Raw genomic sequence first — 46,428 nt, 5'->3', positions numbered from 1 at the left:
GAACCGGGAACACATCACGTGTTCCTGGTGAATAGGCTCGGTTCCTGAACCCGGCTTTTCGATTCCACTTAGCGGATGCCAGCGCAAGCCCTCCGCGCTCCCAGGGAGATACAAAAGAACCCGGATGCCCGGAGCGTCCCCGGATACCGCCTGCGGTTCCAAGCCGTAAGCGGCGGGCATACGAAGCCCCCGGGAAGAACGCCAAGTTAGTGTGACAGCCCACGGTTCAGAGGCTCTTGCCAGTCGGATGTGAAGTCCGCCGTGCATCCCACCCCCGGGTCTCCTCAAGCTTTCTAATATCCCTCGGTCTCGTCAGCCTTTCCTCCTTCGCAGATGACGCGGGTGGAATTGCAGCCTACGCCCAGCCGGTCGACGCCCATCTCCACAAATCTGAGGGCTGTCTCCAGGTTGCGGATTCCTCCGGAGGGTTTTACTTTGATTCTGCCGCGGGAGGTGTCAAGCATAGTCTGGACCGCCTCTGCGGTAGCGCCCTCACCGTGGAAACCGGTGGAGGTTTTTACGAAATCGGCATGGGCCCGGATGCTGCACTCGGTGGCTTTGGCAATCTGGTCCTGGTTGAGCTGGCTGGTTTCCAGGATTACTTTTACTATGGCGCCGTTTTGGTGGGCGGCTTTCGTGACCGCCTCAATCTCTTCTTCCACTCGGTCCCACTCTCCGGAACGGGCGAAGCCGTAATTCATTACCATGTCCACTTCTACAGCTCCCTGTTTGGTGTAGATGTCGGCCAGGGCGGCTTTGGCTTCTTTTCCTCCATGTCCGTGGGGGAAGTCCAGTACGCAGCAGACTTCTGTGTTGGTTCCGCGACACATTTCTACCGCCATTTTGATGTCACAGCCCCTGACGCATACGGTTTTTGTCTCATAGCGGATGGCTTCTTCGATGGATGCTTTCACTTCTTCTGTTGTCATTTCCGGATTCAGGATTGCATGATCCAGGTATCTGTTTATTTCCATAGTTTATAAACCTGCTTTCTATTTTTTAGTTTATGAATTACGTTAATGTTCCCTCTTATTGCTTCATGGCGTCGAGCATGGCTTGCGCGCATTCCTTTACGGATCTGCCTTTCAGGAACAGGCCGGAGGTTCCTCCGATCAACATGCTGGCGCCGTGCTGAACCAGGGTCGGGATGGTATCCGTATTTACATTGCCGTCGGCAACGATCTTGGTGTCGATGCCGTGTGTATCCAGCATCCGGCGCAGCGCCGACATCTTTTCAAAGGCCGCCGGCTGTATTTTCTGACCGGAAAATCCGGGATTCACGGTCAGCTTGATGATGTACTCGGCTTCTTCCATGGCTGGCAGCATGTCTTCTGTGGCTATGGTCTCGCTTCGCAGCGCCAGGGCCGGCTTGGCTCCCAGTTTACGAATGTAACGGAAGGCTTCCATCAGGTCTTTCGTCCCCTCCGGGTGAATGGTGATAATGTCCGCTCCCGCTTCTATGAATTGGGCAATGTAAAGTTCCGGCTCGTAAACCGCCAGATGCACCTCGATGGGCAGTTCGGTATGAGGACGCATCATCTGCAGGGTCGGAAGCCCCAGAATGAGACATTGGTTAAATCTGCCGTCTACTACGTCATAGTGCATGAAATCAATGGGCGCTTCGTGAATTTCTTTAAATTGGCGCTCCAGATTATATAAATCAAAACAGGAGACAGATCCCCCTAAGATGTAATTGTTCTTCATGAATGTGATTCCTCCATGTCTTCTATGTTCTCCCTATTCTCCATCAGAAAGCGGTTGCCAATATAGGCGCTTCCGATTGCTACGTTAAAGTTTCTCTGATCCGGACGAATGCTTCTAAGCAGCGGCGAGTACATAGTCTCCTCGTCCAGCCGCATGACATTGTAAGTGGGATTATGCGCATGCAGGCCTTCCGTCAGCAGCTCGTAGGCCCGGTTGTTCGCGATAATACCGCCGCTTAACAGACGTGTGGTGACAATCTCCGGAAAGATCATTTTGTCCTGGTCGATCAGCACGCCCAGCGCTTTTCCCATGGTGCGGAAGGCCGCCTCTACCGCCGGTGTTCTTTCATCCAGCTGAGCGATTAAACGCCTGGTGAGCTGTCCCCTGCGATCCTTAGGCGCCGTGACGGTGGTCAAGCTGTCCCGTTCAGGGGCATAATTGATCAATCCCTCTTCCAGCAGGCGGCCGTAAAGCGGGTCCTTCGCTTCATAGAGCGCAGTAACCGCCATCCGGAATAGGCCCAGCTGGGAAATATATTTCTGAATAGTTCCGGGGATTCCCGTATTCATACTGCAGACGCTGCGGATATCAGCCGCCGGATAGGACGCGTAAGCCTCATTACCCAGGTCAATCACATGCTGAAATCCTTCCAGGGGAATATGCTGGATCGTTCCGGCTCTGGAAATGAACCCGGTCCCCATCTCTGTCCCAATGGTGTTAGCGAACATACCATAAGCATCTATAAAATTATCCGCCGAAAACGCCTGTTCCACACTGGTAATATAGGACGCCGCATTCCCGTCGTTTAACACCACTACCGGCGCGCCTTTTTTCACATAACCGGCTACCATCCGGTCAATATCGGAAGTCTTAAAAAATTCTATCTCATAATCCGTATCCGGGTTATTTTTAAGGCCCAATTGCTTAAAAGATTCGCCGCCGGCTATTTTATTATGGACTACAATGTCCGGAAAACCGATCACGACAGAGTCAAACCGCTCTTTCGTGCGGATTCCCTCTTCTTCCAGCTTTTCCGTCCATTTTAGCAACTGGTGATAAGGCATTTGACTGTCCAGGGTTTCCCGAATCCTGTCAAGCGTCCCTTCTTTTTCCAGCAGCCCCGTGCAGGCGCTCAAGAAACGCACCATCAGGATCATAGGCGCATTCATCTCTTCCGCCACTTTATATCCCGTGGGATACCACTGATATTCCTTCAGCACCTTGACTTTTCCGTCCTGAACCACAGCGCCTTTGATCGAATTTCCTCCCACATCCAGGGAGCAGAACGTCCTGTCCTCCATTTCGACGGCCGACCGGCGCAATATATCCTGTTCTTTCCCGCCATCTTCGGGCAAATAAATAAAATACTGCTCCATCTCATCAAGATCCGGCCAAGCCTCCAGCGCACAGACCTCTATGCGGAATTTTCCCAGACCCAAAAACACATTCATCCGATTAATATAATTCAGATACACTCCATAGCCGGTTCTGTCATTTCTCACATGATCCGCCTGAAACCTGCTCAAAGCCCGCGCAGCCATCTCAGCCAAGTTCTTATCGCTTAAGTCAAAATACAATTTCAGCAGTGCTCCGCCAAAGGATACCAGCAGATTATTGATCATCGCCAGCAGATATTTTTCATAAAGCCCGGCATTTTCCTTAAGTTCTTTTCCCTTCGGAAACGGAAAACTCAATTCACGGTACCGTCCCCGTTCATCCACCAGCAGCAGTAATCGTATGATCTGCCTTTCTTCCTCCGGAAGGCCCGCTATTTTCATCTGCAAATCCGATATGTAAATGGGTGCGACCCCTTTCTGCACTTGATCTCCCATATGCCTTTCCCTTCTTCCCCTGTGTTGCTTTTACTAGGGATCTTTTTGTTGTGGTCCGGAGCGGGCTGGCGTCAGGACCGGCTCCGGGGCAGCGCACCCACAGGCAGAGGCTCCAAATCGCTTCGGCCGGACCTAAGAACGGGTAACTCCGAAGAGGGCGAAACCTCTGATTAGCAGGACCCGGGGCAAACTCGCCAAAATACGGCTCAGACAGTGCCCCGGGTCCTGCGAGGTTTCGTCCTCTTCTGCGTAACCCGTTCTAAGGTCCGGCCTCAAGCGATTTGGAGCCCCTGCCTGTGGGTGCGCTGCCCCGGAGCCGGTCCTGACGCCAGCCCGCTCCTGCTTTACTAACAAATTAGTTGCCATGGCACTTCGCTTTCACCAGGAAAGGGAGCGTGGAGTCCGGAGGACGGACGGTTTGGCTAAGCGGTCCAAAAGAAGCGGCGGCCAAATCGCTTGAGGCCGGACCTAAGAGCGGGTTACGCAGATGGCGTGAGAACCTTGCAGAGCCCGGGGCACTGTCTGAGCCGTATTCTGGCGAGTTTGCCCCGGGCTCTGCGAATCAAAGGTTCTCACACCATCGGAGTTACCCGCTCTTAGGTTCGGCCGAAGCGATTTGACCGCCGCTTCTTTTGGGCCGCTTAGCCAAACCGTCCGTTCTCCGGACTCCACGCTCACGCCCCTTTTGAAGTCTCCTAAACCAGAACCAGTCTGGTTTTCGCTTCAATCCGCTCCCGGTCTGCCTCCGGCATCCCTGTGTCCGAGATCACCAGATCCATGGCTTCCCATGGAAGTCCTTCCACCAGGGTTCCCCGCGCGCACTTCGTACTGTCAAAGATGGCGATACGCATGTCGCTGTTTTTGGCGTAGAGCAGCTTTGCGTCTCTGTCATCAAAGGAAACCGCCCCGATTCCATCCCGGTTGACAATTCCCACGGTTCCCAGGATACAGACGGACATGTGGATAGATTTTAGGTTTTGTAACGACCAATAGCCGTAAAATCCCCGGTCCACTTCTCGCAGCTGTCCTCCCGTGCAATATAGCCTCGGGTTTCCTGCCTCCGCGTAGATATTGGCGGCGTCCAGCGAACTGGTTACGACGATCTTTGTCGGATCGCTGACCAGAAGCTTCGCCACATGCCATACAGTGTTCCCGACATCCAGTCCCACAAAGACAGAACTTCCCTCCGGCAGATGCTTGATCGTCTCTGCCGCTATCCGCTCTTTTGCGGATTGATTGGTGGTGGTCCGCACGTACATTAGGTCATCCGCGTAGTTGATCAGCAGATTCACCCTTCCATGCTTGCGTTCTACCATACCTTGTTTTTCCATCTCGATCAGATCCTTTCGGATCGTCTCATTTGACACCTGCAGTTCCGCTACCAGATCACTTACCAGCAGCGTGTGCCGGGACGATAAAGCCTCCAATATTTTATTCCGCCGTTCACATAATCTCTTATCTTTGGACATCTTTATCCTCCCATACAATCATGAAATATAGTATAGAATATTATACTACTTTTTTCTTCTTTCTGGAAGCGATAGCGCCCTGGAATATCTCCAAATATGCGGCTATGATAATAACCAAACCGGTTGCCACATACTGATAGTAGGTATTTACGTTGAGTACGATCAGACCAACCTTTAAGCCGGAGAAGAGAATGGCTCCAAGGACTGTGCCGAGAGCGTTTCCGCGGCCGCCCGCCATACTGGTTCCGCCGATCGCGGCGGCGGCGATGGCATTCAGCTCCCAGCCGTTGCCGGTGGTGGGATCTCCGGTTCCAAGTTTCGCCACCTGGATCAGGCCCGCCAGTGCGGTTCCTAACATTCCGATCGCATATGCCATGGTCTGTGTCAGCTCCACACGCACGCCGGAAAGCCTGGCCGCTTCCATATTTCCGCCGATCGCATAGATGTATGTGCCAAGACGGGTCTTGCGCAGCAGGATATAGACAAGGATCGCAAACGCGATGAATACCAGAACGGAAATCCGGATACCTCCGACAATCTTGATGTTCAGGATGTTTCGGAAGGAATCAGGTACTCCCAACACCGGATAGCCCTCCGTTATAATATAGGCAGCGCCTCTGTAGACGGACATGGTGCCCATGGTGGCAATAAACGGCTGGAGTTTCATTCTGGATACCAGCAGGCCATTGAGCAGACCGAAGGCAAATCCTGCAAACAGACCGACGATCAGACACAGCACCGGGTTTAATCCTTTTACCGCCATATTGGCGACAATACATCCGGACAGCGCCAGGACGGAGCCTACGGACAGATCGATTCCTCCTGTAATAATAACCATTGTCATACCGATACCCATCAGGCCGTAGATCGTGGCCTGATCCAGGATATCCACAATATTACTGGAAGAGATATAGATTGGATTCAGAATACCGAAAATAATGAACATGACGGCGATTGCCACGATGACACTCAATTCCCGGTAATTATTCTTAATGATCTTTTTCATGGTTTCCTCCTTTTTGTGCGAATTTTTTTTGTTCAACCTTGGCTGCCTCCCACGGCATATGTAATAATACGCTCTTCCTCAAGCTCAGAGCGGTCTAGCTCGCCGACCAGCTTTCCTTCTCTCATGACCAGGACACGGTCGCTCATACCTATGACTTCCGTCATTTCGGACGATACCATGATAATGGATTTTCCGGCTGCTACGATCTCCTCCATCAGTTTGTATATCTCCGCTTTGGCCCCGATATCAATTCCTTTTGTAGGCTCATCCATAATCAGGACATCCACATCTGTGGACAGCCATTTGGCCAGAATGACCTTCTGGGCGTTGCCGCCGGACAGACTGACGGTTAAAAACTCCGGATCATTGGGTGTCAGTCCCACTGTTTCGCCTACTTTTATGGAGTTTTTCTGTTTTAATGATTCCTTTACAAAAATACCCCTGACATATTTGGTAAGGCTGGCTAGGGCGATGTTATCGGCATTGTTAAAGTTCTTCACAAAGCCTTCTTCTTTCCGGTTCTCGGACACCAATCCGATTCCCATCTTTACCACATCGTTGGGAGTCCGGTTATGCGGCAGCGCTTTTCCGTTATAGATCACGGTTCCCCCGCTTGCCTTATCGGCGCCGAAGATCGCCCGCATAACCTCCGTACGCATGGCGCCCACCAGTCCGAAAAATCCCAGGATCTCCCCTTTCTTAAGTTCAAAGCTGATATCATCAAACCCGGCAGGGCCGCTTAAATGCTCTACTTTTAATACCGTATTGTTCTTATCTACGCAGGACGGCTTCAGCCTCTGGGCAAACATGGATACGTCACGTCCTACCATGTTCTGAACCAGATCCTCCTCCGTCGTTTCTTTCATATCCAGTGTTGTCACATATTTTCCGTCCCTGAGAATACTGGCACGGTCACAGATCTGAAAGATTTCATCCATTTTATGACTGATATAAAGGATCGTAATTCCCTGTGCTTTCAGATCCCGTATAATTTTAAACAGCGTTTTGACCTCTGAATTACTTAAGGAGGACGTAGGTTCGTCAAATGATATGACTTTGGCATTCATATATAACGCTTTTGCAATCTGTATCATCTGTTTTTTACCGGTGGACAGAGTACCCACCCTGTCGTCTGCGTGAAATGCACAGCCCAACCGGTCTAAGAGCTCCTGCGTCTCTTTTTCCATCTTTTTTCTGTTTAATAAAGGACCTTTTGTCGGTTCCCCGCCCAGCATCATATTCTGGGCAACGGTTAATTCCGGTATAATATTGATTTCCTGATGCACTTTCGCGATTCCGTAATGGATCGCTTCCAGCGCGTTACGAAACTTTACTTCTTCCCCTTCTATAAAAACTTTACCTTGTGTGGCCGGGAACATTCCATGCAGAATGTTCAGCAACGTGGATTTTCCCGCTCCGTTTTCACCAAGCAGCGCATGCACCTCTCCCTGCTTAACAGAAAAAGAGACATCGTCTAAAGCTTTCTGGCCCGGGAAAATTTTGGTTATGTGCTGGAACTCTATATATTTATCCATGGTCGCCGCCTTTCCCTTCTCTCTATATAGGAATAAGAATTTCCGCAGGTGAAACTCCTATTTATTCAACAGGAGAACTCTCCTTTTGAATAAAATATGGGCTGCCACACTTTCCTTTTCCTGCCGTGCGACAGCCCATTATGCCTCAGAGGGCATATGTCATGGGATACTTATTGTACCGCCTGGCTATCAGCTGCCCGATTATTCAACGGTAAAGCCCTTCCATCCAAGGATTTCTTCATTTGAAAGGTTACAGTTATCCGCATCAACAACAGCGTGAGGAGAATAAATCTTCTCGGGAACATCCTGTCCGGATAATTTACGTACCAGCATCTCCGCTGCTACCTGAGACTGGTAGAACGGGAAATCATTGATGGTTGCACTTAATTCTCCGGCTTTTACGGAATCCAATGCCTCGCTGGTTCCATCGGTGCCGACTACCAGACATTTGCCCAGTAAATCCGCTTCTTTTACAGATTCTAATACACCCATAGCCATGGTGTCATTGTTTGCGTAGATAGCCTTCAGATCCGGATACTGTTTCAGAATGGTAGCGGATACATCTTTTGCTTTTGTACGATCCCAGTCCGCGTTCTGCGTAGCTACGATCTCAATATCAGGATAGTTTGCTTTTATGTAATCCACGAAGCAATCGGTACGAAGACGGGCCGCTTCCGCTGTAGGAAGTCCCTGAACAACTGCCACCTGGCCTTTGCCGCCGATCTTAGTAGCGATCCACTCTGCTGCCAGTTCTGCCGTATCCTTATGGTCTGCGCCTACGATCGGAAGATCTACGTTGGCATCTTTATCATTTACACAGATCAGCGGGATTCCGGCTTCTACGCCTTCCTCAATGGCTGCCGTCAGGTTCGTATCCGCGATGGGAGCAACCATGATACCATCGTATTTCTTGTTGATCATATCTTTCATAACAGCTTCCTGGCCCTGTACGTCGGACTCGCCGTTTGCCGCCGCTACCGTAATGGTAATATCAAGTCCTGCTTCTTTCAAAGCCTTACCGGCTGCCTCGGCTCCTTCTTTTTCCATTCTCCAGAATTCGTTTTCCAGAGCTTTTGCGGTAAATCCGATCTGGAAGGTTTTGTCGGATTTGGGGATCGGTCCCAGACCATCCTTAATATCATTATACTTCACAAATTCTCCGCTGGCCGCTGCAGGTGCTTCAGACTCTGCCGGCGCCTGGGTAGCCTCCGGTTTCTCTGTAGCCGCAGGCGCTTCGCTTGCCGCCGGCGCCGGTGTAGCCGCAGGCGCCTCAGCCGGCTCCTCCGCTTTGCTGCCGCAGCCGGCAACCATAGTCACTGCCATTGCACATACAAGTAAGACTGAAACTAGTTTTCTTTTCATTTCCGTTCCTCCCTGGGACTTTTTATAGTTGTTAATCCTGATCTTCATGCAGTCAATTTCCAATTTATAACGCCAAATATTGGATTTCCAATAATTTTCGTTTTAAAATTGGATTTTTAGATTGCATTTCCAATCGATATGGTTATATTACCACCTGTTTTCCCATTTGTCAAGCAATTCATTTGTCATTTTGTACATTTGAATTTGTTAAATAGTTATCTTAATTATGCACTTTCCAAAACATTTGCTTTTATCCTTCATTTATTATATAATATTTTTGACAGTACAAAAATTGGATTTCCAATTTTCAACACATTTATATGGGATTCAATGAAATTCACCAGAAAGGAAAGAGTAAGATGAAAAAGAATGTTGTTATTTTAGGAAGTATCAACTGTGATATCGTAGCTTCCGCGGCTAAACTTCCGGCAAAAGGCGAAACGGTAAGCGGCAGCTCGGTCGACATGTTCAACGGCGGAAAGGGCGCAAACCAATCCGTTCAGTGTTCCTTACTTGGCATGCCCACCAGCCTTATCGGACAAATCGGCAATGATATGCAGGGCAAAACCGTTTTCCAGGGTCTCCTTGACAAAGGCATCAACTGCCGGTACATCCATCATTCGGACCACCACCGCACCGGCTGCGCTTCTATATACCTGGACCCCGCCGGTGACAATATGCTGGTCTATGCGCCCGGTGCGAATCACCATATTACACAGAAAATGATCGACGACGCCAGTGAGGCCATCGGTTCCGCAGGGGTCTTTCTGACCCAGACCGAACTGAATCTGGACGCTGTCCAATACGGGCTGAAGACCGCACATGAGAGCGGAGCGATAACAATCTTAAATCCTGCTCCCGCCATCCCTCTGCCCGACGATATTTATCCCCTTATCGACTATATCACCCCCAACGAAACCGAAAGTGAAGTCTACACCGGTATCCTGCGCAAAGACATGCCCATCGAAGACTGGAAAGAGCAGACCGCCCGCTGGTTCATCGACCGGGGTGTCCGCAACCTGTGCATAACCATGGGCGAAAAAGGCGCCTTTTATTCCAACGGAACCGTCTCCGTCAGTGTCGACGCCTTCCCGATCAAAGCCGTAGACACCACCGCCGCCGGTGATTCCTTCCACGGAGGACTGGCCTACGGATTAATAAACAATTATCCCATAGAGACCTGCCTGAAAATCGGAAGCGCCTGCGGCGCCCTCGCTGCGATGGGACTGGGAGCCCAGAATTCCATACAGCCTCTGGAACGTGTACTGAGTTTCCTGAGCGAACACGGCGTCCGGCTGTAGTCTCCGCCCCCTATAACAAACTCATAAATAATTGCCCAAAAGCCCGCTCTTTCTATACATACGGGTTCCCCCATCAGAAAGGAACACACTCATGAACAAAAAACGCATCTTATTAACCGGCGGCAAAGGTTTCTTCTGTTCCCGGTTGGCCGACTATTACAAAGACGACTATGAGTTCCTGGTCACCGACAAAGACGACCTAGACTTTACCGACAGACAGGCCGTTCTGGACTGCGCCCGTGCCTTTCACCCAAACCTCATCATTCACGCGGGAGCCATAGCCGTCACCGATTTTTGCAACCAGCACCCTGAAGTCGCCCGCAAAGTCAATGTAGACGGGGCTCTCCACGTCGCCGAAGCAGCCCGGGAAGCTCACGCCCAGCTCATCTTCCTAAGCTCCGAGCAGGTATTCAACGGCAACACCAACGGCGGCCCCTTCCGCGAAGAAGACGAAGCCGTCCCCAACACCGTCTACGGCGCCAACAAACTGGAAGCCGAGGCCCTTCTAAAAGAAATCCTGGACGAACTCTGGATCGTCCGGTTCACTTGGATGTTCGGCCTTCCCGAGCGCAACAAAAACATGTCCAACGGAATCCTCTGGGACACCCTCACCAAGCTGCGCAACCAGGAAAAAATCATAGCCTCTCCCCACGAATTCCGCGGTATGGGCTACATCTACGAAACCATCGCCAACTTCCAAAAGCTCTTCGACGCCCCCTACGGCACCTATCACATGGGAGCCACCAACAACGAGAGCCGCTACGACACCGTAAAACACATCCTGCATCTTCTGGGCCTGGATTCCAAACTAGACCAGATCCTGGAAGAAGACACCGTCCACTATCTGGACCACAACCGGGATGTGCGCCTGGACACCTCCAAAGCCAACCATGCCGGCATGTTCTGGACCGACACCCACGACGCCCTGGAACTCTGCCTGAAAGAATTCGGAATCATACGTTAAAATCCGGTTCTATAAAAACCCCCCAGTATCCCTCCTAACTCTTCCAGATATCCCGCACAAAATCCATCCCGCCTCAACTCACACCAGTGCAGCAGAGCAACCGGGTGATCCGGGGGCATGAGGGCAACGGGGGATTCACGCACGTCCCCGACGGGACTACCGGCGCATACACAGGAGGAAATTGCTGGGAAAATTACATTAGCTGGACTTACGAAGGGTTTCAAAAAGCCCCGTTTTCCGTCACACTGTCCGAGCCGTTCTTTGGCGAGTTTGTGACGGAAAATGTAATAAGGGCTTTTTGAAACCCGTAGTTAGTCCAGCTTATGTAATTTTACCGCAATTTCCTCCTGTGTATGCGCCGGTAGTCCCGTCGGGGACGTGCGTGAATCCCCCGCTGCCCTCATGCCCCCGGATCACCCGGTTGCTCTGCGCCGCCCCCTATTTAAGCCTGAAAATAATACCCCACGCCCCACTTGGTATGGACATACTTAGGCTCACTTGGGTTAGACTCAATCTTCTCCCGCAATCTCCGGATATGCACATCCACCGTCCGGACATCTCCGGGGTACTCATAACCCCATACGATGTTCAGCAGATTTTCCCGGCTGTATACCTTATTCGGGTTAAAGACCAGCAGTTCCAGAACATCAAATTCCTTAGCGGTCAGATTGATCTCCTTGTCCGCTATATAGACCCGCCTGCTCTCGCAGTCCAGCTTCAGATCGTTGATCTCCACCACTTTTTTCTGAGCGGCGGCGCCGGTATTCTGGTTCATACGGCGCATGATCGCTTTGATACGGGCTTTGACTTCCAGAATGTTAAAGGGCTTGGTTATGTAATCATCCGCACCGTATTCCAGGCCCATGATCTTGTCCATATCCTCCCCTTTTGCCGTCAGCATGATAATGGGCATATTGGAAAATTCCCGGATCTGCTGGCAGACCTGCAGTCCGTCGATTTTCGGAATCATAATATCCAATAATACGATATCGTACTCTGTCTCACGGGCTAATTTGAGCGCTTCTTCCCCGTCATAGGCACAGTCCACCTGCATATCATCCTGCTCCAGGCTAAAACGGATCCCTTTCACGATTAATTTCTCATCATCCACAACCAATGCTTTCTTTGCCATATTTACCTCCAGTGTCGCCTGCTCTGCGTTTTGCTTCCAGGTATACATCAACAATTGTTTCACAATGCGTTCTTACTTTACACGGATCAGATCCTTGATTTTATGGAACACGCCTTCTTTGATTCCCTCAATCTTTTTTATCTCGTCTATCGTCTTGAAGTCTCCGTGAACTTCCCGATATGTAATAATACTCTGCGCCTTGGATGCACCGATCCCGGGCAGAGTCATTAGGAGGTCTTCTCCGGCCGTATTTATATTTACCAGGCCGTCTCGTGCTTCTTCCACGGAGTCCGGGGGATTTTCCAGTGCGCCTGACTGCTCCAGTTCCCTGGTTTCCTCCTGGGTGGGAACCAGAATCTTCTGGCCGTCCGTTACCGGCTGGGCCAGATTCAGATATTCCTCTGCCGCATCCTCCGTAACGCCACCGGCCGCTTCAATCGCCTCGAATATCCTGGTATCCGCATCTACCTCATAGACCCCCGGCCTTGCAACCGCGCCGCAGACGTAGACGAACATTGGTACCGGTTCCTGATCTGCTTTTGCCTGTAACGGATCTGCGGTTGCCGGAAACTCTTCCGGGGAGGGTTCCAGTGGCTGAACCGCCGCATCCTCCTTAAGCGCTCCCGCGGCAGATTCAAAGACTGCCTCCTCTTTTGGCCGGCAGCTGTACAGAATCCCGCACAGGAGACAAAAGGCCGCCAGCAACGCAGCTTTACCTATTTTCTTTCTATCTTTCATTCCTATCGCCTCTTCGACCATAGGATACCCTTACCACAGGACTCTTATATTTTATCGGATATTATCCCTAATTACAAGACCCATTTCTCGTTCACTTCCATTTGAAGATGACGATACCTACGATCGCTACAACCATTCCCGCAACTTTTCTCCATTCCAGCGGCTGCTTCTCCACGCCGAACATCCCGAACAGCTCGATCAGATAAGCTACGGCCAGCTGTGCGATTACGATCAGCATGACAGACCGCGCCGGTCCCAGAGACGCCATGCTGCGGATCACCGTGTAGGTGATGAAGGCTCCTAAAACGCCGCCCAGAAGCACGTATTTATTATCCATTTTCCAAAGCCCGGAAAAGCTTTCACGGCCGGTAAACAGCCATGCCGCCAGACATACCAGCAATGCGGAAAATTGTACCCAGCTGCTGGATACCCAGATACTCGTATTCTTAGTCACTTCCGTGTTAAATACTCCCTGGATGCTCATAAGGGCACCCGAAATCAGTGCAATAAAAATTCCAATCATAACGGCCTCCGATACTATTTTCCTAAACTTCCCACCGGAAAATCCGGTTTCTAAGTCTAGTCTGCCCTTATGACTGGAATTCATTCAAATTTTATTTTAATTGCTTCGTGATCAGGTCAGAAACCTTTTGTAATTCGCCCGGCACATCCGCACCCTGCCAGATGTTGGCAAAGGTTACTTCCATCTGGATCCAGTAATTGCTCAACTCCATAATTTTAGGCACGCCGGCCGCAGTCTGATAAATCTCCTTGAGGGTGTCCACATGCGGCTTGTCCAGATTCAGATCACTTCTGGCGGACATGCGGTTCACCATAGAATACAGGTTAACGGCATAATCATAGGTCAGGTACTTCGCAAAATCTGCCGCTTCCTTCGGGTACGGGGTATACCCATTGACCACCACCACGCTGGTCACCGCCAAAGGCTTCGTCTGCAGGCTTTCGGTCAGATCCGGCACCCTTGCGACGCCATAATCCACCGTGGTCAGTCCCACGGAAGCCGCGGCCTCCATCTTATTCAGATCGTCGGCCCGAACGATCGCGTAGATCGTCTTGCCGTCCATAAAATCTTGTATCACGTCCTCGTCGGAGATCGTCTCCGGATCCAGCGCGAAGAATTCTTTCAGAGACTGATAGTAGGCCATCGCCTGCTGTACCTGTTCGTTATTGATATCGATCTGCACCTTGTCATCTCCGCAGGGACCGCCCAGATTAATGTAATTTCCGGCGAAAAAGTAATCCGAAAAAATATCCGATACATTCCATACGAAGATATTTTCTATCCCTTCCCCGCCTTCAAAGGTATCCGAAAAAGTCAGAATATCATCGATGGTGGCAGGAGCCTCTGCCGCATAAGCCTTATTATAGAGCCGGCAGCTGGTTTCAAAAGACAGCGGATACGCCACCTGTACGCCTTTATACGTCACCGCGTCCAGAGCGATCTGCGGATAATGCTCACTGTTATATAATTGGGAGGCAAACTGGTTTTCCGAAGCCAGACCGGCCAAATGAGCCTTTTCCAGGATGTCGCTTCCGGACATATAAAGGTCCGGCCCGCCCGTCTCTGAAATACTGGCCTTATTAATCTGTTCGATATAATCCACGCCGGAAACCTGCCGGGCCGTCACTTTAATACCGGTGTCCTGCTCATACGCTTTCGCAGCCTCGGTAAAATAATACCCCATATTTTCATCCGAATACCAGAGGGTCAGCTGCGCAGCCTCTTTTCCCTCGTTCTCCGGCTGGCTTTCTTCTTCTGTTTCCTGTATATGGTAAGAAAAAAGCAGCAGTTCCGTCAATACCAGAATAACCACCAGAGCCGAAACTCCCTTTTTCCAAAACTTTCCCATATTTTTCTCCATTCGTCCGATTCCTGTTTACAAGTTAAAGGATAAGCAAAACGATAAGCCGGGTTATGTCGTGGATCATCATCTATCTAGGCCTGTCGTCGCCAACAGGCTCCAGCGACCTACCTAAAACAGGCCGGGCAAGCCTATCGTTTTAATTCGGTCTTGCTTCGGATGGGGTTTACATGTGCCCCTGCCGTTACCGGCAGGGCGGTGGTCTCTTACACCACCCTTCCAACCTTACCAGCTAACGCTGGCGGTACATTTCTGTTGCACTGGCCTTGGAGTCGCCTCCACCGGACGTTATCCGGCATCCTGCCCTGCGAAGCCCGGACTTTCCTCGTCTGGCGCCTTTCGGCCTGCCAGCCGCGATCATCTGTCTTACTTATCCCGCTGATGTCGGCGTGATTACGCCTACAGCCGCTATTTTAACACGAAATGGAGGGGTTGTAAATATGGAATCTTCCGTGGCTTCCCCTACAGAACCTACAGAATCTTCCGGAGCTTTCCCGGGTTTTGAAATACATACGCTTCCTTTTTTATCCAAGCTCCTTTCGCAGGGTCTCCACAATAGGTTCTCTGCTTACTATGCGTCCGCACAGGGTGTAGGTGACAAAAACGCTGCCCAGGATAAGGAAAATCAATGCAAGCATAAGAGGCCAGGGCATAGAGGCCAGGAGACCTGTAACAGTCGGATAATAAAAAAGTTTCGCGGACAGCAGGATCGTAAACAGGCCAAGTACCGCCGAGATCAACGCAGGCGTCAGGATCAGCAGCAGGCTTTCGATCCGGAACATGCGCATAAGTTCTTCCGGGGAGAGGCCCGCAGATCTCAGGATTACGAATTGCTTTCTTCGGGCTGCTATACTTCCGGAGACAGCGGAGAAGGCGCCGGAGACGCCGATCACTCCCATGAAGAGACTGAAAATAACAGCCAGCGTTTTGGTGGCGTTGATTGCTTCATCAAATTCTGTATGCTCATCCTGGACGGTGCGCACCAGATAGTCCTGTTCGCCGTACCATCGGCTTACGATTTTCTCCGCCTGCTCTTTTGTTTCCTGAAGGCCGGCGGTTTCATCGAAGGACTGGCCAATGTAGCAGGTATACTGATCAACTGTCCCCTGCATGGTGTAGCTGTTCATCATATGACGGTAGTGATCCATCGTAGTCAGGATCTCCAGATTGAACGGATAGGCGTCATCGTCAATCCCGGCATAGGTATCGGTAACCGCCGCGATTGTGACCGTATTTTTCCCGTCGGCGCCTTCTTGGTCCGCAGATGTTTTTTCAGTGATGTCGATCCGGTCTCCGGGAAGCAAGGACAGATAGGGGGTGTCCGCGATCTGGTATTTATCCCAGGTGGCACGCCGGCTGCCGTCCGGACGGTTGACCAGGATGACGGAAGGATTCTGCTCATCCCGGATATTTTGGATGACATCCGGGGGGATCTGGTTTGCCTCGCAGTAGGCCGCAAAATCTTCCGGGGAAAGGCCGACAAGCATAACCGGCAGAAAAGGGGTTTGCTCATCGTAATAGTCCCCAAGGCCCTGGCTTTCCTGCGCGAATCCTCCAGCACTGATAAAATCGGGGTGCAGCTGCTCCTTTGTTAAGGATATTCCGCTCAGAACACGCCGGTAAACGGTCTGGCTTTTCAGACCCGGAAGATTTTTCAGCTCTTCTAACATTTCCTGCGGCGGGTCCTGAACCGTGCTTAACATAATCTTTTGATTCTGCCAGAAGTAGGATAACTCTATCCTGTTGCTCAGGGACGCTGCGCTCAGCATGCCGACCGCCCCGATCATCAGCGTAATACACAGGCCTATGCAAAGGGATGTGGCGCGGTATGCCTTTTTCCCGGTATTTAACGTATTTTCCGCCAGCTCACCCGTGTAGCCGAAAAGCCGCGCGGCCAGCCTAGGTTTCCTGAACGCCGGTTTTTTTGCCCCGGACTTCCGGGAACGGATTTTACCGGATTTTATCTTTTTGATCCCTTCCTTTCTATGTGCAGGAGAGGTTTCCTTCACTGCCTCAATAGGCGTCAGTTTTGCCAGCCTTCTGGCTGGTCCCCAGGCGGATAAGAGCACAGTCAGAACCGCAGCCGCGGCGCACAGAAGCAGAAGCTGCCAGGGAACTGAAGCCGGGATCGCCGTCAGATCTGATCCGGAATACAAGTCTGTGCTGGTTCTGGAACCAGCCACACTCCAGATCAGCCCTTTGATGAGAAAAAATCCGCACAGGATTCCGGCCGGCACCGTCAGAAGCGCACATAGCAGGCCCTGCCATAATACACTGGCCCGGATCTGGCCCGGGGAGGCCCCGATACTTTTTAAGATTCCCAGCTGCCGGAGCTGACTCCGGGCTGTGACCGAAAAAGCGTTGTAGATAATGATGACGAAAAGAAGTATAACCCCCAGCGTGCCCAGGATACCGAAGACCAGATAAGGACTGGGTTCCGATGATTCCGGTTGGGCGGGATCTTTGATTCCATATAGCTCCAGCAGATTTTCGTGATAAGATACCGGCCAGGCTCCATCCGCATCCGGATGCAGGTTCAGATTTTCTGCGATCTGCGGCATAATTTCATATGCCATACGCGGATGGGACAGCCGGAGTCTCACCTTATAATTCGTGTCAGGAAACGGTTCGCTCCGGTCTATATAGCCGTAAGCGGTATAGCAGGGATAATCACTTACGCCCTCCATATCCATGATTCCGGTAATCGTTACCTTCATTTCCCCCGATGGGGCAAAGGTTTCTCCAGGCAGCCCCATGGTTCCGTACTCCAGCGTTTTTCCATCCAGCACGCGCATGCCGGCCGGGAGCGTCAGCGTATCTCCCACCTGATATTGGGTATTTTCTGTGAAAAACTGGGTGTTTATCATAATTTCACCGTTTTTTTGCGGAATACGGCCTTCTTTTAGAAGGCTTTTATTGGGCATGGAATCCCACCACTCCTGGTTCAGACGGCTAATCGTTATATAGGCCCGTTTGGTATCCTTTAACTTAAGATACTCCCAGTCTGTCTGCAAAAGCATAGCCTCCACTTCCGGATTTTCCCCGATCAGAGGCAGGCTGTCCCTGGGAATGGTTTCTCTTAAGGAAGCATGGTAGTCACCGGCCTTCTGCCGGAGATAGCTCCCCTCCCTCTGCCATCCCAGAAAGGCTTCCGTACAGACGGCGGCGATCAGCATACTGGACAGGAAAATGGACAGCAAAAGGAACAGCGCCGATTTTTTGCTGGCCTTTAACTGGGACCAGGCGTAGGTCAAAGAGGTGTTCATCGGTCCGTCACCTCATCTTTCATCAGCTTTCCATCTTCAATCGTGATGATGCGCCCTGCCTGGAGCGCTGCATTCTCATCATGGGTGATCAAAAGAATCGTCTGGTTGTACTTTTGGTTACACAGTCGGAACAAGGCCATGGTCTCTTCCGAATTTTTCCGGTCCAAATTGCCTGTGGGTTCATCCGCCAGCAAAATAGCCGGCCGGTAGATTAGACTGCGGGCGATAGCCACCCGCTGCTGCTGTCCTCCGGACAGCTCCCCGGGATATGCCCTCAGACGGTCTGTCAGTCCCAGAGTATCCGTCAGTTCTGCCAGCTCCTCTTTTTCCGGCAGGCGGCCGTCCAGACGCATAGGCAGCATGATATTTTCCAGCACATTCATCGTGGGGATCAGGTTATAGAACTGATAGATCAGTCCCACCTTGCGTCTGCGGAATACAGACAGTTTCCTCTCCGGCATACCCACGATATCGGTTCCGTCTATAATCACCTGGCCTGAGGTCGGGGAATCCACCCCTCCGATCAGATGGAGCAGGGTGCTTTTTCCGCTTCCGGAAGCGCCGACAATGGCTATGAACTCCCCGGAATCGGCCCGGAAGTTTACATGATCCAGCGCGTGAACCGCATTCTCGCCGGTCCCATATGTTTTCGTAAGTTCCTTACATTTTAAAATTTCCATTTTATTATCATCTCCCTTTCACCTCATCCTAACATTCCAAACTAACAATTTAGTGACAAGAGATGATCAATGATAAAAACGCAGAAGAAATCGCGCTCCCCCTGTTGGATTATTTTCGGCGGTCAGACTGGCATTCTGACTCTGAGCCAGCTTTCTGGCCAACGCAAGGCCGATCCCGGTCCCGTCTTTCGCCGAGGAATTTCCTTGGTAGAATCGGCGGAACAGATTCGTCAGGTCCTCTTTTGCAAATCCCGGTCCGTTATCTTCCACCGACACCTGCGTGTAGATCGGATTCTGCTCCCAGTACACCGAAATCCGGCCTCCGTCAGGTGTATGCTCGCTGCAGTTCTTTAGCAGATTGATAAATATTTCCACTGTCCAGTAAAAATCTCCGATGACAGAAGCATCCGACCCTTCCTGAATTGCCACCATCTGCTTTTGGTTTGAAAGAACCGGACTGAGGGTGTCCGCCGCCGCCTGCACAGCGGAGGTGATATCCACGCATTCTCTCTTAAGAGGAAGGGTGCCGGCGTCCAGGCGGGACAGGGTGAGCAGGGACGTCACCAGGCGGTTCATCCGTTCTATCTGTTCCTCCAGCTTCCTGATATAGATCTGCCCATCCCCGCGAACCTCATCCTTAAGCATTTCCGCCATCAGCGTCATGGAGGATACCGGGGTTTTCAGCTGGTGGGATATATCTGCCAGGTTTTCGGCCAGGCTTTTCTGCACTTCCACCGCTTCTTCCCTGGACCGTTTCAGTTCATTGACCGTCTTTCCCAGCTCATCTTCCAGCCTGGAGAAATCGTCTTCTATGGCAAAAGCAAGCGGCGCCTGTCCGCCTCTGTTCACGGTTCTTAGCACCTTCGTCAGTCCCTCGACCCGCCGTTTTAAGCTGCGGGTCTGCAGCATCCGGGTAATGAGCCAGATCACAGCCAGAACGCAAAACAGCAGCATTCCTGCAGGCACAGTTTTTCCTGTAAAATAGCGGACGAAAATCTCAGGTGTATAACCATAGCGTTCCAGTTCCGCCTGCCCTCTGGTGATCATTTTCTCATCGGGCCGCTTTAAAGCCTCCGCCGCCGCAAGGCCGGCGTCTTCCGGCCCGGCCATAACGCCTGCGGTAACCCCGTAGATCTGCCGTGAGGCTACATTGGCAGCCCACCTCCCCAGCAAAAGGCCGCAAAAAGCGCCGAGCCCCAGAATTAACAGCAGAATCGACGCATAGCAGTACATCCTTCTTTTACGGTTCATCGTTATCCTCCCACCCCTTCTTACCGTTCTCCATCCTCCGCATTTTTAAACCAAGGCTCTTCCTCCATGCGATACCCGATTCCCCTAAGCGTCCGTATGAACTCATATCCCTGCAGTTTTTCCCTCAGCCTTCTCATCGTTACGGTCAGCGCATTGTCCCCCACAAAGCTGCCGTCCACATCCCAGACTTTTTCCAGCAGCTGCTGCCGGGTTAAGGTCTGGTTTTTATTTTCCATCAGGCAGAGTAAAAGGCGGTATTCCCCGGCCGTAAGGATAAGCTCCTTCCCGTCCAGGTGTACGGTCCTGGCCTCTTTGTTTAAGATCAGCGTGTCGCAGGTGAGTAACTGGGTCTCCTCCGTCTGAGCGACCCGGCGCATTACAGCCCGGATTCTGGACAGCAGGACCGTGATGGAGAATGGTTTCACTATATAGTCATCCGCGCCCATGTCCAGCCCTTTTACCATGTCTGTCTCGTCATCTCTGACCGTCAGGAACAGGATGGGGGTATCGCTCCTTCTTTTTACCCAGCCGCAAAAATCATAGCCGGATCCATCGGGAAGATTCAAATCCAGCAAAATCAGATCCACCTGGGGAGAAAAGAGGCTGCGGGCCTGTTCCAGATTTGGGCAGACGATAGTCCCATATCCGTTTTTCTTCAATGCCATCTGAATTCCAAACTGCAGCGTATCGTCATCTTCTACAAGCATGATATTTGCCATCCTCTGTTTTACGCCTCCCTTCTCTGCTATCTGTAGTTCTCTATTATAATCTGAAGCGTCCTTTTTCCGTTATATTCATTGACCGTCGGATAATAGGTGACACTGATATTCACTTCACTGTCCGTGCCGTTTAGCATCCGCTGCATCTGCGTCTCTCCGAATTTTTCCGAGATATATTGCAGGAAAGCCGGCACCTCCTGGAACAGCATGGCGTCTATCGTCTGGCCCGCCGTGTTTTCCAGCTGCATTTTCAATACATTTTTATTTTTCCCTAAGATGCGGGCTCCTCTGACCTTCAAATCCTTTTCCGCGAACAAAGGTTTCTGATTCCCTTTTCCAAACGGCTCCAAAAGCTCCAGTTCCCGTATCTGCTGTTCGGTAATATAATGTAACGGCATGGCCACATCGATGGAGACCTTCTCCACAAAATCCTCATCCGTCAGGGTTGTCTGCAGATTCAGCTGTTTTCTCAGTCTCTCCAGATTTTCCGGCAGAAGGGAGCAGCCGGCCGCCATGGGATGTCCGCCGAATTTCGTAAACAGCTCCCGGCATCTGGTCATCTCCTCAAACATGGAATAGGCTTCAATAGAACGGCCGGAGCCTTTCACTCCCTCCTCCGAATCCGTAAGCACGAATACCGGTTTGTGATATTTTTCCCTGATTCTGCCTGCGATAATTCCGGCCAGACTCTCATGGCAATCCGGCAGGTATACTAACAATACCTTATCCTTCTTCAGATCCGTACTGTCGATTAATTCCATGGCCTTCTCGACCCCCTGAAGGGTCATGTATTTGCGGCTGTCGTTCAGCGCTTTTAAGTCGCCGGCCAGCGTCTGGGCTTCCTCGGTATCCTCCGCCTGCAAAAGCTTGAGGGCGCGCTTGGCTGTATCCAACCGGCCGCTGGCATTGATGCAGGGGCCCAGCACAAAACCGATATGATAAGCGGTCAGCTTTTTGCCGGTCAGGTCATTGACCTGGATCAGCGCCCGCATGCCCCGGTTTTGGGTGTTTTGCAGCATGCGCAGGCCGATTTTCACCAGAATCCGGTTCTCTCCCACCAGGTCCATTACGTCTCCCACTGTGGCAAATGCCGCAAATTCCAACAACGGGTAAGCGTCTTCCCGGCGAAAGCCCGCGCTCTCATAGAGAGCCTGGGACAGCTTATAGGCCACCGCCGCGCCGCACAGATTCTCAAAGGGATAGGCACAGTCCTGCTGCTTCGGGTTGATAATGACATCCGCCTGAGAAGTCAGAATCTCTCTGCTGCCGTCTTCCTGTTCTATGTACGGGATATCATGATGATCGGTGACCACCACCGTCATGCCAAGGGATTTCGCATAGGCGATCTGATCGATGGCGGCGATCCCGTTGTCACAGGTCACGATCGTATCGATACCGCTGTCGTAAGCCCGCTGTATCAGCTGTTCATTAATCCCGTAACCGTCCTTGAGCCGGTCCGGAATATCGGTATCCACGCAAGCGCCCAGTTTTTGAAACGCTGTCAGCAGAATGTAAGTGGAGCAGACCCCGTCGATATCATAATCCCCGATAATGCGGATCGCCTTATGTTCCGCGATCTTCTGCCGGATGATGGAGACCGCTTCACGCATTCCTTTCATCAGAAACGGGTCGTGCAGGTCTTTCAGATCTCCGTGCAGATATTCCCGTATCGCCGCATCACCGACCACATCCCGGTTCCGGATCAGCCTGGCTGTTACCGGCGTGATATGAAACTTCTCTGAAATATCCTGAAAGTCTGCTTTTTTCATAGTAATAAACCATTTTTCCATAGTTACCTCCGGTAGGCGCATTTACTGCGTCATAGATTCAGGTATGGGGAATAAGGAAGGGCTGTTGCCCAAAGAAGGTAGCCGGCCGCATGTTTCCAGGTACACCTGAAACACAAACCAGCCGGGAACAGTCTTTTTTGCAACAGCCCCTCACTTATTATTTCCTCTATTTTTCTTTTTTCACCAGTTTTGTCTTCATTACATACCACAGGGCTCCTGTGATACATACGGACGTGTAACCGCCGCAGATGATACCTACCATCAGCGGGAAGGCAAATTCTTTAATGGAAGACACACCCAGTATGAAAAGTACCGCAATGGTGATAAATGTTGTAACCGTGGTGTTGATACTTCTGGACAGCGTCTGGGTAACGCTCTTATTTACCACATCCTGCAACGATTCCTTGTTCTTCATCAGTTTCAGGTTTTCACGGATACGGTCAAAGATGACGATAGTGGCGTTGATCGAATAACCGACGATGGTCAGCATACAGGCGATAAAGGTTCCCCCTACCGGAATCCGCACGACCGCGTAGCAGCCGATTACAACCAGTACGTCATGGATCAGAGCGATTACCGCGCTGGCTCCGAATCTTAAGTCGTTAAACCGGATCCAGATATAGATCAGCATACACAAGGTGGCTATGAGTACGGACTTAAAGGCATCCCATCTCATCTCCTTACTTACCGTGGAGCTGATACTCTCTGCAGTAATCAGGGATTCATCGATATCAAAGTTTTCTTTCAGAGCGTTATTCAGCGCTTCCCTCTCTGAAAGATTCAACTCTCTGGTCTTGATGATGACCTGATTCGTTCCGGCTACCTTCTGGGTCTGAATATTGGCATCCTTTGTGATCTCCTGCACCACCGGTTTTACATTGGCGTCAACCTCCTGGATACTCATATCCTCATTAAACGTCACATTGGTCGACGTACCGCCCATGAAGTCCAGGCTGTAGTTGAATGTCGTTCCTTTCGCCGAATGAACGCCCATGAATACAAATCCAATTAAGATCAGCGCGATGGAGATGGCAAAGAAAAGATTCCGCTTTCCGATAAAATTGATGGCTTTTCTTTCCTTTTGCTGACCGAAGAACTTTTTATCTTTTAATCCTGCCGCATAGAGGGCGTTCAAAATCAACCGGGTAATGACCAGAGCCGTGAACATGGACAATACGATACCAAGAGCCAGTGTCTGGGCAAAACCGCGCACGCTTCCCGAGCCGAACAGGTACAGAACCGCTGCGGCGATCAGGGTGGTAATATTACCGTCCACAATGGCGGACATCGCTTTGCGGAAGCCTTCTTTCATCGCCGACTTCACATTTCGCCCGGCCGTGATCTCTTCCCGGATACGGGCAAATATAATAACATTCGCATCGACTGCCATACCGATCGACAGGATGATACCTGCGATACCGGGCAGGGTCAGCGTAATCTCAAACGCGTTGAGAGTGAGCAGTACAAGCAGTGTATAGATTACCAATGCCAGGCCTGCTGCCAGACCGGGAATCAGGTAGAAGATCACCATAAATACAATCACGAGAGCAATACCGATCGCACCCGCTTTTAAGCTGGTACTGATGGCTTCTTCTCCCAGCTGCGCCCCAACCACGTTAGAGCGGATTTCTTTTAATTCCAGCTGCAGGGAACCGATCCGGATCGTGGAGGCCAGGCTTTCAGCCGCTTCATAGGATTCCATATTTTCAATCACACATTCGCCGTTGGTAATCGCTGATTTTACAGTCGGCGCGCTGACGGTATTTCCATCATAGACAATCGCAATCCGGTTACCGATATTTGCCTGGGTAGCCTCAGCGAACTTCTCTTTTCCCTCTTCGTCAAAAGTCAGCTGTACGACATAATTGTTATTGCCGGTCAGCTTGTCCGTGGTATTTCCCGCTTTCGCGCTGGTTACATGGGAGCCGTCCAGGATCACCTGTCCGTCCTGGGTCTGGAACTGAAGGGAACCGGGTTTTCCCAGTTCTTCCAGTATCGCGTTGGCGTCGGACACGCCCGGGATTTCAATGTTAATCCGGCGGTCCCCCTCCTGATACACCTGGGCTTCCGTACTATAGTTTTCCACACGTTTCTGTAATTTGTAGATGGTATCGCTCATCTGCTCCGATGTAGGATTCTCCTCCACCGACTCATAAGTAATGCTGACACCGCCGGCCAGATCCAGGCCCAGCTTAATGTGCTTTGCCGCACCGCTTTCACTGTCTCCGATTCCCACCGCCGCGGTAAAAACCATTCCCGCTGTAATAAGGGCGGTCAGGATCAGGACAATAATCCCTCTGCTTTTCTTCATGCCTTTTGTACTTCCTTCCTTCTCTTTATTCTGCTGCTTTTATCATGATTGCACATTCCACACGTTTCCTCTGCAATTCACATCCGATATCATAGGCGTCGTTGATCGTGCCATGGAACTGATAAGAATTCGCCGCGCAGCCGCCGCTGCAATAAAATTTGGCAAAACATTTCCTGCATTTTTCTTTTGCATATACATTGCAGCACTTGAATTCGTCTCTCAGTTCCGTATTCTTGACTCCATCATAAACATTGCCCATCAGAAACTGCTCCATACCTACAAACTGATGGCAGGGATACAGATCGCCCCAGGGCGTCACGGCCAGATATTCCGTACCGGAACCACAGCCGGACAACCGCTTGGCCACACAGGGCCCTCCGGTCAGATCTATCATAAAATGGAAGAAATTAAAATCCCTTCCCTCTTTTTTGCGCTTCACCATCTCTGCCGCCAGCTTATCATATTCTTCACAGATCGCCGGCACATCCTCCATCCGGATGGCGTAGGGTTCATCGGGCGCTGCCACCACCGGCTCTACGGATATCTGCTGAAAGCCCAGGTCCGCCAGGTGCAGCACATCTTCGGAAAAGTCCAGATTATTCCTGGTAAAGGTACCCCTGACGTAATAATTCGTCTGTTTCCTGCTTTCGGCCAGTTTTTGGAATTTGGGAACAATCAGATCATAGCTGCCCTTTCCATTTCTGGATGGACGCATCCGGTCGTGGATCTCTTTTCGTCCGTCTATGGACAGAACCACGTTGCTCATTTCCCTGTTGGCGAATTCCATTACTTCATCGTCCAGAAGCACTCCGTTGGTGGTCAGGGTAAAACGGAATTTCTTATCATGCAGCTTTTCCTGTTCCCGCCCGTAAGCCACCAGGTCTTTTACCACCTGCCAGTTCATCAGCGGCTCCCCGCCAAAGAAATCCACTTCCAGATTCCTGCGGTTCCCGGAATTAGCAATCAAAAAATCCAGTGCCTGTCTGCCGGTCTCATAGCTCATCAGTTCCCTGCGGCCGTGATATTCCCCCTCCTCAGCAAAACAATATTTACATGCCAGGTTGCAGTCATGGGCGATATGCAGGCAGAGCGCTTTGACAACCGTCGGTCTTTTCTTAAAATCCATCAGATAATTTTCATAAATATCTTCGGTAAATAACACTCCTGCATTCTTTAACTCTTCAATCTCACCGGCGGCTTCCCCGATCTCATCTGCTGTGTATCTGTCTTGGAGGAGGGTTTTGATCTCTTCCAGGGAATGCTCCTGATAAAGCGGCAGCATGTCGTATACCACTTCATCCACGATATGTATGGCTCCGCTGTTCACATCCATAACGATGTGAAAGCCATTATTTTTATATTGATGTATCACGTCAATCTCCTTTCAAAGGATTCCGCCATCCGGCGGGTGTACAGCCAGTTTAAGCCATACGTATGGATATACATGAACAAGCAGCGACAAAAGCCGCTGCTTCCTGATCTCACACATTACTATTTATTTGTTGTTTTCACAGGTCTGATTTCCCACTGTACAGGAAGTCTTGCATGCCGACTGGCAAGAAGTCTGACACTCTCCGCATCCGCCTTTTTTCATGGATTCCTGTAAGCTCTTTGTATTCAAAGTTTTTACATGTTTCATTTCCAGTATCCTCCTTCTCTAATTCCCAACTGCGCCGCTATACGCAGTTGCTCTTTGACGATTATAACATACTGCTTTCTATTTTTAAAGTATTTTTTTGCTTGCGCTCATCTCCTGCTCCTCTCAGGCACAACGCCTGGGCGGAACCTAAGAGCAGACCGCAATGAAGCAGATAAATATCCATGGCCACAAGGCAGGATCAAACCACATGCGGGGGTTCATTTATTAATTGATCCAGCTCTTCCCGGGTTATGCCCATAAGCTTATATACTTCTTCTCCCGGATTCTGCTGTGCCAACAGCTTCAGGGCTTTTTTAAGTTTAAAATTTTCCTGCCGCACGATTTCCCGTTCTTTTTCTGCCTTTATCTTTTCCTGTTCCGCAGCAGCTTTTTGCCGCTCTGCTTCTTCCTTTTCCCGCTCAATCGCAATCTTTGCCTCGTCTATCTCGCGCTGCATGGCATTCAGCCGCTGATTGTGTTCATATTCAATCATATCAATATCCAGTACCAATGCCTCCTCAATCATCACGGAATACCCTCCTTCCTCCAGTTCCCTGTACTTCTCATAGATATGCTGATACAGTCTGCCGGTTAGGTTCAACAGGATCCTGGCGTCCTTTTTAGTAATGTTGCTGACACGCTCATTTTCTTTGATACTTCCAATTATATCATGGAGTATCAGTTCTTTCAACGCATCCATATTTTCAGGTGTTCTGGATTTTTGGAGAGTTTTTCTGAGACGAAGAAGCTGGAAGGGCACTAAGGCCACTCATACCCTGTTACTGTTTTACGGGGTAGGGAAAGCAGGGATCCTATATGGGAAATGATAACGTCTTATAACAGACCCTGGCTAATGAGTCAGGGTCTGTTATAAAATATCAGGTACGGTGGACTTTTCTTCATATCAGCAGAAAAGTGGGCGTTTTTCACTCCTTCATAAAGCTTTTCTTCCCCTGCTTTTGTGCTTTCTGCCACTGATAACCTCTCTCAAAAATAATGCATTGTTTGTTGGCGGAATGGACAGGTGGTACAGGAACAGCAGGTAATCCCGCCGTGCTTGCGGATAGCCGGCCAGACCGCAGATCATCCCTGATTCCCTCCGAGAAATTCGCGTAAGTCTTTTTCCCCGTCTTTCTGCTGATGAATTCCGGGGAGATATACCCAATTACTTCGGTTGACATCCCAGCTGGCCGATTGGGTCTTCCTTGATTTGTGGATGACTTGGAACTAATCCCATAGGCAATACTGCATTTTCGCTAACTCCCAAAGTCTTACTTGTTCTAGCTTCTCCCGAGGGACACGCAGAGTCACGGTCACAACACCGGGGGCACGTCCGATTTCAATAGCTCCTGAAATAGTCACGCGGTTCATGACCTCCGGGACGGAAAGATCGAGTAATCCCGCAGCACGCTTTAAACCGTTGTCAATGGCCAGATTCAGGTTGGCTCCTGTCCCGATAAAGCTTAAGGGAGCCGATTCTTCCACGGACAGGACACCCCATTTTACGGCTTCCTCCGCAGCTATCTTTTTCTCATCTCCGTTTAACGGACGGGCAAGATAAGGCAGATCCTCCAAATTCGGTAAAAGAATAGGACCGTCAATTTGCAGATCGGGGATCACATTTACATGAAGAATTACAGCGGCACAGACATCTGTCGTATGTCCGGCGATCTCTCCCTCCCCTTGCATGGCATGTACATCACCGACATAGATACCGGCTCCGGCCACCTTGACCGGACACAGAAGAACTGCTCCTTCTCTTACTTTATTAATATCCATATGACCATCCGTCCGCTCTGTCAATGTTTCCTCCGTCTGTGCATATTCGTGCGGTGCCCCCAGCAAAAACTGGCCAAAATCACCGGCATTGTGTGAATCCGGCATTGGACGGCTGGGTATGGTTCCCAGCTGGCCTATAAATGGACGTAACCTGACTGCTACTCCGGAGATCTCCGACGGTGCCATCGTAACAACCGGGTTTTGAATAGAATTTTCCGGAGTCTGCATATAATGTCTTCCATTTTTACCGATCATCTCAGCTGCTTTTTGTCCTACGGTCACACCGATTCTTCTCTTTTCATCAAAGACCATCGTATATCCCTGTGTAAATGCAAACGGCGCGGCCTGTGCACCGCATTTTTTACAGCGAATGGCGGAATCTCCGATTCCTTCTATACGGGTATCCGGATGAGGCTCCCCGCATGACGGGCATTTTGCTGCCACAAATGGATCTCCCACATAGCAGCCTTCCAGTGCTTTATCATTCCCGGAAGCCGTCGCCTCTGAGGTTATCCGTATCGATTCGATACGGATGGCCACCGCATCATTGGGCTTTGCCCCCTCCAGGAAGACAGGCTGGCAGACTTCGTGGCCGCCCCGCAGTTTCGGCGTTATCATTGGACCCCAGCAACCGGCTGTCGTATTTACTATAATCCGTCCTCCATCTCTGACCGGTCCCGCCATCTCTTTTCCGGGATCCAACACCCCATCCGTAAACGTATCAACCAAAACCATCTGTTTTGCTGTCATCTCACTCATCCTCCCTTCTGTCCAAATCAATAATCCTGTACATTGCCTGTACAGCCGTCTCTATTACCTGGTCCATCTCATGTACCACCGGATTGGATTTACCGTTCCGCTCTCTTTCTTGATTCGCCAAAGCCAAGAGAACCGTTCCAACGCGGACTCGCAGGCAGGAACCGGCTACAAAGAGCGCCGCTGATTCCATCTCCGATCCCAGACAGCCGCATCTGAGCCAGGCATTCCACTTATCACTCAATTCATAACCTACGGGCATCCGCTCCGGTTCATGCTGCCCGTAAAAGGAATCTTTACATTGCACAACTCCTGTATGGGAACGCATTCCCAGCTCCTCAGCAGCTCCCCGGAGAGCCTCTATAATCTGTATATCCGCCACTGCCGGGAATTCAACTGGCGCATATTCTTTGCTGGTTCCTTCCATACGAACAGCCCCCGACGCTATGATCAGATCTCCCCCCCTCACCTTCAGATCCATTCCCCCGCAGGTTCCGATCCTGATGAATGTATCTGCTTTACATCTGGCTAATTCTTCCAGCGCAATCACAGCCGACGGCCCGCCGATTCCGGTGGAAGTTACGCTTACGGTTTCCCCGTTTAATTTTCCGGTATAGGTGGTGTATTCCCGGTTATCCGCCTTTTTCTCAGGCTGATCCAGATAAGAGGCAATCTTCTCACAACGTTTTGGGTCTCCGGTTAGAAACACATATTTTCCTACCTCTCCTATTTTTAATTCAATATGGTACTGTAATCCATTTTTCGCATAATTCAAAATCTTTTCTCCCCTTTCTTGGTCAAATCCGGTTTTAGAATCCCTCCCTGGTCACGAATCGTATTCTGAAGAAGCTCCACATTCAGTTCTGAGAATGAGGCTTTCTTTTGTTTCACCAGTATCGCCGCCGCTGTCCCGGCGGCCTCCCCGGTTACTGCACATACCGGGATGACTCTGGTAATGTCCCACATCTGATTTGTGGTGGATATACATCTTCCAGCACTAATCAGATTCCCGCTTTTTGTAGCGGTAAGGCTGGACAATGGAATACAATAAACGGGGCCTTTTTTACGCCAATCTCCGGCCATAGCCACTGTATCCGGGAACCAATACCTTTCGTGAGAGACATCCAGCTCAAAACTTGATTTCAGCCTTCTTGTCATTAAAAATTCCGTACAAGCAGGGATCAGGAACGGATATACCTTCTTTTCCGCCGAAAGGTTTGTTTCTTTAACGTGTTCCTTAATCATCTGCCTTCCATCATAATTATGACGCGCCGCTTCTTTGATCCCAATCCCCCGATAAAGCGGCTGCCCTGCCTGAATCTGGTACATGCTGTCTGTAAGTTGGTGGAGCTTTACTTCCTCCTGATTATAAGAAAAATACCAGGCGGTCCTTATATTTCTTTCATAAGTTTCCGTCCGTTCACCTGCCATCCAACACACGTCCGCATCTCCCGTTGCATCTACCACGGAACCGCACTCCACCCCGATACGTCCTTCCTTGGTTTCCAGTATCACCGCCTCTATCTGCCGACCGCGTCTGTAAACCCCGCAAAATCGACAGTCATACATAAGATCTACCCCATTTTCTACCAGAAGCTCTTCCAGTGAAATCATGAAGGAGGCGGCGTTAAAACGAAGACGGTATCTCTGCTTTTTTCTGCGTTCCGGATTCCCATCTGTTCTCCAGCAGGGCGGTATCTGTCCGGGCCCGTAACGTACAGAATTTTTCATCAGTTCCTCTGCGATTCCTCCGATAACCTGGTTTCCCATTCCATCGCATAGCGGGAGATACACAACTACCAGTCCGAGGGTTGCCAGTCCTCCCAGACAGGTCTCTTTGTCGATCAGACAAGTCTTCGCTCCATTCCTTGCCGCGGCCAGGGCCGCAGCCACTCCGGCGATGCCGCCTCCGATCACTGCCACATCATATGCCTCCACGATCGGTGTGACCCTCTGTTCTTCTATAATCCGCTCCATGTTCTTCCTCCTTCTCCCATTTTATTTCTCATGTTTTCCGGTCGAAAACTCACCGGCAACAGTTCGCCCAGTACATAACGCATGTATTCCGCGTCATTTTTCACAGATAACACCCAAAAATCATTTTCGCAGAATTCCGCCAGTACCTGCCGACACACCCCGCAGGGCGTCAGAAAATGTTCCGGCTGCTGGTCCTTACTCCCCCCCGTCAGGGCAAGACCCACAAAATCCCGTTTACCATCACTGATCGCTTTAAAAATTGCAGTACGCTCCGCGCATATAGTTGGTCCATACGCGGCATTTTCAATATTACACCCCAAGTATACGCTTCCGTCACTGCACAGCAATGCTGCTCCCACCGTAAAGCCGGAATAAGGGGCGTAACTCATCTTTCTTGCCTTACACGCCGCCAATGCCAATTCTTCCGTCTCCATATAGAACCTCCCTTTTCCATTATTACTGTTTTGCTTCTCCTATTTCTTCTAAATATCTGCTGCCTGATCCCTGCTACTTTATTATAGATATATATAATCGCTGGATGAATATAGTAATTTGATAACAAATATAACAATTTTGACATTTTTTCATCAGAAGCATGTTTTATCAAAAAAAGATTCCCATTGCCAGCCAACGGTCTGGGGACAATGGAAATCTCTTAACTATTTTTTTATTTTTTCCTGTTCCGGAGTGATCCCAAAATATTTTTTATATATTTTGGAAAAATATCCTGCCGTGGAATATCCTACCTGGGCAGCGACTGCGTTTATTTTCATATCCGTTGTTCTTAACAGCTCCCGGGCACGCTTCAGACGATAACTCATCAGATATACCCCGAAAGTTTCTTTTGTCTCTTCTTTAAAAAGCCTGCAGAAATATTCCGGTGACAGGCAGGACAGCTTTGCCATATCCGATAAGGAGATATCCTCCCGATAATGATCCTGTATATATCGAACCGCTTCCCTCACAGCTTTTATGTTCGAGGGCGCGTCGGCCTCCTCCATTAGCGCAATAAAATCCATACATAATTGCCGGCATTCCCCTATATCATCTAATTCCCTGGTGCTTAGATCCACCTGGGCAGAATTGTCTGGATTCTTCTGAAATCCTTTTTCCTCCAATAGCAGTGTCAGGCGTTTGCAGATATCTATGCTGCCTTCGATCTCGTCCGGTTGGATCAGACCTGCCTTTTTCAAAAATAAGTCCGTCTTTTCCCGCAATTTTCGATAGCTCCAACAAGCCATGCACTCCAGAACGCCTCTATACTCCTTCCGTATCTCTTCTATCCTGCACGTTCCCTGCCGCTTCAACTGATCATAGCGGTATACCCCTGCATCCGGTTTAAAAAACCGATAAGCAAGCGCATGTTTCGCTTGTTTTATTACCTGCCATGCACTTTGAATGTTTCCTGGTCCAATCGCTATTCCCACGGATAAATCACTCTGTTTTTCTTTTTCCCGGACACATGCCGCCAGTTCTGTCATCCGCCCATAACCAATCATGGATCCCTGATTGTTCCACATAAATAAAAATAAAATCCCCTGATTTCGAAAAGTCCTGGCATTTTCATATAGGGCAGAAGCCTGGTCTAACAGTTGCCTGATATTTCCGCCGAAATTTCGAAAAGCAAACACTGCACATATCGCGTCCCTCTCCATCCCCCAACCCTTTGCCGTCTGCTGCCAGTCTCTTTCATTGACCTCCGGTGCCAGGTATGCGCGATTCCCCTGTTTTTTATACTCCATGCCGGTACTTATTTTGTGCAGTACATCCCGGATCTCACTTTCACTGACTTCTGATTTAAGAAAATACTGAACCGCACCATAGGCTACCGCCTGTTTGGCATATGAAAACTCTGCGTAATTCGTCAGGATTACAAATTCAATTTCCGGCCAGCGCTGCCGGACATACTTCATAAGCTCAATGCCATCCATGCCCGGCATCCGTATATCCGTAATCACCACATCCGGTATATCCTCTTGGATCGCAGCCAGAGCCTCTTTTGCCAGCGCATAGCTTCCCGTAACCTGGTATTCATCCGACAGCTTCTGAATCGTTGAGCTAAACCAACGCCGGATAGGCGCTTCATCATCCACTACCATGATTTTCATACGCAATGCTTCCTCCTACAGTTTCTTCATAACCAGTGTGATTCTTGTTCCCCAGCCCTCACGGCTCTTAATTCGGATGCCGTAGTCGGATCCGTAGACCAGTTGAAGCCGCTCATGCACATTTTTCAACCCGATCCGACTCATTTTTCCGGCTCCATCCAGGATTCCTTTCGCGGTCTCTTCCGGCATTCCCTGGCCGTCATCCTCCACAACGATCTTTAATGTTTCCTGCTCCCCAAATGCCCGTACCCGGATCCTGCAAATTTTCTTTTCCCCTTCCATACCGTGAAAAATAGCATTTTCCACTATAGGCTGCAGCACAAATGCAGGAATCAGGCATTCCCGAACCGCATCTTCGATGTCAAAAGACAGGCAGAAACTCTCAGGATACCGGATCTGCTGCAACTCTCCGTAGATTTCCAGGACTTTCCTCTCCTGATCCACTGTGGTGAATTCATCAGTTCTCGATAGTGTATTGCGCAGAAGCTTTGTAAACTGATATATCATCCGCTCCGCTTCTTGAGTCTCCTCCATAGCTACCAGGCAGCGGATGGAGGACAGGGTATTGTAAATAAAATGGGGATTAATCTGTGCGCGCAGAAAATCCAGTTCCGCTTTTCTTTTCAGCTGTTCCTCCTCTTTTATAGAAGCTAACAGATCCTCCAGCCTGGAAACCATGGCGTTGAATGACACTCCCAGCTGCCCGATCTCATCCCGCCCTGTCACCGTTGTACGGGCGTTTAAGTTTCCTTCCATGACCTGTCCCATCTTATACCGAATATTCAGAATTGGCCTGGTCAGCATATGGGATGCTGCCAGTGCGATACCCAGTATCGCTAGTATCAGCATCAAAAAAAATAACAACAGAAACAGCCTGACCGTATCCATCGGGTGAAGGATAATCTCCTGAGGAATCTCGTCCAGCAGAAACCACTGCGTATTAGGGATCGGACTTGCCACTATGAGATAATCTTCGCCTGCTTTCTCTATAATACGGTAACCATCACCGGTCGTATAGGAATTATCCCAGTCTTCGAAGATCTGGCCAATCTCCCGTTTATCCTGGCATGAGAGTATTTTCCCTTCTTTGTTCACCATCCGGACCGTACGATCCGACACATTCATATCGGAAAAAGTATCATACAACAGTTTTTCACTGACATTTATAACGGCTAACCCGATCGTCTCGCCGGTGATCAGATCATTGATATTGCGAACGACCTGGAATATATAGTGATAAGCCCCAATCCCATTTGGTTCCTCAAAGGTATCCACCAGAACCGGCTCCTGCGTCCCTTCTGAGAGCGCTTTGTAGTATGGCCCGTCTTCCTGCAGGTTCCATTCGTAATTCTTGGAGGAATCGGTGGAGCAGACATAACCGTTCTTTCCCCGCACATAGATGTCAAACCTAACGGAGAACTGGCTGTGGGACCAGCTGAGATCTGACAGGAACTGAACTGCCTGCGCATCCTTGTCCCGGTATTCCTCGCTCTGCAGGCCAGACGGCTCTTTATTTAGTATCTCATTGAGATTACTGTCATACACTAGCCGGTCGCTGGCCGCCTTAACCGTTGAAAAAAGCATCCCCGCATTTTTAGATATCTGCTTCAGAACCGTCCGGTTCATCGTATACAGCTCCCTGACGGCGGCATCCTGCGTATAGCGGTATACAAAAATACCGCTGATCAGAGCCACCGCTGCCATCATTGCGAATAAAACCAGGCTCAATTTTATTTTAATACTGACATTCTTCAACATATCTTCTCTTTCCTTCTGACGGGCTTAGCTTATTTCTCCAGACATCACATTCGCTTTATCTCCGGTCTTTCAGAGTTTCACAATGGCTTCTTCCGGACAAAAATCCATACAAGCTTCACAATCAACACAGTTATCCGGAATGATCAAATAAGCTCCGTTCTTCTCCTGTATCGCTCCGGTATGGCATTCATACACACATTCACCGCATCCGTTGCACCGTTCTATAATTTGATACATTTATTATAATTCCTCCATTCTTTTATTGTCAAACCGGCCTGAGCAGCGATGCACAGGCGACTCAAAGATGAGTTCTAAAGTTTACCCAGTCCGTCCGGCTGCCGGATATTCTTTACTGCAAAAGTAATGATCAAAATAGTTACCACATAGGGCAGCACCACGAAGAGCTGCGGAGGCAGGCCCTTTCCTTGAAGGCTGATCTGAAAAGCGTCAAAAAATCCAAAAAACAGAGCTCCCAGCAGAGCCCCCACCGGGTGATATCTGCCGAATATAGCCACCACATAAGCAATGTATCCTCTCCCCGCTGTCATCTCCCGCACAAATAAGTTCAGATGGTCAAGGCTTAAATAAGCTCCCGCCAGTCCGCAAAACGCCCCGCAGACCAGAACACCGGAATATTTGAGTTTTTGTACCGGAAGTCCCAGCGTCTGTGCCGCCTCAGGGCTTTCTCCTGTCAGACGGAGCCGCAGTCCGTACCGGGTTTTCATCATCACGAACCAGGCTCCAGCGGTCAGGGCTAAAGTAATAAACGTCATCACCGACTGTCCGCTCAGGACCCCGGTGAAGTGGGGAATCCCCTGCACCTGTGGGGAATTGCCTCTATTTCCCCAGAGTAACTGCATGGACAATGTCGTAACAGCCGTGACTAGCAGATTCAGCCCCACTCCGCTGATTACTTGATTCACTTTGTACCGCAAAGACAGTATCCCATGCAGCAATCCGATCAGAGTTCCTGCCAGAATGCCGCACAATACCCCAGCCAGAGCACTTCCTGTATAATAAGAACCGCAGACAGCCGCAAATGCTCCCGACAGCATCATTCCTTCCAAAACAAGAGAGATAATTCCCGCACGTTCACAGAAGATACTTCCGGTAGCAGCCAGGGTCAATGGTATTGACATACGAATCGTCGAGATCCATATCGTCTCTATATTCATTGTTCCTTCGCCTCCTTCCTTCTGCCGGTTAATCTTCCGGCCAGTTTATAACCACTGCTCTTTAAATCTTCCACCAACATTGGTGCTGCTACAAAAATCACAACCAAAGCCTGTATCACCGATATAAAATCTGTTGGAAGATTGGTCGTCATATTCAGTCGCAGCGCCCCTGCCCTCAGCGCTCCAAAAATAATGGATGAGACCAGTACCATAAGCGGCCGGTTGGATGCCAGGGCAGCAACTGCAATCCCGTCAAAACCATATCCTGCGGAAAAACCGTCCACAAACCTTCGGTCCACTCCGGTTATATGGCATGCGCCTCCGATTCCGGCTATGGCACCACTCACAAACATAGCTAAAATAAGGATCCGCCGGATACGTACGCCGGCCGTCTGCGCGGCTTTCCTATTACTGCCGGTTACCGTGATATCAAATCCCTTTGCGGTTCTTCCCAGAAAGTATCTTACTGCGAAAGCCGTAAAAACAGCCAAGAGGATAGCCGCTGACAACTGACTATGGGCAGACAGCTTTGGCAGCATAGCCGATGGCATAACATTCTGCGTCTGTGCTACCGGTCCCGGCGCTTTCAACGGATAATTGACCAAATAGCTGGTTAAATTTATTGCCACAAAGTTCAGCATCAACGTGGAAATCACTTCATTTGCCCCGAAGCAGGCTTTCATGACTCCGGCCAGAGCGCCGAATAATCCCCCCGCAATCATTCCTGCACATAACGTTAAACCGATATGCACTGGCGCCGGCAAACCGAGGTTCATCCCTCCTATGGCCGCCGCGGCGATTCCTCCCATATAGATCTGCCCTTCCATTCCCAGATTAAACATCCCTGCCTTCGAAGCAAATATATATGCCAGACCTGAAAAAATCAGCGGGGTAGCTTGAATCATTGTCTGGACAATTGCACTATTTGAACCAAATGCGCCGCTTATGATCGCTCCAAATATCAAAAAAGGCTGATATCCGCAAATCGCCATAAGAATCCCGCTTACCACAAAAGCCATAAGCAGCGAAACCAACGCCTGCATTCCGTTTTTTACCTTTATTTTCCTATTCATTTTTTCCTCCAGACGCACATTTACTGCGTTCCCCCTGCCATTAGCAGACCCAGTTCCGTCTCCGTGTATGCATCGGACATCTTTTCCGATACGATCCTGCCCTCATAAATCACGGCTATCCGGTCGGAAAGACTTCGGATTTCATCCAGATCCGCCGATATAAGCAGGATCGCTTTTCCTTTATCCCTTAACTCCAAAAGCATGTGGTGTATGTATTCCATCGCCCCGACATCCACTCCCCTGGTAGGCTGTGCCGCAATCAGTACATCGGGATCCTGATGCAGTACTCTGGCAATTACAACCTTTTGCTGATTCCCTCCGGACAGTGCCGACACGGGGAGCCTGCCATCCCGGGCTTTCACCCCATACTCTTTTATCAGTCGTTCTGCTATTAACCGATTATTTTTCTTTCTGAGAATTCCCCATTTCTGGAACTCGCTTTGATGATGGTAGCCCAGCATCAGATTTTCCTCAATACTCATGGATAATACAAGTCCTCTGGTAGTTCGGTCTTCCGGAATATGCCCGATTCCGTTGCCAAGGAATTCTCTAGCCTGGCTGTTCATTTTCCTCCCGTTCAGGATTAGAGAACCTGTGCCCGGCTTTCTAAGGCCGCACAGTACTTCGATCAGTTCTGTCTGACCGTTGCCTTCGATTCCCGCAAGCCCCAGGATTTCGCCTTTGCGCAAGGAAAGATCTATCTGGTCCAGCTTATGCCCTCCGTTTTCTCCAAGTGACAGGTTCGATATCTGATAGACGGTTTTTCCTATCTTTTTGCTTCTTCTCTGAATATGTAATTCCACATTTCTCCCAACCATCAACGCGGCCAGTTCTTCCTGATCCGTCTTTTCAGGATCGATTCCATACGCGGTAATTTTTCCATCTCGCAGGACGGAAATGCGGTCCGCTATTTGAAGCGTTTCTTTTAACTTATGCGTTATTAAAATTATACTTTTGCCTTCCTGCTTCAGTCTGCGCAGGACGTTGAACAGTTCATCCGACTCCTGCGGTGTCAAAACCGCGGTGGGTTCATCCATAATCAATATCTCCGCTTCTCTGTACAGTGCCTTAAGGATTTCCACCCGTTGTTGATTTCCAACCGATAATTCCTGTACTCTTCGCTCCGGATTCACTTCCATATGATATTGTCCGCCCAGCCTTCTCACCGTTTCAACTGCATTCTTATAGCTGAACACCCTGGTGTTATCCGGTTCCCAGCCGGCCACTACGTTCTCCGCTACAGTCAGGTAACCGGCCAGCATAAAATGCTGGTGTACCATGTTAATCCCGTAACCAATGGCATCTTTGGAAGAACGGATATTAGCCAGGCTGCCATTAATAAAAATTTCACCTTCATCCGGTTGGATCATTCCATATAACATTTTCATTAAAGTTGTTTTTCCTGCTCCATTTTCTCCCAGAAGCACATGGATTTCTCCTTTTTTGATATGAAAATCCGTCCGGTCTACCGCAGCCACATTTCCAAAACGCTTGGATATCCCTCTCATAGATACGGCATCTTCTCCCATTTGTCCTGCCCCTTTCCGTAAAGAACTTATAAAGATGGACTGCCGCACAACGACAGTCCCATCCCGTTTCCGCCTATCTCTGCCCCGCCTTTATCTTGAGTATTGATGCTGTAAAAGCCATTCTTCCAGTTCTTCCTCTGTAGAAGGCGGGACTATCTCTCCACCGGACACTTTTCCCTTAATCTCCTCAATAACAGCCAGGACGTCGTCCGGAATGGCGATATTAGAGTCCTCATTGGAAAATCCTACCGCATCCTCTTTAATTCCCCAGTTGTGAACGCCGGGTTCCCAGGTGCCGTCCAGGGTAGTTTTGATCTCGTTATAAATCATCAAGTGTACATTTCCCACCGATGTCGCAATAATATAATCCGGCTCAATATAACTTTGGCTTTTCCCTACGCCGATGGCGTATCTGTCCGCCTCTTTCGCTGCACTGAATAATCCAAGTCCAGTAGCACCCGCGATATGCTGGATGAAATCAGCACCTCTTTTATACATTGATAAAGCAACTTCTTTCCCCTTGGCCGGGTCATTAAAGTCTCCTACCACGGCCGAAAGGACTTCACATTCAGGATTCACATATTTAACCCCCGCCTCAAATCCCACAACCCCGGACCGCAGGCTTGGATAGTCGGCGCCCAGAATGGCGCCCACCACATTTTCCTCATTTGCTTTCTCAAACCGATCGTCCAGGGTACCCAATCCTGCCAGGACGCCGCACAAAAAAGTCTGTTCCGGCCATTTCGTAGAATAACAGCTCACATTACTCATATCGACTTGAGAATCAACAATCCCGAATTTCTGATCCGGGAACTCGCTGGCTACCGTAGTCATCGCATCGCTCTGTCCGGATCCCAGCCCCAGTATCAGTTCATACTCACCGCTCTGTGCATACATCCGAAAAGCCGCCTCATAATCACTCACCGATTTCGGCTCCGCATATGTGAATTCAATCCCAAAATCCTTTTGTGCCATCAAAAGCCCTTCATAACCCATATCACAGAAATTTTTATCTCCCAGGCCTTCTGTTGGAAGAATCAGTCCAAATTTTACGTCAGAGACATCTCCAACTGCACTGTCGTCATTTCCCTGATCAGTCGTCGATACTTCGCCGGCTTGTCCTTCTTTTGAGCAAGCTGCCGTCGCTAACAGCATCCCTGCAATAACTCCCAATACCACAAAATATCTCCATATTTTTCTATTCACGCTACCTTCTCCTTTTTGTATTTCTCTATCTTAGATTGCAATCTTGATAATCCCATTATAAAAAAGCTAAGTAAGAAATGAAATAAACGATTTTATTATACCATAGAACAATCTTGACTTCGCTTCTTCAGTCCCATATTCTTAAACTAAAAGACGCCATGCACCCCAAGGGGTAACATAGCGCCGAATTAAGATCTAAATACCCAATCAGCTCAGCATTCCACCCAACGTCCCGCCGGCCATACACAGCACCAGCGTGGTAAAGAAATTCCCGATTTCTCCCTGCAGCGTATGATTTAACGCCAGGGTGATAATAGTCAGAATTGCAAAATACGCACCGCCGACCACCATTCCCCAGAGGAATTTTCTGCTGCCGGTCCGTTTTCCGGCGATGAATCCCCCGGCGAAACAGGAGATCAGATAGATCGCGATCACACCGATATTCACCTGATTTTCTCCCAGGTCTAATTTGTAAAGCAGCAATGCCAGAATCAATAAGAGAATTCCTGTTATAATATAGGAAACAAATAAAATTTTAATTATGGTCATGACCTTGACTTCTTTTTTTGCGGTTTTTTCCATGCCTTTTCCCCCTCCCTACATTACATAATATATTTCCTGTTTTCCGGAACTATGACTATAACTTGCAATCTGTCCGAAAATAATGTATATTTTGGAATAGATGTTAATTATTGTAATCATTAAGAGGAGTTGAGAATTCATTGGATTCAAGTGACGCGATACAGCTCGTAATCCTATTAGTATTGCTTATGCTGTCCGCATTCTTTTCATCGGCCGAGACAGCCCTTACCACTGTCAACAAAATCCGCATCCGCACTCTTGCCGAGGAGGGCGATAAGCGGGCAATCCGGGTATTAAAAATAACGGAAGATTCCGGTAAGATGCTGAGCGCCGTTTTAATCGGAAATAATATAGTCAACCTTTCCGCATCTTCCATGGCTACACTGTTGGCCACGAAGTTATGGGGAAACGCCGGCGCCGGGCTTGCAACGGGTATATTGACCCTGCTGATCCTGGTATTTGGCGAGATTTCACCAAAAACTCTGGCCACGATATTTGCCGAAAATCTGTCCCTTGCTTATTCCGGAATTATCTATCTGCTGATGAAGCTTCTGACCCCGGTTATTTTCATTGTGAACAAGCTGGCACTGGGATTTTTGCTTTTATTAAGGATCGATCCCAATTCCAGGAACAATACAATGACAGAGACGGAGCTTCGCACGATTGTAGACGTCAGCCATGAGGACGGGGTTATAGAGACGGAAGAACACCAGATGATTCACAACGTATTTGATTTCGGCGATTCCTTCGCAAAGGATGTCATGATTCCCAGAATTGATGTGACCGCTGTCGATGTAAACAGTACGTATGAGGAAATTATCGATACTTTCCGGGAAGATTTATACACCAGGTTACCGGTTTATGAGGAGAATACAGACGATGTGATCGGTATTTTGAATGTGAAGGACCTCCTGCTCTGTGACAAGGAACATTTTAATATCCGGGAATTGCTAAGAGAGCCTTATTATACCTATGAATATAAGAAAACCTCAGAATTGATGCTGGAAATGCGGAATTCCTCAAAAAATGTGACCATCGTCCTGGACGAATACGGAGCCACGGCAGGGCTGATTACTCTGGAAGACCTGTTAGAGGAGATCGTAGGAGAAATCCGGGATGAATACGATATGGATGAAGAGGACGCGCTGCAGATGATCAGCGATACGGAGTATGTCGTAGACGGTCATATGAAGCTGGATGACCTGGAAGACGTTTTGCATCTGGGTCTGGATTCTGAGGATTATGATTCCATCGGCGGCTTTATCATCGAACAGCTGGATCATCTCCCTAAGACAGGCGAATCTGTCCGTACGGAGAATGGTATCCGTCTTTGTGTCGACGCCGTGGACAAAAACAGGATCGACAAGGTTCACATCTATCTTCCGGAGCCTGAGGATACCGAAACGAAATAAAGACAGGAAATGGGCCGGTGTGCGTCGGTGTCCCGGAATGCTCCGTGCAGCCGGATTCTTTTGTGTCTCCCCGGGAGCACAGCCGCCCTATGCACTCCCGGGGAGACACAAAAGAATCCGGCTGCACGGAGCATTCCGGGACACCGACACACACCGGCCCTTAAGTAGCGGGCATACCCAAACCCGAGGAAGAACCATCGTCCGGATGCATCCCTTTTATCTGCCTGACTTCTAACAGCTCACAGACTCTTAATGGCCGTGATGATGGTCATGATGATTCCCCTCTACTTCGATTCCCTCTCCCGCCAGCCGCAGGATATCCGCCACCTCGTCCTCCGGCATATTCAGATAAGCAGCCAGTTCTTCTACCGTCACTTTCCGGTCCAGTTCTTCTGTTAGATTGCTGACCCCCTGACTGATCAGGTTTACCTTTGTAACGATCGTGTCATTTGCACTTTTCAGTAATTCCTGCTCCTCCAACGTTTCCTGCATGGAACTGCGGATGGCCGCACACACCTGTTCTTCACAGACATCCTGTCCCATATCCGGTGATTCTGCATTAAGGGATTCCAAAGAAAGCATCAACGCGATATTTCCTTCCTGTACCAGGTCGCTCAGCATAACTCCCTGGCCCGCATACTCCATAGCCGTCTCAAGGACAGTGGCGAGATATAACTCTGTAAGCCTTCCCTTGGCCAGCGTATCCCCCTGGGACAGTTTGGCAAAGAGCGCCTTCTTTTCTCCGGGCGCTTCCGGTTGTACAGCATCCAGATCCTCACGGTAGGAACGGCAAAAATTCTCCTCCTCTTCACTTAGCTGCACTGTGGTTTGCATATTTTCCGATGTCATTATCCATTACCTCACTCGTTCGTCATAAATGAACCATAAATAATAATATACTTTACCACACTGCTATTTTTCTGACAAGAAGTAATCGGCTCTGTGGATAAAAAACATCCAGTCTTCGCCATCTGGGGGACCTTTTACCGTAATGCTTGTGTGATCCGGCAGCTCCTTCAAAAATCTCCCACTCCCATCTTCGATGCTCTTTCGTATCCTTTTACATATGGTTTCCAGTTCCTTTGGTTCCATCTGAAGAAAAGGGAACCGGAAGGTCCGGCCTTTTGTCTCCGCCCAGACATGAATTTTTTCTTCCCCCGGCACGGTGCCGGCCATCAGGCCGGATATCCGCATGTGCCCCAGTACATCCGCACATCCCCATCCCAGGGATTCTTCGAAGATGCGCTGTGTTAAAATCTGCAGCTTGTCCATATAGTTCAGTGATACTCTTTCTTTTAAAAAGATTTTGTCTATATCCTGAGCGGTTATATCGAAGTACTCTTTGTCACGGCGGCTATAATACTCCGGGCTGCAGCGGCGGAGCAATTTCTCCAACCCTTCTGTCCCGGATTCCAGGTGAAACTGATAAAGCAGAATTTCAAAACGGTCCAATACAGTTAAATTGGCCGGTTCCTGAAACAAAATAAGCTTATCCAGAGTGTCTGACCTGATTTTATAATCATCTAAAAGAATCTTCCTTATATATTCCCTGACCAGATTCCTGGCCTGCGCATTTCCACCCCCACATTCCTTTAATGCCCAACGCAGCCTTATCTTAAAGTCCTCCCTCATCTTATTTTTCAAATCATCAGGATTCCCATCCTCACTTTTCATCACCAGGAAATTATGAATTCTAAGGCAAATCCCCTCCTTCAATTCTTCCATATTCTGAATATCCTGATTCGTATGAATCTGATTACTCAATCATACCTGCCTTTCTCAATACCATCTGGGTAGTTTTTAAAACTTCCAACATAAAAAGCTCATTTCTGCAGGTTTGACCGCCATCATGGTTATTGAGCAAAAAACCAAGAACATTAAGCTCAGACACCGCTTTTTCAAATTCCGGGTTATATAGGATCACGCCAAAGTGTTCCCGGCTGACCCTGTAAATATTATGTATATAGCTGGCGTTGCAAGTGGAATCTTCATCATAACGGTCCCACACATACAGATATTTGTGTGAATAAATCTGTCTGCATTTAAAAAACCGGTCCAGGGCATTGTAGTTTTGCCAAAGGTTAACAGTAATTACATCCGCCGCCTGGAAGATCCGCTTAAGCTTGTTGTCTTTAACAGGCCCCGCATCCAGAAATACCAGGTCCACCTTCTTTTCGATCTGTTTCAGATAGGGTACACAGGAATCCTGTTGAATCCATCTGCGGTTTCTTTCCCTGTCCGTCATCTTCTCTTCGAATTCTTCGGCAATGCCCGGATAGTAAATTCTGTCTTTCCATATGGACATCAGGTGAATCTCTTTCGTCCGCCTGACCGGAGCAACCTGATTCTTATGGATCAGGCATACTTTTTTTCCATATTTTATAGCTGCCATCATCCCAATACAAAGCATATTATCACCGGCAGGTATATCCGGAATCGGACTCCAGAAAACAATGATCAAACAGCTCCCCCCTCCTTGCGGCGCGGTAGGCATACATAATATCCATCCAGCTTCCCGCTGTGATGTTCTGCGCCATACGCAGAATCGTTTTTTCCATGCCGGCCGATATCTCACCGAATTCCCGGCATGGCTCGTACTGCATTTGTATCCGATATTCATAATCTAATATGTCCTGATCAATCATATATAGATTCCTTATTTTCGCTATCTCCTGCTCAAAGAAATGTCTCACACATTCTTCCTGGATTTTATGGGCGCACATATCTCTTACAACAAGATTTACCGGATTCTGCAATTTCCGCAAAAGGTATCTGCATTGTTCCATATTCAGTTTCTGCGGGTCCGTCACCAGATAGGTCTCATCATATCCGGCCTGCTGTCCGGGGTCCCACTTTCCCAGGTCCTCAAACACATAATCATATCCCGAAATGTCGACGCTGTCCATAGGAATCCGGAAACCATATTCCACCCCCTGCAATATAAAGCTCTGACCGGGTAATTCAGGCATGGGAATACAATATTTTAGCTCCTGCTCCGCGGAATTATCCACGGTTAACACCCGATGCCCCAACTGATGGATCACACGTCCGAGATAAATACAGATATCATGTTTTTGAACACCAAGAAAGCCTATTTTCTTTGTAATAAGCACAAAAATCCCCCCTCTACTAATTTTATTCCGCTTTGCCCAACTGAACAGCACGGATGGACCCCGGCCGTGTTACCGGCCGGCAGCAAAATAGAAGCTCTTCTGACTGTACAGAATCACCTTTTTATAGCAGAACCCTGGTCTTCATTTAAGTTTGCGTTGGGAATCATTGAAAGACTTTAGCAAGACACTTTAGATGTAACTATCATATACAATTTTTGTTGTTTTGTAAATACATTTAAAGAAATTTGTCAAAAAAAATTAGTCGACAGTTGCTTTTCGACACCATCGACTAATTTCGACATTCTCTGCTACAGGGTAATCAGCGTGCTGTACCCCGCATTGCGAAGCCTGTTTTCCATCTTAACCGCATTATCCAGCTGGGAAAACGCGCCCACTTGTACGATATAGTTTCCTCCCTCCTGGATCATAAATGCCGGATACCCTTCCATCTGCAGCCGGTCCAACAAATTCTCCGCATTATTCCGGTTCCGGAAAATTCCAACCTGTACCCGGTAATACCTGGGAACTGTAATCTCCTCAGGCGGAAGCGTCTGCAAAATCCCATTGGCAATCGCCTGCGCCAGCCGGTCAAACTGGGCGTCAAATATCGCGTTGTCCTTGTCACTATTAATGAACCCGGCTTCTACCAGCAAAGAAGGCATCTGCGTGCTGTTCAGCACGATCAGGTTCGGCCGTTCGCTCACCCCTATGTTCCGAAATCCCAACTGGCTCAGCTCCCGGTTAATATTCCGGGCCATCTGTGCCTTCAACCCTGAATCGTCATATACCAGCGTCTCAACACCCTCATATTGATTCGGGTTCGGGCTGGAATTGCGATGTATGGAGACAAAAAGATCCGCTCCCTCCTGATTCGCAATCCGCGCTTTTTGCCCCGGACTTTGGGTAATGTCTTCTGTTCTTGTATATATTACATTTACACCGTGATCTTCCAGGATTTTTCCTACGGCAAGGGCAAGATTCAGGGCATCCGTTTTTTCCTGCCTGCCCTGATAGGTCGCCCCGGGATTACTGCCGCCATGCCCCGCGTCAATTACGACTTTCGCCAATTAGTTCTCCTCCCATATCTATACTCATATAGTCTAGTTTATGCGAAGGGACGGGAATTGGTGCAAGAAAAAAAGCCTTATTCCCCGCACCCGGTTCTTCCTCGGGATTGGGTATGCCCGCTGTTTAAGGGCCGGGATGCTCCGGATGGCCGGATTCCTTTGTGTCTCCCCGGGAGCGCATAGGGCGGCTGAGCTCCCGCTTAGTGGAATCAAAAAGCCGGGTTCAGGATGACCGGCGGACTTCACGTCCGACGGGCAAGAGCCTCTGAACCGGGAACACATCACGTGTTCCTGGTGAATAGGCTCGGTTC

At 49.4% G+C, this 46,428-nt stretch carries 41 protein-coding genes and 1 other RNA gene; 3 read left to right on the top strand and 39 right to left on the bottom strand.

Annotation, left to right across the window (positions count from 1 at the left end; translation table 11 throughout):
- The 8 genes from KTH89_RS20870 to KTH89_RS20835 form a co-directional block, all read right to left on the bottom strand.
- On the bottom strand, window positions 1–180 hold a 180-nt coding region (locus tag KTH89_RS20870; protein WP_238722961.1), incomplete at its 3' end, for a hypothetical protein.
- Window positions 181–293: 113 nt separating this feature from the next.
- Window positions 294–974 (bottom strand): deoxyribose-phosphate aldolase, encoded by a 681-nt coding sequence (deoC, locus tag KTH89_RS20865; RefSeq protein WP_238722960.1) that lies wholly within the window; start codon window positions 972–974, stop codon window positions 294–296.
- A gap of 55 nt (window positions 975–1,029) precedes the next feature.
- Window positions 1,030–1,704 (bottom strand): ribulose-phosphate 3-epimerase, encoded by a 675-nt coding sequence (locus tag KTH89_RS20860; protein ID WP_238722959.1) that lies wholly within the window; start codon window positions 1,702–1,704, stop codon window positions 1,030–1,032.
- Entirely contained in the window at window positions 1,701–3,536 is a 1,836-nt protein-coding gene (locus tag KTH89_RS20855; protein ID WP_158347219.1) for an acetate and sugar kinases/Hsc70/actin family protein, read from the bottom strand. Before KTH89_RS20855 ends, KTH89_RS20860 begins: the two co-directional genes overlap by 4 nt.
- A 695-nt stretch (window positions 3,537–4,231) precedes the next feature.
- On the bottom strand, window positions 4,232–5,005 hold the full coding sequence (locus KTH89_RS20850; RefSeq protein ID WP_238722958.1) for a DeoR/GlpR family DNA-binding transcription regulator: 774 nt from the start codon (window positions 5,003–5,005) through the stop codon (window positions 4,232–4,234).
- A gap of 40 nt (window positions 5,006–5,045) precedes the next feature.
- On the bottom strand, window positions 5,046–6,011 hold the full coding sequence (locus KTH89_RS20845; protein ID WP_158347221.1) for an ABC transporter permease: 966 nt from the start codon (window positions 6,009–6,011) through the stop codon (window positions 5,046–5,048).
- A gap of 32 nt (window positions 6,012–6,043) precedes the next feature.
- Window positions 6,044–7,546: a sugar ABC transporter ATP-binding protein gene (locus KTH89_RS20840; protein WP_158347222.1), complete on the bottom strand. Its 1,503-nt coding sequence runs from the start codon at window positions 7,544–7,546 to the stop codon at window positions 6,044–6,046.
- Between the two features lie 201 nt (window positions 7,547–7,747).
- Window positions 7,748–8,908, bottom strand: a complete 1,161-nt coding sequence (locus KTH89_RS20835; RefSeq protein WP_158347223.1) for a sugar ABC transporter substrate-binding protein — start codon at window positions 8,906–8,908, stop codon at window positions 7,748–7,750.
- 359 nt (window positions 8,909–9,267) lie between these two features.
- Here KTH89_RS20835 and KTH89_RS20830 point away from each other — a divergent pair, with 359 nt between their 5' ends.
- On the top strand, window positions 9,268–10,209 hold the full coding sequence (locus KTH89_RS20830) for a ribokinase (protein ID WP_238722957.1): 942 nt from the start codon (window positions 9,268–9,270) through the stop codon (window positions 10,207–10,209).
- A 91-nt stretch (window positions 10,210–10,300) separates the two neighbouring features.
- The gene (locus tag KTH89_RS20825; RefSeq protein WP_158347225.1) at window positions 10,301–11,173 is read left to right on the top strand and encodes an SDR family oxidoreductase; all 873 of its coding nucleotides are present in this window, start codon (window positions 10,301–10,303) and stop codon (window positions 11,171–11,173) included.
- A 442-nt stretch (window positions 11,174–11,615) separates the two neighbouring features.
- Here the strand turns inward: KTH89_RS20825 and KTH89_RS20820 are convergent, their stop codons facing one another.
- The 26 genes from KTH89_RS20820 to KTH89_RS20695 form a co-directional block, all read right to left on the bottom strand.
- Window positions 11,616–12,305: a response regulator transcription factor gene (locus tag KTH89_RS20820; protein ID WP_158347226.1), complete on the bottom strand. Its 690-nt coding sequence runs from the start codon at window positions 12,303–12,305 to the stop codon at window positions 11,616–11,618.
- A gap of 72 nt (window positions 12,306–12,377) precedes the next feature.
- The gene (locus tag KTH89_RS20815; RefSeq protein ID WP_158347227.1) at window positions 12,378–13,043 is read right to left on the bottom strand and encodes a helix-hairpin-helix domain-containing protein; all 666 of its coding nucleotides are present in this window, start codon (window positions 13,041–13,043) and stop codon (window positions 12,378–12,380) included.
- A 91-nt stretch (window positions 13,044–13,134) separates the two neighbouring features.
- Entirely contained in the window at window positions 13,135–13,566 is a 432-nt protein-coding gene (locus KTH89_RS20810) for a DMT family transporter (RefSeq protein WP_158347228.1), read from the bottom strand.
- Window positions 13,567–13,657: 91 nt separating this feature from the next.
- A complete protein-coding gene (locus KTH89_RS20805) occupies window positions 13,658–14,914 on the bottom strand; it encodes a sugar ABC transporter substrate-binding protein (protein ID WP_238722956.1) in 1,257 nt (418 codons plus the stop codon).
- A gap of 38 nt (window positions 14,915–14,952) precedes the next feature.
- Window positions 14,953–15,299, bottom strand: an RNA gene (gene rnpB, locus KTH89_RS20800) — RNase P RNA component class A.
- Window positions 15,300–15,450: 151 nt separating this feature from the next.
- On the bottom strand, window positions 15,451–18,192 hold the full coding sequence (locus KTH89_RS20795) for an ABC transporter permease (RefSeq protein ID WP_158347230.1): 2,742 nt from the start codon (window positions 18,190–18,192) through the stop codon (window positions 15,451–15,453).
- Complete coding sequence (locus KTH89_RS20790) at window positions 18,189–18,872, bottom strand: ABC transporter ATP-binding protein (RefSeq protein WP_158347231.1); 684 nt, start codon at window positions 18,870–18,872, stop codon at window positions 18,189–18,191. The genes KTH89_RS20795 and KTH89_RS20790 overlap by 4 nt, the downstream gene beginning before the upstream one ends.
- Window positions 18,873–18,938: 66 nt before the next feature.
- Window positions 18,939–20,123, bottom strand: coding sequence for a sensor histidine kinase (locus tag KTH89_RS20785; protein ID WP_158347232.1), 1,185 nt, complete (start codon window positions 20,121–20,123; stop codon window positions 18,939–18,941).
- A gap of 20 nt (window positions 20,124–20,143) precedes the next feature.
- Entirely contained in the window at window positions 20,144–20,842 is a 699-nt protein-coding gene (locus KTH89_RS20780) for a response regulator transcription factor (protein WP_158347233.1), read from the bottom strand.
- 26 nt (window positions 20,843–20,868) lie between these two features.
- Window positions 20,869–22,632, bottom strand: a complete 1,764-nt coding sequence (gene recJ / locus KTH89_RS20775; protein ID WP_158347234.1) for a single-stranded-DNA-specific exonuclease RecJ — start codon at window positions 22,630–22,632, stop codon at window positions 20,869–20,871.
- A 166-nt stretch (window positions 22,633–22,798) separates the two neighbouring features.
- Window positions 22,799–24,943, bottom strand: a complete 2,145-nt coding sequence (gene secD / locus KTH89_RS20770) for a protein translocase subunit SecD (protein WP_158347235.1) — start codon at window positions 24,941–24,943, stop codon at window positions 22,799–22,801.
- A gap of 25 nt (window positions 24,944–24,968) precedes the next feature.
- Window positions 24,969–26,315 (bottom strand): thioether cross-link-forming SCIFF peptide maturase, encoded by a 1,347-nt coding sequence (scfB, locus tag KTH89_RS20765; RefSeq protein ID WP_158347236.1) that lies wholly within the window; start codon window positions 26,313–26,315, stop codon window positions 24,969–24,971.
- Between the two features lie 123 nt (window positions 26,316–26,438).
- The gene (scfA, locus tag KTH89_RS20760) at window positions 26,439–26,582 is read right to left on the bottom strand and encodes a six-cysteine ranthipeptide SCIFF (protein WP_158347237.1); all 144 of its coding nucleotides are present in this window, start codon (window positions 26,580–26,582) and stop codon (window positions 26,439–26,441) included.
- Between the two features lie 199 nt (window positions 26,583–26,781).
- A complete protein-coding gene (locus tag KTH89_RS20755; protein WP_238722955.1) occupies window positions 26,782–27,282 on the bottom strand; it encodes a hypothetical protein in 501 nt (166 codons plus the stop codon).
- Window positions 27,283–27,809: 527 nt separating this feature from the next.
- Window positions 27,810–29,111 (bottom strand): acetamidase/formamidase family protein, encoded by a 1,302-nt coding sequence (locus tag KTH89_RS20750; RefSeq protein WP_158347239.1) that lies wholly within the window; start codon window positions 29,109–29,111, stop codon window positions 27,810–27,812.
- A gap of 1 nt (window position 29,112) precedes the next feature.
- The gene (gene udp, locus KTH89_RS20745) at window positions 29,113–29,895 is read right to left on the bottom strand and encodes a uridine phosphorylase (protein ID WP_334300831.1); all 783 of its coding nucleotides are present in this window, start codon (window positions 29,893–29,895) and stop codon (window positions 29,113–29,115) included.
- Entirely contained in the window at window positions 29,889–31,094 is a 1,206-nt protein-coding gene (locus tag KTH89_RS20740) for an FAD-dependent oxidoreductase (protein WP_158347241.1), read from the bottom strand. The genes udp and KTH89_RS20740 overlap by 7 nt, the downstream gene beginning before the upstream one ends.
- Window positions 31,079–31,528 carry a cytidine deaminase gene (gene cdd, locus KTH89_RS20735; protein WP_158347242.1) on the bottom strand — a complete coding sequence of 150 codons (450 nt, stop codon included), beginning with the start codon at window positions 31,526–31,528 and terminating at the stop codon, window positions 31,079–31,081. Before cdd ends, KTH89_RS20740 begins: the two co-directional genes overlap by 16 nt.
- Window positions 31,529–31,753: 225 nt before the next feature.
- Window positions 31,754–33,202 (bottom strand): response regulator, encoded by a 1,449-nt coding sequence (locus KTH89_RS20730; protein ID WP_158347243.1) that lies wholly within the window; start codon window positions 33,200–33,202, stop codon window positions 31,754–31,756.
- Between the two features lie 15 nt (window positions 33,203–33,217).
- On the bottom strand, window positions 33,218–34,960 hold the full coding sequence (locus KTH89_RS20725) for a cache domain-containing sensor histidine kinase (RefSeq protein WP_158347244.1): 1,743 nt from the start codon (window positions 34,958–34,960) through the stop codon (window positions 33,218–33,220).
- 69 nt (window positions 34,961–35,029) lie between these two features.
- On the bottom strand, window positions 35,030–35,197 hold the full coding sequence (locus tag KTH89_RS20720) for a DUF362 domain-containing protein (RefSeq protein WP_158347245.1): 168 nt from the start codon (window positions 35,195–35,197) through the stop codon (window positions 35,030–35,032).
- Between the two features lie 74 nt (window positions 35,198–35,271).
- Window positions 35,272–36,135, bottom strand: a complete 864-nt coding sequence (locus KTH89_RS20715; protein WP_158347246.1) for an ABC transporter permease — start codon at window positions 36,133–36,135, stop codon at window positions 35,272–35,274.
- On the bottom strand, window positions 36,132–37,208 hold the full coding sequence (locus KTH89_RS20710; protein WP_158347247.1) for an ABC transporter permease: 1,077 nt from the start codon (window positions 37,206–37,208) through the stop codon (window positions 36,132–36,134). The genes KTH89_RS20715 and KTH89_RS20710 overlap by 4 nt, the downstream gene beginning before the upstream one ends.
- Before the next feature lie 20 nt (window positions 37,209–37,228).
- A complete protein-coding gene (locus KTH89_RS20705; RefSeq protein WP_238722954.1) occupies window positions 37,229–38,737 on the bottom strand; it encodes an ABC transporter ATP-binding protein in 1,509 nt (502 codons plus the stop codon).
- 90 nt (window positions 38,738–38,827) lie between these two features.
- Entirely contained in the window at window positions 38,828–39,943 is a 1,116-nt protein-coding gene (locus KTH89_RS20700; protein ID WP_238722953.1) for a BMP family ABC transporter substrate-binding protein, read from the bottom strand.
- A gap of 207 nt (window positions 39,944–40,150) precedes the next feature.
- Entirely contained in the window at window positions 40,151–40,525 is a 375-nt protein-coding gene (locus KTH89_RS20695; protein ID WP_158347248.1) for a TIGR04086 family membrane protein, read from the bottom strand.
- Between the two features lie 140 nt (window positions 40,526–40,665).
- Between KTH89_RS20695 and KTH89_RS20690 the strand changes: the two genes are divergently transcribed.
- Window positions 40,666–41,937 carry an HlyC/CorC family transporter gene (locus KTH89_RS20690; RefSeq protein WP_158347249.1) on the top strand — a complete coding sequence of 424 codons (1,272 nt, stop codon included), beginning with the start codon at window positions 40,666–40,668 and terminating at the stop codon, window positions 41,935–41,937.
- A gap of 249 nt (window positions 41,938–42,186) precedes the next feature.
- On the opposite strand, the gene KTH89_RS20685 is transcribed toward KTH89_RS20690, so the two are convergent.
- The 5 genes from KTH89_RS20685 to KTH89_RS20665 form a co-directional block, all read right to left on the bottom strand.
- Entirely contained in the window at window positions 42,187–42,786 is a 600-nt protein-coding gene (locus tag KTH89_RS20685) for a sigma-70 domain-containing protein (protein WP_238722952.1), read from the bottom strand.
- 63 nt (window positions 42,787–42,849) lie between these two features.
- Complete coding sequence (locus KTH89_RS20680; RefSeq protein ID WP_238722951.1) at window positions 42,850–43,701, bottom strand: hypothetical protein; 852 nt, start codon at window positions 43,699–43,701, stop codon at window positions 42,850–42,852.
- Complete coding sequence (locus tag KTH89_RS20675) at window positions 43,694–44,398, bottom strand: hypothetical protein (RefSeq protein ID WP_238722950.1); 705 nt, start codon at window positions 44,396–44,398, stop codon at window positions 43,694–43,696. The genes KTH89_RS20680 and KTH89_RS20675 overlap by 8 nt, the downstream gene beginning before the upstream one ends.
- On the bottom strand, window positions 44,352–45,050 hold the full coding sequence (locus KTH89_RS20670; RefSeq protein WP_238722949.1) for a hypothetical protein: 699 nt from the start codon (window positions 45,048–45,050) through the stop codon (window positions 44,352–44,354). Before KTH89_RS20670 ends, KTH89_RS20675 begins: the two co-directional genes overlap by 47 nt.
- A gap of 308 nt (window positions 45,051–45,358) precedes the next feature.
- Window positions 45,359–46,117: an N-acetylmuramoyl-L-alanine amidase gene (locus KTH89_RS20665; RefSeq protein ID WP_238722948.1), complete on the bottom strand. Its 759-nt coding sequence runs from the start codon at window positions 46,115–46,117 to the stop codon at window positions 45,359–45,361.
- Window positions 46,118–46,428: the final 311 nt, after the last annotated feature.

Origin of the sequence: Diplocloster agilis, from assembly GCF_019042275.1 — a bacterium.
Taxonomy (GTDB): domain Bacteria; phylum Bacillota; class Clostridia; order Lachnospirales; family Lachnospiraceae; genus Diplocloster; species Diplocloster agilis.
Note: the sequence above shows the minus strand (reverse complement) of the source record. Positions and strands in the feature narration are given on the sequence as shown.

What these genes read in the sequence shown, in the direction of transcription:
- deoC (WP_238722960.1), bottom strand. Translation starts at nt 974, where the DNA reads ATGGAAATAAACAGATACCTGGATCATGCAATCCTGAATCCGGAAATG.
- KTH89_RS20860 (WP_238722959.1), bottom strand. Translation starts at nt 1,704, where the DNA reads ATGAAGAACAATTACATCTTAGGGGGATCTGTCTCCTGTTTTGATTTA.
- KTH89_RS20855 (WP_158347219.1), bottom strand. Translation starts at nt 3,536, where the DNA reads ATGGGAGATCAAGTGCAGAAAGGGGTCGCACCCATTTACATATCGGAT.
- KTH89_RS20850 (WP_238722958.1), bottom strand. Translation starts at nt 5,005, where the DNA reads ATGTCCAAAGATAAGAGATTATGTGAACGGCGGAATAAAATATTGGAG.
- KTH89_RS20845 (WP_158347221.1), bottom strand. Translation starts at nt 6,011, where the DNA reads ATGAAAAAGATCATTAAGAATAATTACCGGGAATTGAGTGTCATCGTG.
- KTH89_RS20840 (WP_158347222.1), bottom strand. Translation starts at nt 7,546, where the DNA reads ATGGATAAATATATAGAGTTCCAGCACATAACCAAAATTTTCCCGGGC.
- KTH89_RS20835 (WP_158347223.1), bottom strand. Translation starts at nt 8,908, where the DNA reads ATGAAAAGAAAACTAGTTTCAGTCTTACTTGTATGTGCAATGGCAGTG.
- KTH89_RS20830 (WP_238722957.1), top strand. Translation starts at nt 9,268, where the DNA reads ATGAAAAAGAATGTTGTTATTTTAGGAAGTATCAACTGTGATATCGTA.
- KTH89_RS20825 (WP_158347225.1), top strand. Translation starts at nt 10,301, where the DNA reads ATGAACAAAAAACGCATCTTATTAACCGGCGGCAAAGGTTTCTTCTGT.
- KTH89_RS20820 (WP_158347226.1), bottom strand. Translation starts at nt 12,305, where the DNA reads ATGGCAAAGAAAGCATTGGTTGTGGATGATGAGAAATTAATCGTGAAA.
- KTH89_RS20815 (WP_158347227.1), bottom strand. Translation starts at nt 13,043, where the DNA reads ATGAAAGATAGAAAGAAAATAGGTAAAGCTGCGTTGCTGGCGGCCTTT.
- KTH89_RS20810 (WP_158347228.1), bottom strand. Translation starts at nt 13,566, where the DNA reads ATGATTGGAATTTTTATTGCACTGATTTCGGGTGCCCTTATGAGCATC.
- KTH89_RS20805 (WP_238722956.1), bottom strand. Translation starts at nt 14,914, where the DNA reads ATGGGAAAGTTTTGGAAAAAGGGAGTTTCGGCTCTGGTGGTTATTCTG.
- KTH89_RS20795 (WP_158347230.1), bottom strand. Translation starts at nt 18,192, where the DNA reads ATGAACACCTCTTTGACCTACGCCTGGTCCCAGTTAAAGGCCAGCAAA.
- KTH89_RS20790 (WP_158347231.1), bottom strand. Translation starts at nt 18,872, where the DNA reads ATGGAAATTTTAAAATGTAAGGAACTTACGAAAACATATGGGACCGGC.
- KTH89_RS20785 (WP_158347232.1), bottom strand. Translation starts at nt 20,123, where the DNA reads ATGAACCGTAAAAGAAGGATGTACTGCTATGCGTCGATTCTGCTGTTA.
- KTH89_RS20780 (WP_158347233.1), bottom strand. Translation starts at nt 20,842, where the DNA reads ATGGCAAATATCATGCTTGTAGAAGATGACGATACGCTGCAGTTTGGA.
- recJ (WP_158347234.1), bottom strand. Translation starts at nt 22,632, where the DNA reads ATGGAAAAATGGTTTATTACTATGAAAAAAGCAGACTTTCAGGATATT.
- secD (WP_158347235.1), bottom strand. Translation starts at nt 24,943, where the DNA reads ATGAAGAAAAGCAGAGGGATTATTGTCCTGATCCTGACCGCCCTTATT.
- scfA (WP_158347237.1), bottom strand. Translation starts at nt 26,582, where the DNA reads ATGAAACATGTAAAAACTTTGAATACAAAGAGCTTACAGGAATCCATG.
- KTH89_RS20755 (WP_238722955.1), bottom strand. Translation starts at nt 27,282, where the DNA reads ATGGATGCGTTGAAAGAACTGATACTCCATGATATAATTGGAAGTATC.
- KTH89_RS20750 (WP_158347239.1), bottom strand. Translation starts at nt 29,111, where the DNA reads ATGACAGCAAAACAGATGGTTTTGGTTGATACGTTTACGGATGGGGTG.
- KTH89_RS20740 (WP_158347241.1), bottom strand. Translation starts at nt 31,094, where the DNA reads ATGGAGCGGATTATAGAAGAACAGAGGGTCACACCGATCGTGGAGGCA.
- cdd (WP_158347242.1), bottom strand. Translation starts at nt 31,528, where the DNA reads ATGGAGACGGAAGAATTGGCATTGGCGGCGTGTAAGGCAAGAAAGATG.
- KTH89_RS20730 (WP_158347243.1), bottom strand. Translation starts at nt 33,202, where the DNA reads ATGAAAATCATGGTAGTGGATGATGAAGCGCCTATCCGGCGTTGGTTT.
- KTH89_RS20725 (WP_158347244.1), bottom strand. Translation starts at nt 34,960, where the DNA reads ATGTTGAAGAATGTCAGTATTAAAATAAAATTGAGCCTGGTTTTATTC.
- KTH89_RS20720 (WP_158347245.1), bottom strand. Translation starts at nt 35,197, where the DNA reads ATGTATCAAATTATAGAACGGTGCAACGGATGCGGTGAATGTGTGTAT.
- KTH89_RS20715 (WP_158347246.1), bottom strand. Translation starts at nt 36,135, where the DNA reads ATGAATATAGAGACGATATGGATCTCGACGATTCGTATGTCAATACCA.
- KTH89_RS20710 (WP_158347247.1), bottom strand. Translation starts at nt 37,208, where the DNA reads ATGAATAGGAAAATAAAGGTAAAAAACGGAATGCAGGCGTTGGTTTCG.
- KTH89_RS20705 (WP_238722954.1), bottom strand. Translation starts at nt 38,737, where the DNA reads ATGGGAGAAGATGCCGTATCTATGAGAGGGATATCCAAGCGTTTTGGA.
- KTH89_RS20695 (WP_158347248.1), bottom strand. Translation starts at nt 40,525, where the DNA reads ATGGAAAAAACCGCAAAAAAAGAAGTCAAGGTCATGACCATAATTAAA.
- KTH89_RS20685 (WP_238722952.1), bottom strand. Translation starts at nt 42,786, where the DNA reads ATGACATCGGAAAATATGCAAACCACAGTGCAGCTAAGTGAAGAGGAG.